Source organism: Curtobacterium sp. MCJR17_020, from assembly GCF_003234365.2.
Classification (GTDB): Bacteria; Actinomycetota; Actinomycetes; order Actinomycetales; family Microbacteriaceae; genus Curtobacterium.
Genome location: NZ_CP126260.1, coordinates 3,015,088 through 3,072,179, shown reverse-complemented (window position 1 = coordinate 3,072,179; position 57,092 = coordinate 3,015,088). Strand labels below are relative to the sequence as shown.

Below are 57,092 nucleotides of genomic sequence, written 5' to 3'. Positions count from 1 at the left end.
GCCGGTGCGCGAAGCCCTCGTCTCCCTCGAGTCCCATCAGCTCGTCACCGTGCAGCGGTACGTCGGCGTGGTGATCACACACTGGACCGTCGGGCAGATGACCGAGCGCCTGCGCATCGCACGGGCCCTGGTCGTCGACCCGCCGGTGAGCGGCACGGGCGACGACGACCGCTTCGATCCGGCCTGGCTCCGCGAGTGCTGGACCGAGGCCGGGGCCTTCGTCGAACTCGCCGCGTGGTTCCTCCGCCGGAGCGGCGCCTCGGTCAGCGCCGACTGGATGCTGTCGCAACGCACCGTGCTCGACACCTTCTTCACCGATGACGTGGCCCTCGCCAACGGGATCGACGCCGTGGTCGACCGGACGCGGCGACTCGACCTCGTCGACCAGGCCGTGCGGGCAGCGGAGCGCGACGCGCTCGACGACTGCGCCGTGGTGCTGCTCGAGCTCGCGGCGGCGCTCATCGCCCTGCCGGACCGGTTCCGGGTGGCCGTGGCCTCCTGAACCGCTCCGGCTGCGGGTTCGTACAGGTCGGCATCGAGCCCCGCGGATCCGGGGGTCGACGGCGGATCGGTGGGTTCGCTCCGACGACGTCCGCACTGGATCGCCAGGGATCTCCGTGGCAGCCTTGACCGGTTGCCACCCGGCGCGTCCACCGACGACAGGAGAGCCCGTGAACGACGTCCGCGATCGCTCCCATCGCCTCAACCGAGCCGTCGGGATCGCACGGCACGGACGTCTCCGACGGTCCGGACCCTTCCGGACCGTCGCTGCGCTGGTCGCGAGCGTGGCCGTAGTCGCGCTCGTCAGCACCGCCTCCGTCGCCGCGATCGCCGCGAAGCAGGTGACCGACGACCTCGGTGACGGCGTGCAGATCGAGGGACAGCCCGCGCCGCGGTCGAACGGCACCAAGGCCCCGTCGCTCAGCGCGTACAAGGGTGGCTTCAACATGCTCGTCGTCGGGACGGACAACGACCCGGACCAGTCCGCGGAGTTCGGGGAGCGCGACGCCACCCTCAACGACGTCAACATCCTGCTCCACGTATCGGCCGACCACACCAACGCGACCGCGGTGAGCATCCCGCGCGACCTCGTCACCCCGATCCCCGCGTGCAAGAAGACCGACGGCTCCGGCACCGCATCAGCCATGGCCGCGCAGCCGATCAACACCTCGTTCAGCGACGGCGGGCTGAACTGCGTGACCCAGACCGTGCAGGGGCTCACCGGCCTGGACATCCAGTACTCGGCCGCGGTCTCGTTCAACGGCGTCATCGAGATGTCGAACGCGATCGGTGGTGTGCCGGTCTGCGTGGCGCAGCCGATCGAGGACCCCTACACCGGGCTCGACCTGCCCGCCGGCACCTCGACGCTGCAGGGCGACGAAGCCCTCGCGTTCCTCCGGACCCGGCACGGCGTCGGCGATGGTTCCGACCTCGGGCGGATCTCGAGCCAGCAGGTGTTCCTGTCGTCGCTGCTCCGGACCGTGAAGTCGAACGACACCCTCACCTCGCCGACCACCCTGTACAAGCTGGCCCGCGCCGCGGCGTCGAACATGCAGCTGTCCGAGAGCCTGAACGACATCGGGACGATGGTGCAGATGGGTCGGGCGCTGCAGGACCTCCCGCTGTCGCAGGTGAACTTCGTGCAGTACCCGGGCACGACCGGCGGAACCGGGGTCTACGAGGGCAAGGTCCAGCCGACGACGTACCTGGCCGACCGGCTGTTCGCGAAGATCAAGGCGGACCAGTCGTTCTCCCTGGGGGAGGACAGCACGGGGATCGGGTCCGAGACGAACGCGGCGGCGCCGTCCGCTGTTGCCTCGTCGCCCGCGGCTGCTGCGCCGTCGGCTCCGGCGTCCTCACCCGCGGCTGCCGCGCCGTCGTCGCCGGCCGCCGCTGCTCCGACGGCATCCGCGACGCCGGAGACCATCGACGGGCTCGAGGGGCAGTCCGCCGACCAGGAGACCTGCTCCAAGGCGTTCGGCTACTGACCGGGGGGCTCCGGCTCTGAGTCCGAGACTCGGAGTAGGCGACGTTTCTCGGGCGCCGCGCCCCGAGTTCCGTCGTTCAGCCCGAGTCTCGGGGCGTTCAGCCCGAGTCTCGGGAACCCGGACGGCCGGAGAGGGGCCGCTCCCCGAGCGGGCGCCAGGCAACCGGGCGCGCCGGGCCCGGCTCGGAGAGCGACGTCGGTGCTGTGTCGCGACTACGGGGACGAGCCCCGGAATGTGATCGCCGCGTCTCGATGATGCTATTCACCGGGGTACGTCGGGACAACCCCGAGGTGTCCCCACTTCGGGGGACCCGCGTTCTGCGACCGTGCCACGCGCGGGGGTGCGGTCGGGTCGAGAGTGGCCAGGTCCTCCTGTATGGTGGTCGAAGCGCTCGCGAGAGTGCTTGGAGACGTCGCATAGTCCGGCCGAGTGCACCACCCTGCTAAGGTGGAGTCCCCTCTAGGGGACCGAGGGTTCAAATCCCTCCGTCTCCGCACTCCACGAAACCCCGGTCCGATCGGACCGGGGTTTCGTCGTCTCCGGAGTGGTCTCGTCAGGCCGTCGCGACGCTCCCTGTCGAGGTCAGCTCGCCGGCCCCGCGCGAACGCCCACGCCGCACGGCACCCATCGCGACGAGCGTCAGGCCCACGGCGGCCAGAGTGATCCCGGCGCCCGCCCAGATCGGCGACGTGTAGCCGAGGCCGGCGGTGATGGTGAGCCCACCGATCCAGGCACCGAGCGCGTTCCCGAGGTTGAACGCGGCGATGTTCGCCCCGCTCGCCAGGGTCGGCGCGTGGTCCGCGTACTGCATCACGCGCGTCTGCAGGGCCGGCACGGTCGCGAACCCGAAGGCGCCCATCAGCACGAGGGCGATGACGGTCAGCACGGGCGAGGTCGCGACGAGGGCGAACAGCCCGAGCACCACGGTGAGGGCGACGAGCACGACGAGCAGGGTCCGGTCGATCGAGCGTGCGGCGAGCTTGCCGCCGACGAAGTTCCCGACGAACAGCCCGACGCCGAACACGACGAGCAGCCACGGCACCGCCGAGGACGGGAAGCCGGACACCGAAGTCAGCGTGTACGCGATGTAGGTGAACGCCCCGAACATCCCGCCGTAGCCGAGCACGGTCATGCCGAGCGACAGCCACACCTGGCCGGAGCGGAAGGCGCCGAGCTCGCGGGACAGTGACGGCGTCTCGACCTGGCGGACGGCGGGGACGAGCACGAGGACGCCGACCAGGGCGACGACGCCGATGGCGACGATGGCCCAGAAGGTCGAACGCCAGCCGAGCGCTTGGCCGAGGAACGTGCCGAACGGCACCCCGAGCACGTTCGACGCCGTCAGTCCCGTGAACATCAGGGCGACCGCCGACGCGCGCTTGGAACGCTCGACCATGTTCGCGGCCACGACGGAGCCGATGCCGAAGAACGCTCCGTGGCAGAGCGCCGCGATGACGCGTCCGGACATCATCACCTCGTAGGTCGGTGCGATCGCCGACAGCGTGTTGCCGACGATGAACAGCACGAGCAGTCCGAGCAGGACGGGCTTGCGGGGGAGCCGGGTGGTGGCTGCGGTCAGGCCGAGGGCGCCGACGATGACGGCGAGTGCGTACCCGGTGACGAGCCAGCCGGCCGTGGTCTCGGTGACGCCGTAGTCGGCGGCCACCTCGGGCAGCAGGCCGGTGATGACGAACTCGGTCAGTCCGATGCCGAAGCCGCCGAGTGCGAGGGCGATGAGTCCCGCGGGCATGGGGTTCCTTCCGTTGTGCGGTGGCGCAGTGCCGCGTACGCTGGTTGTTGCAGACGCGCGGTATCGATAGTTGCACACGCGGGGTATCAGCGCAAGCAACTGCACGCGCTCGCAACGACCCCCGCGGCCGACCGCGGCCCCCGACCCTGCAACCGACCAGAAGGAGCCCGATGTCCGTCGACGACACCTCCACCGCCGTCCGCGCCCACGGCTGGCGCACCCTGGCGGCACTGCACGGCCTGATCGAGACGCGACTCGAGCGCGCGCTGCGCGACGTCGACCTGTCCGTGGTCGAGTACACCGTGCTCGATGCGCTGCGCCGACAGGACGGCTTCCACATGCGCATGCAGCAGCTCGCCCGCGCCGCGGCCCTCAGCCCGAGCGCCACGACCCGGCTGGTCAACCGACTCGAGGAACGTGCGCTCCTCACCCGCGTGCTCTGCGCCGACGACCGCCGTGGGCTCTACACGGAGCTCACCCACGCCGGACAGCGGCTGCTGGATGCGGCCACGCCGATCCACGCCGCTGCGCTCGAGGGGGCGCTCGCCGAAGCGCGCGAGGTCCCCGAGCTCGAGGAACTCGCGGTCGCGGTCGACCGGCTCGAGGGCGCCACCGTCTGACGCAGGCGTTGCGCGGCGGTCGGTCGCGCTGGATCCTGAGATGGACCAGCCAGCACCTGAGCCGGGAGGCGACGTGAAGCTCCTGCTGACGTCCGGGGGCGTCACGAACCCGAGCATCCGCGCCGCGCTCGTGGAACTGCTCGGCAGGCCGGTCGAGGACAGCCACGCGCTGGTGATCCCGACCGCGCAGTGGGGCCACCCCATGTGCGGACCCGGCTCGGTGCGGGGCCTGCTGGCAGGGGGTCCCGACTCGCAGTACCTGGCGGGTCTGGGCTGGGCATCGGTGGGCGTCCTGGAGCTCACCGCGCTGCCGACGATCGGCGTCGAACGGTGGACGGCCTGGGTGCGGCAGGCCGACGTGCTGCTGGTCGACGGCGGCGACGCCACCTACCTCGCCCACTGGGTGCGGGAGTCGGGGCTCGCGGACGTGCTGCCGTCGTTGCCCGACACGGTCTGGGTGGGGGTGAGCGCCGGGAGCATGGTGATGACGCCTCGGATCGGCTCGTCCTTCGTCGCGTGGTCGTCCGCGCCGGACGACCGGACCCTGGGGGTCGTCGACTTCTCGGTCTTCCCGCACCTCGATGCGTTCCCGCAGAACACCCTGGGGCACGCCGAGCGGTGGGCTGCCGACATCGGCGGCCCGGCCTACGCCATCGACGAGCAGACCGCCATCACGGTCGTCGACGGCACGGTCGAGGTCGTGTCCGAGGGGAGGTGGGTGGCGTTCGCCGACGGGCGCCGCTGACGCTCAGGCCCGCGGCGGCGCCGTCGTGGACCGCACGACGAGCGTCGGCGGCACGAGCGTCCGGATCGGCTCCGCCGACCCCGACCCCGACCCCGACCCCGACTCCGACCCCGACGAGCCGATGCAGTCGATCAACCGCGCGACCGCGAGCCGCCCGACCTCGTCGTTGTGCGGGTCGACCGTGGTCAGCCGCAGCAGGGGTGAGGCGGCGAGCGGGGTCTCGTCGTTGCCGACCACCGAGACGTCCTCGGGGACCCGGAGTCCGGCTTCGCGCACGGCGGCGATCGCGCCCATCGCCATGACGTCGTTCGCGGCGAACACCGCCGTCAGGTCCGGGTGGTCCCGCAGTGCGCGGCGGGTGCCCTCGTACCCGGTCGTCTCGGACGTCGGGCCGTCGCCGTAGACCAGCGGCGCGATGCCGGACGCGACCATCCGCGCGACGGTGCCCTCGCGGCGGACCGCAGCCGGGCCTCCCGAACCCGTGACGTGGACGATGCGGCGGTGACCGAGTCCGATCAGGTGATCCGCTGCCAACCGGCCGCCGGCGGCCTCGTCCGAGGCGACGACGTCGAGCTCGCCGGGCACGTCGGCCCGGGCGCCGGCGACGACGACGGGGGTGTCGGCCGGCACGACGAGGTCGGGGAACCCCTCGGCGGCGAGGACGACGCCGTCGACCCGTAGTGAGACGAGGTCGTCGAACGGCGAGGAGTCGAGGTGGGCGTTCGCACGGGTGTCCGCGAGGGTGAGCCGCAGGCCGTGCGGTGCGAGCGCGTCGCGGATGCCGTCGAGCAGGGGGACGAACCACGGGTTGCGGAAGTCGTCGACGATGACCCCGACGGTGCGGGTCCTGGTGCCGGCGAGGATCGCGGCGGCGCGGTTGGGGCGGTAGCCGAGCTCGGCGGCGGCCGCGAGCACGGCCGAGCGGCGTGCGTCGGAGACTCCCGGGTCGTCGCGGAGCACCATCGAGACGAGTGACTTCGAGACGCCGGCACGGGTCGCGACGTCGATGATCGTCGGGGGTCGTGACACGCGGCTCCTTGACAGGACATGGGGTGGTCGGGCTACAGTCTACCGACACGTTCTGGAACGTTCCAGAATCGGACCGGACTTCTCGAAGGAGAGAACCATGAGCGACAGCATCGGCGTCGCCGTCATCGGGGCGGGCATGGCGGGCAAGGCCCACATGGCCGCGTGGCGGAACGCACCCTCACTCTTCGCCCCGACGCTGCCGCCCGTGCGGCTCGTGTCGATCGGCGACGTGTACGAGCCCCTCGCGGCCGAGGCTGCGCAGCGCTTCGGCTACGCCCGCCACGACACGGACTGGCGAGCCGTCGCCGAGGCCGACGACATCGACGTCGTGAGCATCGTCGTCGCGAACACGCTGCACCGCGAGATCGTCGAGGGGCTGCTGGCCGCCGGCAAGCACGTCCTGTGCGAGAAGCCGCTGTCGGACTCGCTCGAGGACGCACGGGCGATGGCCGCCGCGGCCACCGAGGCATCGCAGCGCGGGCTCGTCGCCCGCGTCGGCTTCACCTACCGCCGCGCCCCGGGCCTCGCCGCGATCAAGCAGCTCGTCGAGGACGGCACGCTCGGCCGCGTCCTGCACGTCTCTGCCCGCTACTGGACCGACTACGGCTCGTCGCCCGACGTGCCCTTCTCGTGGCGCTTCGCGGGTGCTCCCGGCACCGGAGCCCTCGCCGACGTCGGCTCGCACCTGGCGTACGTGGCCGAGTTCCTGGCCGGCGAGGTGCAGAGCGTCAACGGCGGCATGTTCACGACGGCCATCACGAAGCGCCCGATCGCCGCCGGGTTCGCCCTGCGCGGCCAGGCCGTCCCGTTGACGGGGGAGTTCGCGGACGTCGAGAACGACGACTACGCCACCTGCAACGCGCGCTTCGGTGACGGCTCCGTGGTGGGCTCGCTCGAGGTGTCGCGGGTCGCCACGGCACACCCGAACGGTCTGGTCGTCGAGGTCTTCTGCGAGAACGGTGCTGCCCGGTGGGACCAGGAGCGTGCCTCCGAGATCGGCCTCGCGCTGCAGTCCGACGGCTCCCGCCTCGGCGGGTACCGCCAGGTCGTCCTCGGCCCGGACCACCCCTACGTCGCAGGCGGCATGGCGATGGACGCGCCCGGTGTCGGCTGGGGGCAGAACCAGATGTTCGAGTACCAGGCACGCGCGTTCCTCGACGAGGTCGCCGGCGTCGCGGACCCGCTGCCGGCCAACGCCACGTTCGACGACGGCGTGCACAACATGGAGATCCTCGACGCGGTGGCACGGTCCGCCGCAGCCGGCGGCGCATCGCTGGACGTCCGCCCGACCGAGACCGTCCGCACCACCGAAGGAGCGCACGCATGAAGCTCGGTCTGTACAACGCGATCTTCCACGACCGACCGCTCGCCGAGGCCCTGACCGCCATCGCGGGCAACGGCCTGACCGGCATCGAGCTGAACACCGGCGGGTTCCTGCCGCCGGTGCACGTGCCGGACATCGACGCGATCCTCGACGACGACGGGGCACGTGACGCCTTCCTCGCCCGGTTCGAGGGCACCGGGGTGTCCATCGCCGGCCTGAACTGCAACGGCAACCCGCTGCACCCGGACCCCACGATCGGGCCGCAGCACGCGGAGGACGTCCGCCGCAGCATCCGGCTCGCAGCCCGCCTCGGCCAGGACCGCGTCGTCACGATGTCGGGGCTGCCGGCGGGCGAGCCCGGCGGCACCCGGCCGAACTGGATCGTGAACGCCTGGAACTCCGCCGCGCTCGACGTCATCGAGTACCAGTGGAGCGTCGCGGTGCCGTTCTGGCAGGAGATCGACGCCCTGGCGCGGGAGCACGGGGTCAAGGTGGCGCTCGAGCTGCACCCGCAGAACGTGGTGTTCAACCCGGCGACGATCCGCGAGCTCGTGGAACGTGGAGGGCTGACGAACACCGGCGTCGAACTCGACGCGAGTCACCTGTTCTGGCAGCAGATGGATCCGGTGGCGGTCGTCCGCGACCTCGGTGACCTGGTGTTCCACGCCGCGGCGAAGGACGTCCGGATCAACCCGCACGCGGCCATCAACGGCGTGCTCGACAACTCGTTCCGTCGGCTGTTGCCGGACGAGCCGCGCACGAACCTCGGTGGCGACGAGTGGGCCAACGAGTGGCCGAAGCCGTCCGCGTGGGACTTCGTCGCGCTCGGCAAGGGCCACGACGAGGCGTACTGGTCGGCGTTCCTCGAGGCCCTGCGCGAGGTGGACCCGGACATGTGGGTCAACATCGAGCACGAGGACACCGAGCTCGGTCGTGAAGAAGGGGTCGCGGTCGCCGCGAAGGTCCTGCTCGCAGCCGACGCGGCGCTCGCGACGCGCGCGTGAGTCGCGTCTGAGACGCACCACGTGATCCGCAACGGGAGGCCCGTGGGACGTGCGCCGATCGGCGCACGCTCCACGGGCCTCCCGTCCAGTGCGCATCGGTGACACGCCCACCGGGCGCTGTCACCGGACCGATGTAGCATGCACGACACCTGTCCCGAGACGAGGAGCCCTGCGTGCCGGAGCCGACCGACCCCGCCTTCCCCCTCGAGCGCATCCGAGAGGTCGGCGACGCCATCGTCGCGTCCGTCTCGACGGTGATCGACGGCAAGACCGAGGCGATCCGCACCGCCCTCACCGTGATGCTGGCCGAGGGGCACCTGCTCGTCGAGGACGTCCCCGGCGTCGGCAAGACGGTCCTGGCGAAGGCACTCGGCGCCTCGGTGGGTGGCTCCGTGAACCGCATCCAGTTCACGTCCGACATGCTGCCCTCGGACGTCACCGGGGTGAACATCTTCGACCAGTCCTCGGGCACGTTCCGGTTCTCACCAGGGCCGGTGTTCGCGAACGTCGTCATCGGTGACGAGATCAACCGCACCAGCCCGAAGACCCAGTCCGCCCTGCTCGAGGCGATGGCCGAGTCGCAGGTCACGGTCGACGGCGTCACCCGGCTGCTCGACCGCCCCTTCATGATCGTGGCGACGCAGAACCCGATCGACATGGAGGGCACGTACCCGTTGCCCGAGGCCCAGCGTGACCGCTTCATGGCGCGCATCACGATGGGGTACCCGAGCGTCGACGCCGAACGGCAGATGCTCGCGAACCGCGGCGGCGGCGACCCGCTGTCGCACCTGCGTCCGATCGTCGACGTGGCCACCCTGCACGGGATCATCGAGGCCGTGGCGAACGTCCACATCGCCCCCGACGTCGAGGCGTACGTCATCGCGATCGTCCGTTCCACCCGCACCCACCCCGACCTGGTGCTCGGCGCCAGCCCCCGCGCCACGCTGCACCTGGCCCAGGCGGCCCGTGCCCACGCCGCGTTGCTCGGCCGGCCGTTCGTCACGCCGGACGACGTCGCCGCCCTGGCACCGATCGTGCTCGCCCACCGGCTCGTGCCGGTGGCGCGCGGGCTCGGTGGCACGGGCGAGGACACCGTGCGCGAGATCGTCGTCCGCATCGTCTCCGACACCGCCGTTCCGTTCACGGCGACCCCCGTCCGCTCCTGATGCCCGGCCGATCGGCACCGTCGTCGCTGCTGCGGCGCACCGGTGCCGCGCGCTCGACGCTCGGGCGCTTCGGCCGCCGTGGGCTGTCCCTGCTCCGGCGCACGCCGTTCCCCCGTCCGACCGTGCGCGGCTGGACCGTCATCGCGATCGGCATCGGGCTGATCGGGGGCGGGCTCGTGGGCACGACGAGCGTCGCCGTCTCGGCCGGGCTGCTGCTGCTCGTGCTCGTCGTGCTCGGCATCGTGATGGCGTTCGTGGTCGCCGCGCCGCTCCGGGGCAGCCGGAGCACGGCCCGCGCGATCGTGCAGGTCGGCGAGGTCTACCGCGAGCGCATCACCCTCGGCAGCACCAGCCTGCCGATCGGCCCGCGGTCGACCCTGCTCGTCCGTGAACAGCTCGAGGACGCGTTCGCCAGTGCGTCCGAGGCGGAGACGTACGCGCTCGTCGGCCCGGGTGTCCCGCCAGCGGTGCTCGACGTCGAGGCGCTCGCGATGCACCGCGGCCGCACGCTCGTCGGACCGGTCACCATCCGGGTCGAGGACCCCTTCGGTCTGCTCCGCATCGACCGCCCGGTGGTGTCGGCAGAAGAGGTCGTCGTCGTCCCCGCGAGCGCACCCCTCGCCGCGATCGACACCGGCGCCCTCGCCGGGGCCGTCTCCGCCGACGAAGGGCGGGTCGGGCAGGGCGGGTCCGCCGACGACAGCGAACTCCGGCCGTACCGTCCCGGCGACCCCATCCGTCGGGTGCACTGGGCGCAGAGTGCTCGCCGCGGCGAACTGCACGTCCGGCAGACCACGCAGGCGCAACCGCCCGAGGCCGTCATCGCGCTCGACGTCCGGCGCGAGTCCTACCAGGGCCTCGGGCGTGAGGACCTGGCGGAGCTGTCCGACCTGGGCGGTGACCAGGCCTTCGAGCACGCCGTCGTCGTCGCCGCCAGTGTCGCCCGCGCCCTCGCCGCCCGGACCTCGCGCGTCGTGCTCGTGAGCGACGGACCGTCCGGCAGCACCCGGCACGCCGGCGACGTCGGCGGCCTCACCGACGTGCTCGTCGGACTCGCGGACGTCCGGCTCCGCAGCGACGCCCGTCCGGTCACCGAGGTCCTGCCCGAGGTGCGCGGGCGGGACGTGCACGGCATGACCGCGGTGGTCACCGGCAACTGCACCGCCGAGCAAGCGGCTGAACTCGTGACGGCGACGAGCGGATCGAGCCGCGGGATCGTGGCGACGATCGTGCCGCCGGACCCGGTGGTCCGGGGGATCCTCGACCGCGGGGGGTGGCGCACCCTCGTGGTGCCGGTCGCCGGGGCGACCGCGTCGGGAGCCGCACGGTGAGCGGCGCGGCTGCGCAGTCGCGTCGCCCCGTCGACGTGCGCGAGGTCCTGGACCGCGACGACGACACCCGTGACACCCCGAGCACCTGGGTCGTCGCGCTCGCCCCGGTGCCCGTGCTCATCGCCGCGCTCGCGATCCGCCCGCTCGTGCAGGGCACCGCCTGGTGGGTGTCCGGCGTCGTGGTCGTCGCGGTGCTCGTGGCCGTCATGCTCGCGGTGCGTCGCCGGGCCCCCGGGGTCCGGTTCGTGGCACTCGTCGCCACCCTCGTGCTGTGCTCGTGCGCCGCCGCCCTGGTCAACGACGTGCAACCCCTCGGCTGGCTCGACGCCGACGGGGCGCTGGGCGAGACGCTCGCCGCCATCCGCCTGAACCCCGCGCCGTTGCCGCAGACCGACGCGATCCGACTGGTCGTGACCGTGTCGATCGCCTGGGTGGCGGGCGTCTCGTTGTTCCTCGCCGCGATCGCACGGATCCCGTCGCTCGCCGCCGCGCCCGCACTCGTCATCCTCATCGTCCCGGGGATCATCACCGGACAGCCGGCGGGCACCGCGCTCGTGATCACCACGGCCGTCGCCTTCCTCGCCCTGCTGTGGCTGTCGGTCCGACCCGTGCAGCGAGCGGTCCCGGCCGCGGTCGTCGGTGCGATCGGGCTCGTCGTCGCGATCGGCCTGCCCGCGATCGTGCCGCTCAACGCGAGCTGGCTGTCCGGCGTCACCGGAGCCATCCAGTCGCCGATCCAGCCCGGGCGACCCGGCACCCTGCTCGAGCTCGGCAACGACCTGCGGCAGCCGAGTGAACTCGAGGTGCTCCGCTACCGGTCGTCCGACGGCCAGCCCGAGTACCTCAAGCTCGCAAACCTGGACGAGTTCGGCACCGGGGACTGGGTGCCGACGGTGACGAACGCCGCCGAGGCCGACACCGCCGACCAGCAGCAGTGGGCCGAGGGTGTGAACCCCCGCCTGGCGACCCGCGGCGACGTCACGGTCCGGATCACCGGGCTGTCGAGCACGTACCTGCCGGTGCCGTCCGGGGCGGTGTCGATCGAGTCGCGTTCCACCAACCTCGACCTGTCGCAGTGGCGCTGGATGGGGTCCTCGAGCACCGTGCGGTCGACCGGTCCGGCCACGCCGCGCGGTGCGACGTACGAGGTCTACGGTGCCTCGACCTTCGCGAACGCGTACCTCGACGCCGTCGCGGCCTCGGGTGTCCTGTCCCGCGCCGACGGTCGGGGGTTCCGCGCGCCGAGCGGCGACCAGCTGCAGACCGACCTGACGCTGCCGAAGGACCTGCCCGCGATCATCTCGTCGACCGCGGAGCGGGTGGCCGGGGCCGCGTCCGACGACTACGCCCAGGCCCGCGCCCTGGAGCAGTGGTTCCGCAGCGACCTGTTCACCTACTCCGAGACGGCCCCCGTCGAGCAGGGCTACGACGGCGACAGCATGGACGTCGTCTCGACCTTCCTGCAGGTGCGCGAGGGCTACTGCGTGCACTTCTCGTCCGCGATGGCCGTGATGGCCCGGACGCTCGGCATCCCGTCCCGCATCGCGGTGGGGTACCGGGCCGGGGCGGCGCAGCCCGACGGCGAGTACGCGGTGTCGAACCGGCAGCTGCACTCCTGGCCCGAGCTGTACATCACGGGGGCCGGATGGGTCGCGTTCGAGCCGACGCCGGACTCCGACGCGGCAGCGCAGCCCTCGACCGAACCGACGGAGACCCCGACCGCGGCGACGCCCGAGTCCCCGCTGCCCGCGCCCGAGCAGTCCGCCCCCGCCGAGTCCTCGGCGACGCCGACCCCCTCGGCGTCGGCGCAGCCCGGTGCGGCCGGTGCCTCGGGCGGCAGTGGTCCGGCCGGCCTGCTGTTCGGCACGGCACTCGTCCTCGCGCTGCTCGTCGCCCCCGGACTCGTCCGAGCGCTCCGACGGCGGTCGCGGTTGTCCGCGGTCGCCGCGGGGCGCTCACCAGCGGTGAACGCCTGGCGTGAGGCCCTCGACGACGTCGCCGACCACGGCTACGCCCCGGGGCTGGCGCCGCCCGGTGACGCAGCGGCTGCGGCCCGGACCGCCCGGGCCGTCCTCGGGCGACTCCGTCCGGTGCTGCCGGCCTCGGCGCTCCCGCACCTCGACGCCGTGGTCGATGCCGTCGACCGTGAACGGTTCGCGGCCGGCGGGGTCGCAGCGGTCGACGGCGAGGCGCTCGTCCGGCACGTGCAGCAGGCGCGGGAGGCCCTCGACGCCTCGGTCTCCGGTGGGAGGGTGCTGCGGTCGCGCCTGCTGCCGCCGAGCCTGCTGCCGTCGTCCGCGTGGTCGCACGAGGGGCGTCGGCGCTCCCGTCGCCCTGCCTGACGGCGGAGTCCCGGCTGGTGCGAGGCTGACCACTCCGTGCGGCGCAACAAGCTCGCACCGAGTGGTCAACGCCGCACCACGCCGCCGCACCGGGCGCCGCGCCGGGCGCCGCGGCCGCCGGGTCAGCGGCGGCGGACGACCGCCTCGACCAGGGCGGCGATGACCTCGCCGGGGTCGACCCCCGGCAGCGCGGGCCCGTCGAACACGACCCCGACGTTGGCGGCGACGAGCGCCGTGGCGAACACGTCGAGCGGCATGCCGGCGTCGACCTCCGGGTGCGCCCCGAACCACAGTCGCACCAGCTCGTGCACACCGTCCTGCAGCACCCGTCGCTGCCGCACGAACTCGGGCAGCAGGTCGGTGTGCCGGATCGCGTAGGCGCGGAACTCCGACAGCAGGGCGAACTGCGCGCGCTGGTCGTGCCGTCCGAAGGCCGCTCGCACGACGTCCGCGATGTCCGCCGCGGCGATGTCGGCACGGATGAGCTCCTGCAGCGACCCGAGCACCAGGTTCGTCCCGCGCTGCATGACCTGCGCGAGCAGGTCCTCCTTCGACGAGAAGTTCGAGTAGACCGCGCCCTTGCTGAACCCGGCGCGTGCGGCGACGTCGTCGAGGCGCGCTCCGTGCACGCCCTGTTCGGCGAAGACGGCAGCGCCGGCGATGAGCAGACGTTCTCGGACCTCGGCCCGTGGGGTCCGCGGCGTGGGGGAGTCGGAGACGTCGTCGTTCATCGTTCCTGCTGGGGGCGGGGCCACCGGTGCTGGAGCCGGGGCGGGCGAGCTGGGGGTGGGAGACCTGCCGCGCCGCGCGTCTGATCACGCGCGGCATCAGCGAAGCCCCCATCACCACGTCTGCGCGGAACCGCCGCGTTCGGGTCGCGTCGGTTCGGTGCGGACGACATGAGCCGGGTCGATACCCGACGGTAGGGATGCTACGCCGGAGCACCGACAGATGACACCCCTCAGTCGTCGAACGAGGAATCCGTTGCCGTGTCGTGCTCTTCGCGGACACTGCCCGCTCCCGTGCGCCGTCCGGGGCGTCGGAGCAGCCGGAGTGCGTCGGGTCGCAGGCTCCGCCCGCGCCGCAGCAGCGAGCCGAGCGTCGACTTCGGCTGCCAGTCACGACCGTTGGGCAGTCCCCAGCCGCGGCGGACCGCACCCCAGCGCAGACCGAGCGACAGTGCGATCGCGGCCACGATCCCGATCGACGGCGACCCCAGGGCGGACGCGACGACCATCACCACCGACGCCGCGACGGCCACGGTGGCGTACAGCGCGTTCCCGCCGAACACCGCGGGCACCCGGCGCAGCAGCAGGTCCCGCATCGCGCCGCCGCCGACCGCCGTGATCGTCCCCATGATGATCGCGGCGGGCCACTCCAGGCCGGCGTCGTAGGTGCGCTGCACCCCGACCACCGCCCAGAACCCGATCACCGCCGCGTCGAGCACCGTGAACAGCCGGTCCCAGGTGATCTCGGAGAACGACACGAAGAAGGCGATGAGTGCCCCGGCCAGGGCGACCGGCACGTAGAGCGGGTCGACGAGCGCGACCGGGGGTCCGTTCTGCAGCAGGGTGTCGCGCAGCATGCCGCCGCCGAGCCCCGAGACGAAGCCGACGACCAGGAAGCCGAACAGGTCGAAGTCCATCGCCCGGGCGATCGATCCACCGAGCAGGGCGGACGCGAACACCCCGGCGAGGTCGAGCACGTTCGTGACCGACGCCAGGCCCTGGACGGACAGCAGGTTCATGAGAACCATCAAACCCCACGCCGAACGACTGGCGGGCCGAACGGCAGTTAGGTTAGCCTCACCTACGTCATGCTCGCCACCCTCGTCATCGGCCTCCGTGAAGGCCTCGAAGCGACGCTCATCGTCGGCATCATCGCCGCGTTCCTGCGTCGCAACCGTGTCCCCCTCGCCCCCATGTGGTTCGGCGTCGGGGTCGCCGTCGTGCTCAGCATCGGCGTCGGGTTCGGCCTGCAGGTCGTCGAGCAGGCCCTGCCGCAGGCGCAGCAGGAGGGCATGGAGGCGATCATCGGCATCGTCGCCGTGGTCTTCGTCACCGGCATGATCGTCTGGATGCGCACCCACGCGCGCACCCTGACCAAGGAACTCGAGGCGAGCGCGACCGAGGCGCTCGGCCGCGGCACCGCGTGGGCGCTGGCCGGCATGGCCTTCCTCGCCGTGCTCAAGGAGGGCTTCGAGACCGCGGTCTTCCTCCTCGCCACCTTCCAGGCGTCGTCGGACACCGGTCTCGCCGCCCTCGGCGCGGTCATCGGCATCGCGGGCGCCGTCGTCGTCGGGTACGGCATCTACACCGGCGGCGTCCGGCTGAACCTGTCGAAGTTCTTCACCGGCACCGGCGTCTTCCTGGTGTTCGTCGCCGGCGGGCTCGTGCTGACGGTGCTCCGGCGCGCGCACGAGGCCGGGTGGATCGTCATCGGGCAGCAGCGGACCGTCGACCTGTCCTGGCTCGCCCCGAACGGTTCGGTGCAGGGTGCGCTCGTCACGGGCGTGCTCGGCATACCGCCGGATCCCCGGGTGATCGAGGTGCTCGGCTGGGTCCTGTACGTCGTGCCCGTCCTCGCCCTGACGCTCTGGCCCCGCGCCTGGCGTCCGTCGGCGGCACGCGTCCCCGCGATCCGCGCGACGATCGCCGGTGCGCTCGCGGTCGCCGCCGCAGCACTGGCGATCGCCGTGCCGACAGGCGGGGTCGACCTGCCGCGCACCGCAGCGGTCAGCGGGGACGCCACCTCCGTCTCGGCGGACGTCCACGGCGCGTCCGGCGTCCTCCGCGTCGCCGGCACCACCACCGGCCAGGAGGCACGGCTCACCCTGCCGACGTCGGCCCACCGCCGCCTCACCCGCGCGGGCGTGGCCGCCGACCGGTGGCGGGTGCGCACGTCGGCCACCGCAGCGGACCGCCCCGCCACGCTGACGCTCGACGACCTCGTCGACCTGTTCGGCCGGATCCCGGTCGGCGTCTCGCCGTCGACGAACCCCGGCCCGTTCACCGCCCGCTGGGCGGTGCGCGACACCGTGACCCTGTGGACGGTCGGTGGTGGGGTCCTGGACGCCACCCGCGACGAACGCACGGTGCTGACGCTGAGCGACGGGGGCCTCCCGTTCGCGCGCACCACGACCCTGGACCGCTCCGTGTGGTCCGTCCCCGACTCCCGCGTCGAGCGGTCCGCCACTGCGGTGGCGACCGCGGACACGCGGGCTGCCGAGCTGCTGCTCTGGAAGGCCTGGTTGCCGATCGCCTTCGGCGTCGCAGCCGCCGCCCAGGCGCTGCTCGCGCTCCGTGACCGCCGTCGTCGGACGGCACCCGTGAACCCCACCCCCGAAACCGTCCCGACGCGCGGCCCACCCGCCGGGGACCCTGCAAGGAGCAACGACTATGCCGTTCGGTAAGCCCGTTCGACCCCTGATCACCCTCGGCGCCCTCGGCGTCGTCACCGCCCTCGCACTGACCGGCTGCGCGAGCTCCGACGGTGCCTCCGACAGCTCCACCGACGCCGCGAAGGTCTCGCGCGTCACCATCACCCTGACGAACGACGGCTCGGACCAGTGCAAGGTCTCCGAGACGAAGGTCCCCGCCGGGCCGGTCACGTTCTCGGTGGAGAACGAGTCCTCGACCGCCATCACCGAGGTCGAACTGCTGCAGGACCAGCGGATCCTGGGCGAGAAGGAGAACCTCGCCCCCGGCCTCGACGCCGTGCAGTTCACCGCGACCCTGAGCGGTGGGCAGTACCAGGTGTACTGCCCCGGAGCCGACACGGAGCTCACCGACTTCACGGTCACGGGCAAGGTCACCTCGACCGCGAACAGCAGCGCCGCCACCCTGCTCGACGAGGGCACGAAGGGCTACGCCGACTACGTCGACGGCCAGGTCACCGACATGGTCACCGCGGTGCAGCAGCTGCAGGAGGACGTCGACGCCGGCGACCTCGACGCCGCGAAGACCGACTACGCGAACGCCCGCCCGTTCTACGAGCACGTCGAGAGCGACGTCGACGGCTTCGTCAAGAAGGGCCACAAGGCGACCGACAACGCCGGCAACCTCGACTACCTGATCGACATGCGCGCCTCGAACCTCGACCCGGCCGTCGGCTGGAGCGGGTTCCACGCGGTCGAGAAGGACCTGTTCCAGGCGGGGGAGATCACCGCGTCGACCAAGAAGACCGCGGCCGACCTGACCGAGAACGTGCGGCTGCTCGCGAAGCTCGTCCCGACGCTCGACTACAAGCCCGAGGACCTGGCGAACGGTGCCGCCGGCCTGCTCGAAGAGGTCCAGTCGAACAAGGTCACCGGTGAGGAAGAGGCGTACAGCCACATCGACCTCGTCGACCTCGCCGCCAACGTCGAGGGTGCCCGTCAGGCCTTCGCGTACCTCAAGCCGGGCCTGACGAAGCTCGACCCGACCCTGACGAAGCAGATCGCGAAGCAGTTCGACGCGACGAACACGATGATGGACGGCTACCGCAACGCCGACGACCTCGGCGGCTTCGACACGTGGGACGCTGCGACCAAGACGTCCGACGCGAACCGCATCTCGCAGCAGATCCAGGCCCTGCAGGACCCGCTGTCCCGCCTCGCCGAGAAGGTCGCCACCGCGTGACGCAGCCAGACGACGACCGTGCAGCCCGCACCGGGGTCTCCCGGCGCGGGCTGTTCGGCGCGGGACTCGCCGCGGCCGGAGCCGGGGCGGGCGCCGCGGTCGGCATCGGCGGCGCGACAGCCGCGACGGGGGTCAACCCGCTCACGGCGGCCGCCAACGGTGACGAGTCCATCGACCTGTCCCAGAGCCACCCGTTCTACGCGACCGCCGCACGGCAGCCGCAGGGCGGGGTGCAGACCGCACCCCAGCGGTACTGCGTCTTCATGACCTTCGACCTGTCCACCAGCGTCGCGACCGAGCTGCAGGTGCTCCTCGCCCGCTGGTCCGCGGCGATCGCGCAGCTGCAGGCGGGCAAGACCGTCGGCAGCGTCGAACCCGCGCACGGTGACGGCGTCGGCGCGGACACCGGTGAGGCGCTCGACCTCGGCCCGGCGTCCCTGACGGTCACGGTGGGGTTCGGCCCCGGCGTGTTCGACGAACGCTTCGGTCTGGCCGACAAGCGTCCGGCGGACCTCGCCGACGTGCCTCGGCTGCCGAGCGACAACCTGCAGGCCGGACTGACCGGGGGCGACCTGTCGTTGCAGGCCTGCGCCGACGACCCGCAGGTGGCGTACCACGCCGTCCGCGACCTGGCCCGGATGGCGCGGGGGACGGCGACCGTGCGGTGGACCGTGCTCGGCTTCGGTCGTGCGTCGGCCGGCCCGCACCAGACGACGCCGCGCAACCTGATGGGCTTCAAGGACGGCACCAGGAACATCACGACGGACGAGGACCACGACCGCTTCGTGTGGGTCGACGACCCGGGCGACGGCGCGGCGTGGATGACCGGCGGCACCTACCAGGTGGTGCGGAAGATCCGGATGAACATCGAGATCTGGGACGCCGACGTCGTCAGCGACCAGCAGCGCGTGTTCGGTCGGACCAAGATCGAGGGCGCACCGCTGTCCGGCGGGACCGAGCACACGACGCCGGACTTCGCGGCGACCGGGAAGGACGGTGCAACGAAGATCGATGCGACGTCCCACATCGCCCTGGCCGCCCACGAGGCGAACGGCGGCGTGAAGATCCTGCGTCGTCCGTACAACTACACCGACGGCCTCAACGAGTACGGCCAGCTCGACGCCGGGCTGCTGTTCCTGGCGTACATGAACGACCCGGAGCACTTCACGCAGCTGCAGCGGAAGCTCGGCGCCTCGGATCGGTTGAACGAGTACATCTCGCACATCGGGTCCGCCGTGTTCGCGATCCCGCCGGCACCGCGCAAGGGGTCGTACATCGGCGAGCAGCTGTTCCGCTGAGCGTGCACGGCGCGCGCTGACGTCGACGGGAGGGTGGGCACCCTCCGCCGTTTCCCTGGAGGCGGAGGGCGCCCGCGTCGCGGAGTCTCGTCGAACGGAACCACCGCCGACCTGAGAGGCGACCCGGCGCGACGCGTCGCGATGCGACAAGCCCGACAGTACCCCGCTGATCCCCGGATCCGCAGTGCCAGCGCTGCTATGGGACAGGGAGCGCGGCAGCGGATCCGCGCGCGGTGCGCGCCGGACGCGATCCGTGCCTCCCGGCGCGACGGAACGGGCCGTCTCACGGTGGTGAGACGGCCCGTTCGTGTCGGACGGGAGGCCCGGTGTCAGTCCGTCTGGACGCTCGCGTCGGTCCGTGCGCGCTTCCGGCGCACGGCGACGAGTGCCGCGATGCCCGCCAGCAGGAGCAAGCCCGCTGCGATCCCCGGCGCCGTCAGGTCCGCGCCCGTGTAGGCGAGGTCACCGCCGGCGTTCGTCGAGTCAGACGGGTCGCCCGCCAGGTCCGTGCCGGTGCCCGTTCCCGTTCCGGGAGCGTTGCCGTTGCCGTTGCCGTTGCCGTTGCCGTTGCCGGCGCCCGGGGCGTCCCCGTCGCCCGCGCCCGGGTCGGCCGGGTCCGTGGGATCGGTCGGGTCAGTGGGTTCCGTCGGGTCCGTCGGGTCGACGGCCGCGGCGAGCGGGATGGTCACGGCGAGCGTGATCGTCTGGCCGCCCGGCAGGGTGACGACGAGCGGCTCGTCCGTCGTCGCGGCGGCACGGGCAGCCGTCCGGACCGTCGCTGCGTCGGCGGACGACTCGACGGTCGGCACGGCGAAGGTCAGCGTCGCGCGACCCTGCTCGTCGTTCGTGTCGACGATCGTCGGGTCGATCTCGGCGGTGGCGAGCTCGACGTCTCCGGCGCTCACCGACACGGTGCCGGCTGCAGCGGGGTCGTCGCTGCTGAACACGAGCGACGACAGGTCGATCGTGATCTCGTCACCGGGCTGGAACCCGCCCTCGGGGGTCGGCGTGACCGTGGCGCCGACGGCACGCTGGTCGGACGGCGGGGTGACCGTCGGGTTGTCGAGGAAGTAGTCCACCTGCGCCTGCAGGTCGACCTGGCCCGAGTCGGCGATGTTCGCGCCGGTCGCGAAGGCGGCGAAGTTGTCGCCACCGGTCGACAGGAACGAGTTGACCGTCACCTTGAGGGTGTCGTCGAGGGCGATCGACTCGCCGTTCAAGGTCATGCCGGTGATGCGCTCGCCACGGCCCTTCTCGGGGTCGTAGGTGTACGCGAAGCCGTCCGAGACGCCGAGCTTGAGGAACGGACGCGGCAGGCCGTCCGGCTGCCACTGCTGCTCGAGGGCGTCCTTGATCTGCTGGCCGGTCATGTCCTCGGTGACGAGGGTGTTCGCGAACGGCTGGACGAGCGCGGCCTCCTTGTAGGTCACCGTGCCGTCCGGGTCACCGGCGCCGCTCGACGCGTAGACCATGTCCGTGCGCAGCCCGCCGGGGTTCATGAAGGCGATCTGCGAGCCGTTGCGCTCGGTCGCGGAGCGCTGTACTTCGGCGATGGAGTTGCCCAGGACGGACTCGCCGCCGCGGTTCTCGGTCGTGCGGTCCGACTGCACCGCACGACGCAGGTCGCCGGTGATCTCGCCGAGCTTCTTGCTGCCCTCGACGTCCGCGACGGCCTTCGCAGCCGTCACGATGTCGGCCACCGCGTCCACCGAGGTGGGATCGGCCGGCACGCGGGTCTCGCCGTTGACCGACTTGACCTCGGACGTGATGCCGGTGAGCTGCTTGTCGGCGTCGACGGTGAGCTGCAGGTGTCCGTAGTTCACGCCGTAGGAACCGGTCTGGATCACCGGGCGGGTCGTACCGTCGGGACCCGCGATCTGGTGGTTGTAGGTCGCGTGGGTGTGCGCGGAGACGATCGCGGACACCTTCGACGAGACGCCCGAGGTGATCGTGCCGAACACGCCGGACCCGGTCGCGTCGGCGAGGGCGTTCGTGGGAGCACCCTCGTGCACCAGCAGGACGAGCACGTCGGCCTCGCCGTTGGAGTCGACACCGTCGGTGAGCTGGTCGGCGTACTCGTTGACCTGGCTGACGATCGGGGCCATCGCGAGGCCCTCGACACCGCCGGGGCTGACGAGCCCCGGGATGAGGTCCTCGGTGGTCGCGCCGATGAAGCCGACCTTCACGCCGCCCTTCTCCACGATGGAGTACGGCTCGAACGCGGGGTCGGTCGTGCCCTGCTCCACGATGTTCGCCGAGACGTAGGACCAGTCGGCCCGGTCCTCGATGCGGCCGGTCAGGTCGTCCTGGCCCTTGTCGAGCTCGTGGTTGCCGATCGCGCTGACGTCGAGGTCCATGGCGTTGAGCGCATCGATCGTCGGGGCGTCCTGCTGGATCAGCGAGGTGAACGTCGAGGCACCGACGTTGTCGCCGACGCTGGCGAAGATCGTGTTCGGGTTGGCCTCGCGGTACGACTGCACGACACCGGCGAGCTTGGCCGCACCGGCGGCCTTGTCGACGGTGGTGCCCTCGGACTCGATGCGGCCGTGGAAGTCGTTGACGTCGATGATGTCGATCGTCGTGTCGCCCTCGGCGGCGACGGCGGTGGAGGGGACGGACAGTGCGACGAGCACACCCGCGGTGGCGAAGGCCGCGCCGCTGATGATGCGCCGTCGGCGGCGCGGAGAGGAGTGGAGGTTCATCGTCGGAGAACCTATGAGGATGCACAGCCGACCCGCCAGTGTCGGGTCGAAGTCGTCACACGACGTTCACATGGGCTGAGGGTCCTGTGCGATGAGGGGGCGGAGCGTGCGGTGGGCGATGCGCAGCCCCTCGAGGACCTTCTCGTCCGTGCCGCCCCAGAGCGGGTCCTCGTGCTCGACCGACAGGGTGCCGTCGAAGCCGGCCTCGTACAGGCGGTCGACGACGTGCGGCCAGTCCACGACGCCACGGCCCGGTACTCGGAAGCGCCACCAGCCCATGTCCCACGGGTCGTCGCCCTTGTCGACCTTGCCGAAGAACCCGTACGCGTCGCGCTTCGCCGGGAAGAGCTCGAGGTCCTTCGCCTGGGCGTGCACGATGTGCTCGGCGAACGGCAGGATCGTCTCGACCGGGTCGATGCCGATCCAGGTCAGGTGCGACGGGTCCCAGTTCAGACCGAAGCCGAGGCCGGTGACCCAGCCCCAGAGCTCGGGGGAGTACGCCAGGTTGCCGGGGTAGCCGTCCGGGTGCCAGCCCTCCATCACGCAGTTCTCGATGATCAACCGCACACCGCGCTCGCCGGCGTAGTCGACGAGCTCGGGGAGGACCCGGTCGCCGATCCGCATGTTGTCGACGACGCTGCGGCTCATGTCACGGCCGATGAACGTGCCGACGTACGGCACGCCGAGCACCTGCGCGGCATCGATCGCGTGCTTGAGGTGGGTGCGGATCTCCTCGCGCCGGGCGAGGTCCTGGTGCAGGTTGTTCTCGTAGTACGCGAGCGCCGAGATCTCGAGGCCGGTTCGGTCGAGCAGGTCACGGGTCGCAGCGGCGTCCTCGTCGGTGAACGTCGCCACGGGCAGGTGCGCTGCCTCGAAGTCGCGGCCACCGGTGCCGGGCCACACGCCGACCTCGAGCCGCTCGTACCCCTGCTCGGCGGCGAAGTCCGCGATGCGGTCGAGGGTCCAGCCGGGCAGGCAGGCCGTCAGCATGCCGAGCTTCACCGGATCTCCCGCCACGTGGTCTCGGCCGCGCTGGTGATCACGGCGTCGATGATGTCGGCGGAACGTGCGCCGTCCGCGAAGGTCGGCAGGCCGTCGGGGGCCACACCGGTGCGGACCGCGGTGTAGGTGTCGGCGACGAACGCGGCGAAGGCGTCGAGGTAGCCCTGCGGGTGCCCGGACGGCACGATCGCCAGACGCCGCTGGTCCGGGTATCCCTGCGACGGGTCGCGCACGACGATCTGCGCACCACGCTCGTTGCCGAACCACGCGGACTCGGGCTGTTCCTGGTCGAAGGCGGCGCTGCCCCGGGTGCCGTCGACCTCGAACCACAGGCGGTTCTTGCGGCCGGAGGCCACCTGCGAGATCACCACGTTGCCGATGCGGCCGGTGCCGGTGCGGAACGTCGCGACCGCGGTGTCCTCGGTGGTGACCTCGGCCCGTTCCGCAGCGTCTGCGACCGGGTCGGGGTCCGGGGAGCCGGAGAACGACGGCCCCGAGGCCGCGGGCCGGGTCGGGTAGACGATGTCGGTCGCCGCGGACACCGAGGTGAAGCGCTCGCCGGTGACGAACTCGACCAGGTCGCACCAGTGCGAACCGATGTCGGCGAACGCGCGGGACAACCCGCTCGAGGTCGGGTCGACCCGCCAGCTCGAGGCGTCCTCATCGAGCATCCAGTCCTGCAGGTAGTGGCCGTGCACGGCGAGCAGTCGACCGAGGTCGCCGTCGGCGATGCGCGCGCGGATCTCACGGATCATCGGGTGGTAGCGGTACACGAACGGCACCGTGGCGACGACACCGGCGTCCGACGCCGCGGCGACGAGTTCGGCGGCCTGCGCCGGGTCGATCGCGAGGGGCTTCTCGCACACCACGTGGATGCCCGCGGCGATGACCGCCATCGCCTGCGGGTGGTGCTGGTCGTTCGGCGTGCAGATGTGCACGACGTCGGGGGCGTCCGCGATGACGTCGTCGAGCGATGCGTACCCACGAGGCAGGTCGAGTTGCGCCGCGACCTGCTCGGAGCGCGATGCGTTCCGGCCGAGCGCCCCGAGCACCTCGGCACCGGCGGCCCGGGCCGCGCGGGCGTGGACCCCCGCGATCATGCCGGTGCCGATCACGACGACGCGGAGGCGTCGTCCTTCGTACCCACTGCTCATGGTGCTCCCTCGCGCCGAACTGTCACCACCGTAGCGGCCCGGCCGTCCACCGGGGCCGATGAGTACGGTCGGAGGCATGTCGAGCCTCCAGACCAGCCTGCTCATCCTCGGAGCCAGCGGCGACCTGTCCAAGCGCCTGCTCCTGCCGGGTCTCGCGACCCTGCTCGAGGTCAAGGACGACTGGGACGTCCAGCTCATCGGGGCGGGTGTCGAGGACCTCTCCGACGCCGACTGGAAGGCGCAGGTGCGCGAGTCCTTCGAGAACGCGCAGGCGTCGAAGAACGAGGGCGACGAAGGGGCGGAGGGCGACTCGTCGCTGTCGGAGCGGCTGCAGGCCGTGATCGACGCGTCCTCGTACCGCAAGGCAGACGTCACGAGCGCCGACGACCTGCGCGCGCTGCTCGGAGCCTGCGACCACGACCCCGCGATCTACTTCGCACTGCCCCCGGCCGTGACCGAGAAGAGCTGCGAACAGCTCGCGCACCTCGACCTGCCGAAGCGCACCCGCCTGGCGCTCGAGAAGCCGTTCGGCACCGACGCCGCCAGCGCGGAGCACCTCAACGACCTGCTGCACTCGTTCATCCCCGAGGAGCGCATCCACCGGGTCGACCACTTCCTCGGCCGGTCGACGGTGCTCAACCTGATCGGGCTGCGCTTCGCGAACCGCATCATCGAGCCCCTGCTGTCCTCGCAGCACGTCGAACGCGTCGACATCGTGTACGACGAGACCCTCGGGCTCGAGGGACGCGCGCGCTACTACGACAAGGCCGGTGCCCTCACCGACATGATCCAGAGCCACCTGCTCCAGGTCATGGCGGTCGTGGCGATGGAGGCACCGGCGTCGATCGACGCCGACGACCTGCGGACCCAGAAGGAACTCGTGCTCCGTGCCGTCCGGCCCTGGGGCGGGGACGTCGTCGCCGCCGGCAAGCGCGCCCGGTACACCGCGGGCACGGTCGGTGACCGCAAGCTGCCGTCGTACGCCGACGAGGACGGCGTGGACCCGTCCCTCGGCACCGAGACGCTGGCCCAGCTGACCCTCGAGATCGCGAACTGGCGATGGGCCGGTGTCCCCTTCACACTGCGGTCCGGCAAGGCGCTCGCGAAGCAGCGCCGCGAGATCGTCATCACGTTCAAGGACTCCCCGCAGGTGCCGGTCGGCCTGTCCGGCGCCGCCCAACCCGACCGGCTCCGGATCTGGATCGCCCCGGACGAGATGCAGCTCGAGCTCAACGTCAACGGACCCGGCGACCCGTACACGATCGACCGCACGAGTCTCGAGACGACGTTCAACCCCGGACGGCTCAGCGCCTACGGCGAGGTCCTGGCCGGTGTGCTCGAAGGCGACGCGACCCTGTCGGTCCGTGGCGACAGCGCCGTGCAGGGCTGGAAGGTCGTCGGACCGTTCCTCGAGGCGTGGAAGGCCGGCACGACGCCCCTCGACGAGTACCCGGCCGGGTCGAGCGGTCCTGAGGACTGGGACAACATCGACGCCTGAGCCGGACGGCGGCGTAGCGTCGGACGACGTGACCACCATCGACGACGTCCTGCAGACCGTTCCCGAACCCGCCGGTGCCGACATCCGTGTCGAGCCCGTCCACTACGACCACGACGGCACCGACCTGTTGGGCGTGCTCGCGAAGGACGCGGCCATCGCCGGGCCCCGCCCCGCCGTCCTGGTCGTGCACGACTGGCACGGCGTGAACGAGCACGTCGAAGCGCGCGTGACGATGCTCGCCCGCCTGGGCTACGTGGCCTTCGGCGCGGACATCTACGGCGCCGGCGTCCGGCCCGGAGACGACACCGCCGGCCAGGTCGCCGGTTCGTACTACCAGGACCTGCCGCTGCTCCGGGCACGTGCCACCGCCGGACTCGAGCGGCTGCGGCAGGACCCCGACGTCGACCCCGCCCGCATCGTCGTGATCGGGTACTGCTTCGGCGGCTCCACCGCAATCGAGCTCGCGCGCACCGGTGCGGACCTCGTCGGTGCGGTGTCGTTCCACGGCGGGCTCATCACGCACGACCCCGCGGACGCCTCGGCGATCCGGGCGAAGCTGCTCGTGCTGACCGGGGGAGCGGACCCGATCGTGCCCGACGACGCCGTGCACGCGTGGCAGGACGAGATGCGCACCGAGCCCGGCGTCGACTGGCAGGTCGTCACCTACGCCGGGGCCATGCACGCATTCGCCGTTCCCGGCACCGATGCCCCCGACCACGGCGCCCAGTACCAGGAGCGCGCCGACCGCCGATCGTGGCAGGCACTGCGGGTGTTCCTGGCCGAGGTGTTCGGCGAGGAGGCCGCGGCGCTGTGACGCCGGGGGTTCGGCAGTCGCCTCGCGACACGCCGGGTGGAGCGGTCGGGCGGCCTCGATTGGCGCCCGGGCCGGAGCTGTTGTAGAGTCTTCCACGGCCGCAAGGCCACGCGCTCGTAGCTCAATGGATAGAGCATCTGACTACGGATCAGAAGGTTGGGGGTTCGAGTCCCTTCGAGCGCACAGTGCCGGTTGAACGGCATGACACCGAACAGATGAAGGGCCCCGGCGGATTCCGCCGGGGCCCTTCGTCGTTGGTGGTTCGTGCGCGAGTTCGAATGTTGCATGCGAATTCCTCGGGGATCAGGTGCGACCGGGTCTAGCTTCCTGCAGGCATGAGAGGCAGTGATGACTGAGATGGGTGAACTCGACATCTTCCGCGTCGAGGTCGATCGCGCGCTCGCGGTCGGCGCCTTCGCGGATCTCCTACTCGAGGTGGTCGACGTCGACGGACACTGTCCTGTCGTCGTTGCACTCGAGCACGAACGCCTGCCGGTGCTCCTGCGTCGGATCGAGAACGTCGGCGGGTACGCCAACGTCTTCGTGCGGGCGGAGCGAGGCATCCGTCGGATCGCCGTCATGGACGTCGACGGTGCGCTCGACGTGCGTGCAGCAGAGGACATGCGCGAACCCAGCGAGCAACCCAGCTCGTCGAGCACCGTCGGAGCGTTCCTCGACCACTTGGCGCACTGCGTTGGGGGCATCGTGCTCCCAGCACGCTTGGCGTCTGCCACGCACGGCGCTCTTCCCGCTCGGCAGGTGGAGATCGTCAGCGTCTGACCCGCTTCAGATCACCGACGCTGACGCCCGAGCAGCGCGATCCCCAGCACGACCAGCGCCACGACGACGAGCGCGACGACGACGAGCAGGGGAAGCAGGTCGATCGACGCGGTGTCGTCGTGGCAGTCGACGTTCCCGACGGCACAGGAGGCGAGGACGGTCGTCGTGGTCATGGTCCGAGTGAAGCACGGCGAGGTTGGATGGGGAACATGACGACGACGTCCGTGTTCGAACGGATACCTCGCGCGCAGTGGGTCGCGGACGACGAGCTCGTCTTCGCGGTCCTCGATGCACACCCGGTGTCACCTGGCCACACGCTCGTCATCCCGAAGCGGCGGATCACCAGCTGGTTCGATGCGACCGAGGGTGAGCTGTCCGCGATGACCCGGATGGTGGCGCTGCTGAAGGCCCGGCTCGACGAGCAGCACCACCCCGACGGCTACAACGTCGGGTTCAACGACGGGTCCGCCGCCGGCCAGACCGTCTTCCACGCCCACCTGCACGTCATCCCACGCTTCGCCGGCGACGTTCCGGCGCCGGCGGGCGGGGTGCGGCACGCCGTCATCGGGCGCGGCCACTCCTGAGCGCGGTGGCCAGCAGCCGGCGGCCCGCGGCCAGTGGAAGGACGGGGCGACCAGTCAGTCCCAGAGGTGGATCGTCGAGTCGATGACGCCGGACAGCGCGAGGGCTCCGGGGACGAGCACGCCGAACAGCGTCAGCGTCGCGCCGATCAGGATGGCCGCGAACGCCAGTCCGTCCCCGCGCTCGCCGGTCCGTCGGACCTCGCGCCGCGCGATGAACCCGACGACGACGCCGCCGATCGGGGCGACGAAGGCGAGTGCGATCGCCACGACGGCGAGCAGGCTCAGCGGCGCGAGTCCGGGCGTCCCGTCCGTGCTCAGGGCGGAGGCGGCCGGTGCGGAGGCGGCCGGGGCGGAAGCAGCCGGCGCGGAACGCTCGGGGGCGAGGTCGGTCACGGGTGTCTTCCGTTCAGTCGGCGCACGTGGCGAGTTGCGGGTGTGCGAGGTCCGGCCCAAGAGTAGAGCGACGGCGCCAGCAGCGGTGGCCCGCGTTCGGGGTTCAGCGTTCCGAGCCGCGCCCAGCTCAGCGCCCGAGCGCCGTGAGCTGCTTCTGCAACCCGCGCTCGAGGTACGGCTCCAACGACGTCGCCCACGTCGCCGTGATGTGCGTGGTGTCCCGGTAGACCAGCACGCCGCCGATCACCGCGGGGCAGGTCGTGTCGGTGCAGTAGTAGTCGGTCAGGTCGATCACCCCGGCTCGTCCTCCGGCGGCCTTGAACGCCCGCACGGCCTCGATCGACGAGTCGGTCTGGGCGAGCGCCTCGGAGCGGGGCCGGTCGCACGACGGGTTCGTCGGCCCGGACATCTTGCTCACGCAGGCGATGACGTCGGGCCGGGGGACCGGGTTGTCGCGGATCGCGATGACGGGGAGCTCGTCGCCGGCGGCCTGCTCCCAGGCGTCGACGAGGCCGTTGCGGGTCGCGATGTCACGCGAGGCTCCGGCTGGCAGGCTGACGGGCATCTGCGTGGCGGAGTGGGTGACGACCAGGGCGTCGGCGTCGCGGTGGGCGCGGACGTAGTCGATGGCCGCGTGCTTCCACGCGTTGCAGCCGCGCAGCGCACCGGCGTTCACCGAGTTCTGCTGCGCCGTGGTGAGGTAGCAGCCGCCGATGCCGGCCAGGTCGATGCGCCACCCGTTGTCGTCGGCGATCTTCTCGTAGGCGCCGAGCAGGGCGTTGCTGTGCGAGTCGCCGATGACGATCAGGCGCTTCGACCAGCCGGTCGCCTTGCCGAGCACGCAGGTGCGGAAGGTGCCGTTCCAGCACTCGGGGCGGTTCGCGTCGTCGTCCTCGGCCGCGGCGGGGGCCGGGATCCGTGTGTCGGCGAGGGCCGGGTCGACGCAGGGGTCGGCGGAACTGATCCGTGCGGCTGCTCCGATGCAGGACTCGTCGTCCTGTGCCCGTTCGGTCGCGAGCTGTTTCGTGAGCTGCTCGGTGGCGCCTTCGGCGTGGACCTCCTGCACGTAGACGGCGGTCAGGGTCGAGGCGCCGAGGGTCACGACCGTGAAGGTGCAGATGACGCCGAGGGCGACGACCCCGCGGGGCCGCAGATCGCGCAACCAGGTCGAGAAGCGGACGGGTTCCTCGAACCAGATGGTCGTGACGGCGGCGAGCCCGACCGACACCAGGAGCACCGAGGTGCTGGTCGCCCAGTCGAGCGGGCGCCCGAGCATGATCGGCAGGATCACGACGAGCGGCCAGTGCCAGAGGTACAGCGCGTACGAGATCCGTCCGGTGAACGCGACCGGGCCGAGCGCGCCGATCGACTCGAACACGGTGCGTCCGCCGAACAGCACCACGAGGGTCGCGCCGGCGACGGGGAGCAGCGCGGCGATCCCGGGGAACGGCGTCTCCGCCCCGATGACGAACAAGGACAGGACGAGGGCCACGGCGCCGACGCTCGTCAGGATCATGCGCACCCGCCGGGCGACTTCCGTGCGGACCTCGGGCAGGTGCACGGTCGCGGCGAGGCCGCCGAGGGCGAACTCCCACGCGCGGGTGCCGGTGGAGAAGTACGCGACGCCGGGGTTCGTGCTGGTCTGCACGATGCTCCACACCAGGGACAGCACGACGACCGCGCCGAGCAGCAGCCGTGCGGTGGTCAGCGTCGAGAGGCGCCCGCGCACGGCGACGGCCAACCCGATCAGCAGCAGCGGCAGGACGATGTAGAACTGCTCCTCGACCGACAGCGACCAGAAGTGCTGGAACGGTGAGGGGTCGTCCGCCGAGGCCAGGTAGTCGACCGAGTTCGCCGCCAGCTCCCAGTTCTGCAGGTAGACGGTCGAGGCGATGAGCTCGCGGCCGTACTGCCCCCAGAGTGCGCTCGGCACGGCGATCAGGACCGCTGCGCCGGTGGTGGTGATGGTGAGGAACGCGGCCGGCAGCAGGCGTTTGGCCCGGCGTGACCAGAACCGGCCGAGGTGGATCGTGCCGGTGGCGACCTGTTCGCGCAGCAGGAGTCCGGTGATGAGGAACCCGGAGATCACGAAGAAGACGTCGACCCCGACGAACCCGCCCCGCAGGGCGTGCGGCCACAGGTGGTACACGACGACGGCCAGCACCGCGAACGCGCGGAGGCCCTGGATGTCCCACCGCGTCGTGTCGCGCGCGCGGTGCGCGGGGCCCCGCTCGCCCGGCGTTGCAGTGTTCACTGCGACGATCCTACGAGAAGCGCGTCACGCCCTGGGACGGCACGCGAGAAGACGGGAGGCCCGTGGCGGTCTCGCCACGGGCCTCCCGTCCGTCGTTCGCTCGCCCCCACCCCGTGGGGTTCCGAGATCTCGGAACCTCGCGGGCACGCACCGTCCTGATCGGAACCTCGACGGAACGCACGCGGGGTGTCGTGGAACCTCGACGCAGCGCGCGTCGCGTGTCGATCCGCGCGCAGCGTCAGACGGTCGCGCGCACCTCGGCCAGCGACGGGTAGTCGGTGTAGCCCTCGGCGGTCGCACCGTAGAAGAGCTCGGGGCGGGGCTCGTTGAGCTCCGCGTCCTGCTCCCAGCGGTGGGCGAGGTCCGGGTTCGCGATGGCGGGACGGCCGACCGCGATCGCGTCGGCGATGTCCTGGTCGTGGACGACGGTGATCGCTTCTTCACGTGTCGTCATCGCACTGAAGCCCGAGTTGACGATGAACGGTGCGCCCGCGGTGCGACGGACGTGCTGCACGAGGTCGCCGGTCGGCTCGGCGTGCAGGACGTCGATGAACGCGAGTCCGAGCGGGGCGAGGCCCTCGGCGATCGCCGTGTAGGTCGCGCGGACGTCGGCCGCGTCGTCCTCGATGACGCCCTGGATGCCGTGCTCGGGCGACAGGCGGATGCCGGTGCGGTCCGCGCCGACGGCCTCGGCGACGGCGGTCGTGACCTCGATCGCGAAGCGGGCGCGGTTCTCGGGCGAACCGCCGTACTGGTCGGTGCGGGTGTTCGAGACCGGGGACATGAACTCGTGCACCAGGTAGCCGTTCGCGCCGTGGACCTCGACGCCGTCGAGTCCGGCGGCGATGGCGTTGCGGGCCGCCTGCGTGAAGCCCTGCACGGCGTCTTGCACCTCGGCGGTGGTCAGTTCGTGGGGGACGGGCATGTCGGCCTTGCCGGTCGCGGTGTGGGTCTGTCCGGGAGCGGCGATCGCGCTCGGGGCGACGATGCGCGGCGTCTGCGAGATGTCAGGGTGGGAGACGCGGCCACCGTGCATGAGCTGCATCACGATGGTGCCGCCCTCGGCGTGCACGGCGTCGGCGACGCGGCGCCAGCCGGCGATCTGCTCGTCGGTCTCGATGCCGGGCTGCCCGGGGTAGGAGCGGCCTTCCTGCACGGGCCAGGTGCCCTCGGTGATGATCATGCCGAGGCCCGCACGCTGACGGTAGTGCTCGACGAGCAGGTCGTTCGGGATGCCGTGCTCACCGGCGCGGGTGCGCGTGAGCGGGGCCATGACGACGCGGTTCGACAGGCGCAGGGCGCCGAAGGAGGTGGGTTCGAAGAGCTTCACGAGGGACTGGAACGTCGTGTTGCTCGGTGCAATTCCCGCCGTCAGTCGCGCGGGCAGACCAGGGTCGACGAACGGACCTGGCCCTCGGGGCGGATGACCTGGTGCCGGGAGAGGGGCTTGCCGCAGATCGGGCAGCCGCGGTCCACTGACCGGTCGTCGACCCCCTCGGGATGTCCGGCGCCGATCTGCGACGGACCCATCTTGTTGATGAGCGTCGTGTTCCACCGTTCGTACCACTTGCCGAAGCGACCCACGGTGCATCCTTTCGTTCGTGCACGAACCATTATGGCACCATCGGCCCCGGATCACACCTGGTCGACCCGCTCCAGCAGTTCCGTCAGGTCGTCCTTGAGCGCTTCGAGGCGTTCCAACGGCCACCCGAGCCGGTCCGCGACCGCCAGGGGGACCGCTCGTGCGCGGTCGCGCAGTGCCCGACCGGCCGTGGTGAGCGAGACCTCGAGCTGCCGTTCGTCGGCGGCGCTGCGGGTCCGGCGGACGTAGCCGGAGGCCTCGAGCCGCTTGAGCAGCGGGCTGAGGGTGGCCGAGTCGAGCCGCAGTTCGCCGGCGATCTCGCGCACCGACCGGGGGTCCTGCTCCCAGAGTGCGAGCATCACGAGGTACTGCGGATGCGTCAGGCCCATCGGCTCGAGCAGGTCGCGGTACAGCCCGATGACGCTCCGGCTCGTGGCCGCGAGGGCGAAGCAGAGCTGCCGGTCGAGCGCGAGCGGGTCGGGTGCGGAGGTCATGCGCCCACGATACCGTTCGCCCACGAAGTGTTCTCGGCTGGCGCGACGGCCGCGTTCATGCGTGCACAGCTATCGACAGAACATCAGCCGATCGACGCGTGTTCTGTCGCATGGTGCAGACGCATCAGATGCGTGTGTACGTTCCGACGTTCCACGCGTCGATCAGCGGGTGGAACGTCGGAAGGTGCGGACACATGCGTCCGGCCGCCGGGCGCGGGGTGGGCGCACGCACGGGAGGCCCGGTGCCGGTCTCGTGGACCGGCCCCGGGCCTCCAGGCTGGGTGCGTCGACTACGCGCGGTGCGCGGGCGGGTGCCCCGACTCGTGCGCGTTGGCGTCCGGCGCCACGGGGAGGGCGTGCGACCCCGTGTGGGTGTCCTCGTGGCCGGGCTGGCCGGGCTGGCCGGGCTGGCCGGGCTGACCGGCGACCGGGTGCGACCGCTCGAGCTTCGCGCCCTCGACGTCGACGTCCGGCACGATCCGGTCGAGCCACTTCGGGAACCACCACGCGCTCTGGCCGAGCAGGTGCATCGCCGCCGGGATCAGCAGCATGCGGACGACGAACGCGTCGATGAGCACACCGAACGCCAGCCCGAAGCCGATCGGCTTGATGGTGGAGGAGTCCGAGAAGATGAAGCCGGCGAACACCGAGATCATGATGATCGCCGCTGCCGTGACCACCGCGCGACCGGCGTGCAGCCCGCGCTGGACCGCGACCTTCGCCGAGGCGCCGTGGGCGTAGGCCTCACGCATGCCGGACACCAGGAACAGCTGGTAGTCCATCGCCAGACCGAACAGGATGCCGATCTCGATGATGGGCAGGAAGCTCAGGATCGGCGCCGGGTCGTGCACGCCGAACACGGAGCCGAGCCAGCCCCACTGGTAGATCGCGGTCAGGCCACCGAAGGACGCCATCACCGACAGGATGAAGCCCGCCGTCGCCGTGATCGGGACCAGGAAGGACCGGAACACGATGATCAGGATGATGAGCGACAGGCCGACGACCACCACGAGGTAGAGCGGTAGGACGTTCGACAGCTTCTCGGACACGTCGATGTTGGCGGACGCGTTGCCCGCGACTCCGAGCGTGACCGTGCCGTCGTCGGTCGTGACGGTCTGCTCGCGCAGGTCCTTCACCAGGTTCTCGGTGGAGATGCTGTCGGGACCGCCGCCGGGCTTCACCTGGAACGCGATGATGTCGCGGTCCGACGAGGTGCCGATCGGCAGGACGGCCTTGACGTCGTCGTTCTTCGCCAGGGCTTCACCGATAGTGACCTCGGTCGCGGTGACGTCCGACTTGCTGATCGACTCGGGCAACGTCGCGACGACGAGCAGCGGGCCGTTCTGGCCGGCGCCGAACTCCTCGTCGAGGGCCTTGTACGCCTTGTACTGGCTCGAGTCGACGGACTCTGACGCACCGGTCGGCAGGCCGAGGCGCATCTGCGTCGCGGGGAGTGCGATGACACCGAGCACGGCGACACCGGCGACGAGCGTGACGATCGCGCGCCAGGTCTTCATCGGCTTGTTCGGCACCCGGGTCGAGCCGGTGTTGCCGATCGTCGTGCGCTCCTTCTTCCGCAGGATCCGCATGCCGATGACGGACAGCAGTGCCGGCGTGAACGAAGTGGCGATGAGGATCGCGAAGAGCACAGCGACCGCACCGACGGTGCCCATGAGCCCGAGGAACGGGATGCCGGTGATGTTCAGCGCGAGCAGCGCGACGATGACGGTCGCACCCGCGAAGACCACGGCGTTGCCCGAGGTGCCGTTCGCGAGGCCGATGGACTCGTGCACCTGCATGCCCTGCTTCAGCTGGGTGCGGTGTCGGTTCAGGATGAAGAGCGAGTAGTCGATGCCGACCGCCAGGCCCAACATCACCCCCAGCACCGGCGTGACCGAGATGAACTCGACCAGGCCGGAGAACGACAGCGATGCGAGTGACGCCACGCCCACTCCGAGCACGGCGCTGACGAGCGGGATCGCCGCACCGATGATGGTGCGGAGCATCAGGAAGAGCACGAGCGCGGCGATGATGACGCCGACGATCTCGCCCGGGCCGAGGATCGACGGCACACCCTGCGCGATGTCGTTCGACACGTAGACGTTCACGCCGCTGATGTCGGCCGAATCGGCGTCGTCCGCGATGGCGGTCTTCGTGTCGGCGGGGACCTCGTAGGTCGACTTCGTGAACTGGACGGTGCCGATGACGGCGCTGCCGTTCGACGACACGAAGCGGATGTCCTTCGACAGGTCGAGGAGCTTCGAGCCCTGCTCCAGCTCCTCGGAGCTGTCGTCGAGCTTCTTCGTGTTGGCGTCGATCGTCTTCTGTGCGTCGGCGATCTGCTGCTCGCCGGCATCGATCTGCGCCTGCTGGGCGTCGATCTGCGCCTGAGCCTGCTGGAGCTGCGCTGCCGCGGCCTGCGCCTGCGCTGCGGGGAGCGCTGCGCCGGCGGCCTCCGCCTGGGCCTTCTGGGCGTCGAGCTGCGCCTGGGCGTCCTTGATCTGCTGCTTGCCGGAGGTCAGCTGCGCCTTCTGGGCGTCGAGCTGGTCCTGGCCGGTCTCGAGCTTCGCGCGGCCGTCGGTGATCTCCTTGCGGCCGTCGACGATCTTCTGACGCTGCTCGTCGAGCTGGTCCTGGGTGTCGAAGCCGCTCGTCGCGCCCTTGACGCCGTCGAGCTTCTCGACCTTGGTCAGGAAGTCCGCGACCTCCGACTTCTGCGCGTCGGTGAACGCCTTGCCGTTCTCCGTCTCGAAGACGATCGTGCCGTTGCCGCCGTTCGCGGACGGGAACTTGTCGGCGAGCTCGTCCTGCACCTGGCTGGTCTTGGTGTTCGGGATCGAGATCGCCGACGAGATCGTGCCCGAGAACAGGCTGTAGGTGACGCCGGCGACGGCCATGATCACCACCCAGGTGATGATCACGAGCCAGTGGCGTCGTGCGGAGAACCGTCCGAGACGGTAGAGGAGACCGGCCATGCGGTTGCCCCGTTCCTTTCGTTGCAGGTGCTGTGTGGAGCGGGGTGCGCCGGTGGACCCCTGGGGAGGGAAGTGTCAGTCGGTGGGCATGTAGCCGCTGCGGACGCTGTGCACCAGTCGTGCCAGCAGGGCGTCCCAGTCGGCGACGGACTGCTCGTCGATCGCGGGGCCGGAGGTGGCCAACCAGTGTTCCGCGATCACGACGATGCCGCTCATGAGCGACTCGACGAGCAGGGCGGCGTCGAGGGGATCCGCCGCCGGGTAGCGGCGTGCGACCTCGTCGCGGAGTCGTTCGGTGACCCGTGAGAACGCCGTCTGGGTGAGGACCGCGGCCTTCGGGTCGTCCTTGCCCGGGTCGCCGAGGATCCGGTACATGCTCGAGATCGCGGCCGCCAGGTCGGCGCCGCGTGCGGCGGACTCGAGCTCGTCGAACATCGAGGCCCGGCTGCCGTCGCCGATCGGGGTCCGTGCCATGTCGGCGAGGAACCGGTCGATGATCACGGACAGTTCCTGCTCGCACACGGCCAGCAGGACCTCGTCGAGCGAGGCGAAGTGGTTGAACACCGTCCGCCGCGCGATGTCGGCCCGTGCTGCCAGGTCGTCGACGCTGAACTCGCGGCCGCCGCGTTCGTCGACCAGGTCGCGTGCCGCCTGCAGGATCGCCGCACGGTGCTTCGCCTTGAGGGCGGCGCGGCGGTCGGTCGTGAGGGTCACGAATGAGAACACTAGGTGCATCGATGCACTCGGTGCAACGACTACGAGTGCATCCTCAGGTTCGTACCCCGGGATGGAAACTCGGTTCTGAACAGATGTGCGCATGGTTGACTGCACCCAGCACGACCGCCGGTGCGACCGGTGGCGCGTCCGCCAGAACGACCGCCGTACGAAGGAGTACCCGATGCCCGTCCGCCTGTCCCCGGAGACCCTCGACGAGATCGCCGCGAACGGTGTCGCCGTCCCGACCTACGACCGCAGCGGGATCACCGCCGGCATCGTGCACTTCGGCGTCGGCGGCTTCCACCGCGCGCACCAGGCGATGGTGATCGACCGGCTGCTCCAGCAGGGCGAGGCGCGCGAGTACGGCATCTGCGGCGTCGGTGTCCTCGAGCAGGACCGCCGGATGGCCACGGCCATGGCGGAGCAGGGCGGGCTCTACACGCTCGTCCTCAAGCACCCGGACGGCACCCGCGAGTCCCGCGTCGTCGGCAGCATCGTCGACTACCTGCTCGCGGTCGACGACCCGGACGCCGTGGTCGAGAAGATGGCGCACCCGGACACCAGGATCGTCAGCCTGACCATCACCGAGGGTGGCTACAACTTCGACCACGTCACCGGCGAGTTCGTCGCGGACGAGCCCGGCGTCGCGGCGGACCTGCGCGGCGACGGACCGCCCCGCACGGTGTTCGGCCTCGTCGTCGAAGCCCTGCGTCGACGGCGTGACCGCGGCGAGCAGCCGTTCACGGTGATGTCCTGCGACAACATCCAGGGCAACGGCCACGTCGCCCGAGACATGTTCACCGCCTACGCACGCCTGCAGGACCCGGCGTTCGCCGACTGGATGGACGAGCACGTGTCGTTCCCGAACTCGATGGTCGACCGCATCACCCCGGTGACCGCCGACGAGGACCGCGCCTGGGTCCGCGACGAGCTCGGCATCGAGGACGCCTGGCCCGTCGTCGCCGAACCCTTCTTCCAGTGGGTGCTCGAGGACGACCACCCCGCAGGGCGACCGCCGTACCAGGATGCCGACGTGCAGATCGTCGAGGACGTCGAGCCGTACGAACTCATGAAGCTCCGGCTGCTCAACGCGTCGCACCAGGGCCTGTGCTACTTCGGGTACCTGTCCGGGTACCGCTACGCCCACGAGGCCACGCAGGACCCGGCGATCGCCACCTTCCTGCGTCGGTACATGGACGAAGAGGGCTCGCCGACCCTGCACCCCGTGCCCGGCATCGACCTCGAGGACTACAAGTCCACCCTCATCGAGCGCTTCCAGAACCCCGAGGTCCGCGACACCCTGGCCCGGCTCTGTGCCGAGTCGAGCGACCGGATCCCGAAGTGGCTGCTACCGGTGGTCCGCGACAACCTCGCCGCCGGCCGGCCCGTCACGTTGTCCGCCGGCATCGTCGCGTCGTGGGCGCGCTACGACGAGGGCACGGACGAGTCCGGCGAGCCGATCCAGATCGTCGACCGGCTGGCCGAGCCGCTGCACCGCATCGCGCTCACCCAGCGCGACGACCGGCTCGCCTTCATCGCGAACCGGCAGGTCTTCGGCGACCTGATCGACGACGAACGGTTCGTCGCGGCGTACCGCGACGCCCTCGACGGGCTCATCGCCGACGGCGCCCACGCGACGGTCGAACGCTTGTCGCGTTCCTGACGCGGGTCGCGCCCTGCGCGTGACCGGACGGCGGACGGGAGGCCCGGTGCCAGCTGGCACCGCGCCTCCCGTCCGATGCCCGGTAGCGTCACGGGCTAGGGTCGCGTCGTGAACCGGACCGACCGCCTGTACGCGCTCGTCGAGGAGCTCCGCGCCGCGGCGCCCGCGCTGCGGAGCGCGCGCCGACTCGCCGAGCGGTTCGGGGTCAGTGTGCGCACGGTCGAGCGGGACCTGCTGTCCCTGCAGCAGGCCGGCGTGCCGATCTGGGCCGAGCCGGGGCGGACCGGCGGGTACACGATCGACGCCCGTGCGACGCTCCCGCCGCTCGGACTGACCGTCGACGAAGCGCTCGCGGTGGCGATCGGCCTCGGCTCGCTCGGCTCCAGCCCGTTCCGCGACGCGGCGCGCAGCGCTGCCCGCAAGGTCACCGCGGTGCTCGCCGAGGACGACGCCCGACGGGCAGCGCGACTCGCGAGCCGCGTGCACCTGCTCGAGTCGGGGGAGCGCGCGCCTGCTCCCACGGCGATCGCCGGTGCACTGTCCGGCGGGCGCGTCGTCCGGATGCGGTACCGCGACGCCGCGGGCGCGGAGACCGATCGCGTCGTCGAACCGCTCGGGTACATCGGGAAGGGCGAGGACTGGTACCTCGTTGCGTGGTGCCGGTTGCGCGACGGTGTCCGGGCCTTCCGCGGTGACCGGGTGCTGGCGGTGGAGGAGACCGAAGAACAGGCACCGCCCCGAGTGGTCCGACTCGACGAGCTCGACATCCCGCACGGCGTCCTGCGCCCCGTGCTCGGGGACCTGCTCGGGGACTGAGGTGCCCGATCTGCCGAAACACCGACAGGACGGTGTCGCGGTGGTCGCGCATGCTCGACGAGTCCGGTCATGGTGGCCGGCCAGGAGGGCTTCCCGTGCAGTTCGCATCCATCCGCATCATCACCGACGACCTCGACGGGATGGTGCAGTTCTACGAACGCGTCACCGGGACCGAGGCGCGGCGGCCCGCACCCGTCTTCGCCGAGATCATGACCGGCGGCGCCGTGCTCGCCCTCGCGACCCCGGCGACCGTGGCGATGCTCGGACCGGCCGCGCCGGAGCCCCGCACGAACGGCGGCGTGTTCCTCGAGTTCGCGGTGGACGACGTCGACGCCGCGTTCGCGGGGTTGCGTGGTGACCTCGACGACGTGGTGCTGCCGCCGACGACGATGCCCTGGGGAAATCGATCGGCGCTGTTCCGTGACCCTGACGGCAACCTCGTGAACCTCTTCAGCCGCTCCGCTTGACCGTGTATTCTGTCAGTCACTGACAGAATCGAGTGCACATGCAGCTCCACGTCGAGACCCACGGTCACGGCCCGGTCCGGGTCGGACTCGTGCACGGCATCCTCGGTTCGGCGCTGGTGTGGCGCGACCTCGTGTCCCACGCCGACCCGGACCGGTACACGTTCCTCGTGCCGGACCTGCGGGGTCACGGCGAGAGCGACCGCGCGGCGTCGTACACACTCGAAGCGTTCGCCGACGACCTCGCCGAGACGCTGCCGCAGGGGCTCGACGCCGTCGTCGGACACTCGCTCGGCGGACGGGTGCTGTTCGACGCCGTCGACCGGTTGCGCCCGGCCCGCGCGGTGTACCTCGACCCCGGCTTCCACCTGCGGGCACCGGGGCGGAGCGTGCTCGGTCGGGCGTTCTGGGCGCTGCCCGGGCTGCAGCCCCTGCTCGTGAAGGCCTACGACCGCACCGATCCGCGGTGGGGGCCGGCGAACGTCGCCCGGGCCGAGGAGAGTCACCGGCACTGGGACCGCACGATGCTGCGCGACGTCCTGCGAGCGGTCGCGACGACACCGGTCGCTCCGGCGGCCCCGTTCGTGCCGTCGACGCTCGTGCTCACCGACGACGGTCGACACGTCGTGCCGGCGGCCGAGGTGCCGGTCTACGAGCGCCTCGGGTGGGACGTCGAACGGGTACGCGGGGTGCATCACGACCTCGCGATGGAGGACGCCGCGCGCACGATGCGGCTGCTCGACGACGTGCTCGGTGGTGCCCACGCATGAGCGTCACCACGGTGTTCGGCGGGGTGTCCAACGTCCTCGTCTCCGATGGCACGACGTCACTGCTCGTGGACGGCTTCTTCAGCCGGCCCTCGTTCCCGCGGCTGATGCTCGGCCGGCTCCGCCCGGACGTCACCCGGATCGAGGACGCGCTCGCCCGGTTCGACGTCGACCACCTCGATGCCGTGCTCGTCTCGCACTCGCACGCCGACCACGCCCTCGACGCCCCCGTGGTCGCGGACCGGACCGGGGCGGAACTCGGCGGCTCGGCGTCCACCCGGATGATCGCCACCGGGTACGGGCTCGACCGGGTGCCCTTCCGGGAGCTCCACGACCGCGAGTCGTTCGCGGTGGGGGCCTTCACGGTCACGCCGCTGCACGCGCTGCACAGTGACGGCGACGCGGTGCCGGGCGAGATCACCGAGCCGGTCACCCTGCCGGCCCGGATGCGCGACTTCCGCACCGGCGGGTGCTCCTCGTTCCTGTTCGAGCACCCGGACGGATCGGTGCTGGTCCACCCGACGGCGAACTTCATCCCGGGATCCTTCGCGGGGCTCCACGCCGACACCGTCTACCTGGGTGCGGGCGCCGCCGGTGCGAAGCCGACGGGCTGGATCGAGCAGTACTGGCAGGAGACCGTCGGCACCCTGCGCCCGAGCGTCGTCCGGCCGGTGCACTGGGACGCGTTCTGGCGCCCGCTGGACCGTCCGCTCAGGCCGCTGCCGAAGAAGCTCGACCGCCTCGACGTCACGATGCGCGCGTTCACCCGTCTGGCGGGCGCCGACGGTGTCGACCTCCGACTGCCGACGCTCTGGCAGCGCGAGACGGTCTCCGGGCGGTCGGTGTCGTGACGGAGGTCCGAGCGCAGAACCGCCGGGCGCAGAACCGGCGGGCGACGGAGCGTGCCGTCGAGGACGCCGCGGTCGCGCTGGTCGGCGCGCGCGGGTTCGACGTCGTCACCGGGGCCGAGATCGCCACCGCGGCCGGCGTCACCGAGCGCACGTTCTTCCGGTACTGCGCCTCGAAGGTCGACGCGTTCCTGTTCGTCTCGCGCGACGTCCACGACGCCGTCACCGCCGCCGTGACCGGCCCGGTGACGTTCGCCGCGTTGACCGAGGTGATCGCCGAGGTGCTCGTGATGTTCGAACGCGACCGGAGCGACGACCTCGACCGTCTGGTCCGGGTGCGCGCACTGCTCGTCGCCGACCCGGCACTGCTGTCCGCCGTGCTCGAGCGGGACGCCGCACGGACGCTCGAGCTGCAGTCGGCGTGGCAGGGTGCCGACCGGTTCGCGGTGCCGTTGGCCCTGCTGGCGCTGCGCGCCGCGTTCGACGCGTGGGCGGAGCGCGCCGCGGGGGAGTCGCTCAGCGCGGCGTTCCGGCGCACGTGCAGCGCGCTCCGGACGGCCACCGGCGGCTGATCGCGCGCGTCACGCACTGGACGCAACCACCCGCCCCAGCGGAAGAGCCGTGGCGGGCGTCACCCGTGCCTCCCGTCCGCTCTGGACCGCGACGAAGGACGTACCGCCGCGTCAGTCGTCCGGAGGCACGTCGTCGTCCCACGGCACCGGCGTCGTCTCGCCCGTCTCCCAGTCGTGGCGCAGGATCCCGTACCCGACCGACGCGACCGCGCGGCCGCCTTCGATCGGCCACCCCTCGCGGTAGTGCGCCTCCTTGACCCACCCGGCACGCACGAAGACCCGGCGCATCGCCGTGTTGTCCTCGCGGGTCTGGCCCTCGAAGCGGGTCACCGACGGCAGGGTGCCGAAGACGTGGTCGGTGACCGCGCGCAGTGTGGGGACGCCGAGTCCGCGGCCGCGGAACGCGCCGGCGATGCGCAGGTCGAACAGCGGGACCGGGTCTTCCAGATCCTCCAGCCGGACGAACCCGATGCGGCCGTGCTCCGTGTGGTCGACCCAGTACGAGTCGTGCTCGTCGTCGCGGTAGGAGCCGGACGCCACGGCCTCGACGGCCTCCGCACGGGTCCACGACCGCCGCACGTGGAAGGGGAAGTCCTCGGTCGACAGGAAGTCGACGAGGGCATCGTGGTCGATCCCGATCGGGTCGAGCCGGGTCAGCCGGACGGAGCGGTCGGTCATCCCGCCACGCTAGCGGGGGAGCAACGTCGTGGCCCACCGCCCGATCGCGTCGTACGCCTGCTCCCGCACGTCGGGCGCGGACAGCACCACGTCGTGCACGGCTCCCGGCAGTCGGCGGACCGTCACCTCGTTGCCGAGTGACAGGGCTCGGTGGGCCACCGTGTCGACGTTCAGCGCGACGTCGGCGTGTGCCATGCCGGGGTCCCACCGGGGTTGCAACATGCTCTTGTCGCTGAGCATGACCAGGACGGGGACCTGGATGTCGAGCCCGTGCTCGACCGTCTCCTGCCCCGCGAAGACCGCCGCGAGCCAACCGGGGTGCAGGGGGAACCCGCGGTCCGGCCGCCACTGCTGGTCGTACGTCCACGAGCCCTCGCCGGCAGCCGACACGGTGCGCGTGTAGAAGCCGGGATCGACGGCGGGCATCGGGGCCAGGGGGTTCCGCTTCGCGCCGAGCTTGATGACGGGCGCGACGATCGCCCGGCCCACGGCGGTCGCCTGGAACTCGAGCCAGGGACTGTTCAGGATGATCCCATCGACGAGTTCCGGGTGCCGCGCAGCCCACAGCGACAGCGTCAGACCGCCGGTGGAGTGCCCCATCAGCACGAGTCGCCGCTCACCGGGGCCGGGGTGCTCGGCGGACACCGCGTCGAGCGCTGCGGCGATGTCCTCGTCGTACACCGCCAGGTCGTCGACGTTCCCCGGGGTCTGCTGGGGGCGGAGGCTCCGGCCGTACTTCCGCAGGTCCAGTGCGTGGAAGCGGGCACCGAGCCGTTCGAGCCGCTCGGCGAGCTCCGTCTGGAAGAAGTAGTCCGACCACCCGTGCACGTACAGCACGTCAGCGCCGTGCAGCGGTCCGCGCCCGTGCAGCAACAGGTCGGTCGGGGTGTGGCGACGACGGACCAGGGTGGCGACGACGGGCCCCTCGGAGTCGGTGCCGAGCGGGAGTTCGAGTCGCTCGTAGGGCGCCCCGAGGACGTCCTCGTGCCAGCGCTGGACGACCATGTCCCCACCGTATCCGGCACCGCTGCGGGTGGTACCGGGGTACCACGACCGCCCCGCGGAGATCGTCTGCGACGGCGATGTGGCGGACCCGGCCGTCTCCGTACCGTTGCCGCATGATCGAGATCCAGAACCTCACCAAGCGCTACGGCGAGAAGGTCGCCGTCGACGACGTGTCCTTCACGGTGCGTCCCGGCGTCGTCACCGGCTTCCTCGGTCCGAACGGCGCCGGCAAGTCCACTACGATGCGCGCCGTCGTCGGGCTGGACCGGCCCACCTCGGGTACCGCCCACGTCGACGGGCGCCCCTACCGTGAACTACGCGACCCGCTCCGTCGCGTCGGCGCGCTGCTCGAGGCGAAGGCCGTCCACAAGGGCCGCAGCGCCTTCGAGCACCTGTCGGCGCTCGCCGCGACGCACCGGATCCCGGCGGCCCGCGTGCACGAGGTCATCGGGATGACCGGCCTCGAGAACGTCGCGAAGAAGCGCGTCGGCGGGTTCTCGCTCGGCATGGGGCAGCGGCTCGGGATCGCGGCGGCCCTGCTCGGCGACCCGCAGACGCTGATCCTCGACGAGCCGGTCAACGGCCTCGACCCCGAGGGCGTCGTGTGGGTGCGTCGGCTCGCCCGCAGCCTGGCCGCCGAGGGGCGTGCGGTGTTCATCTCGAGCCACCTGATGAGCGAGATGGCCCTGACCGCCGACCGCATCGTCGTGATGGGCCGCGGCCGCGTGCTCGCGGACACGGACATCGCGGACCTGGTCGCCGCCGCCACGGAGCGGTCCGTCACCGTCCGGACGCCGGAACCCGAGCGGCTCCTCGACGCGATCGCCGGACCGGACGTCACGATCGGCTACGAGGGCGACGGGTCGCTGCAGGTCCGTGGCCTCGGCGCCGAGCAGATCGGCGAGGCGGCGGGTGCCGCGGGCATCGTCCTGCACCAGCTGGCCACCACCGAGGCGAGCCTGGAGCAGGCCTACCTCGAACTCACGCACGACCAGGTCGAGTACCGATCGGAGGTGGCCCGGTGAGCGCGGACACGAGCAACACCCTGCCGCGGCACGACGGGGCCGGCAGCCACTCGTCCGGCAGCCAATCGTCCGGCATCCACTTCTCCGGCGTGCTGCGCTCGGAGTGGATCAAACTCCGCTCGCTGCGGTCGACGGCGTGGACCTTCCTGCTGCTGCTCGTCCTGCCGATCGGCATCGGCGTGCTGTTGGCGGCCTTCGCTGATACCGGCAGGCAGGGGCTCTCCGGCGACGCGGCGCGGAACGCCCTGGTGCAGTACAGCACGAGCGGCACGATGCTCTCGGTCCTGATCGTCGCGGTGATCGGCGCTCTCGTCGTCACCGGCGAGTACGGCACCGGCATGATCCGCTCGTCGTTCGCGGCGGTCCCGCGGCGGTCGGTCGCACTGGCGGCGAAGGCGATCGTCCTCGCCGTGGTCGTCTTCGTCACGAGTGCCGTCAGCGTGTGGGCCACCGCTTTCATCACCCTGCCGATCGCGGCGGGCCGGAACGTCGAGGCGTCGCTGGACGCGAGCGTCGCGATGCCGCTGCTCGGCGCCTCGGTCTACCTGACGCTCATCGCTTTGCTCGCCTTCGCGGTGGGGGTGGTGCTGCGGTCCACCGCCGGGGCGATCGCGTGTGTGCTCGGGCTGATGCTCGTCGCCCCGGTCGTCGTGCAGCTGGTGCAGTCGTTCACCGGAGCGGAGTGGCTCGGCACGCTGACCAACCTGCTGCCGCAGAACGCTGGGCAGCCGCTCATGCAGTTCGGCACCGAGGTCACCTCGGGATGGCACGACGGCGTCCTAGCCTTGGGGGGATGGAGCGGATTCGCGGTACTGCTGGCCTGGGTGGTCGTCGCTTCGGTGACGGCGCTCGCCCTGGTCGAGAAGCGGGACGCGTGACCCCTGCCGACCTCGCCCCCGGTGCCGTCCAGGACGGCGCCGGGGGCATCGCCCTGCCCGACGCACCCGGCCGACTCCGGCGGTTCTGGGCGCGCCACCCGGTCCTGACCGATGCGCTGCTCATGGTCTTCTGGGGTGCGATCGAGGTGCTCGTCGCGTTCCGGAGTGCGTGGCAGGTCGACGGGAGCCCCGCCGCGCGGCTCACGGTCGTCGTCCTCGTGGTCATCGCCGTCTCGGGCATCCCGCTCCGGCGCACGCACTCGGCGGCGACGGCGGTGCTCGGGCTGGCGTCGGTCGTCGCGATGACGTGGACGGAAGCGGGGTACTCCCCGGTGCTCTTCACGGTCTACGCCGCGACCGTGTGGTGGTCGCGCGCCGCCGGCTGGTGGACGGCCGCGGTCGCCACGGTGCTGGCTGCCGGAGCCACGGCCCTCCGCGTCTGGGTGATCGCACCCGGATCCGGCGGGCTCGCCGACGTCCTGTACCCGCAGCCCGTGGCGTTCCTGCTCGCAGCGGTGCTGATCGGGATCAACGTCGCCAACCGTCGTCGCTACACGCAGGCCCTGATCGACCGCGCGCACCAGCTGGCCCGGGAGCGCGACCAGCAGGCGCAACTCGCCACCGCCGCGGAACGGGCCCGGATCGCGCGCGAGATGCACGACATCGTGTCGCACTCGCTGACCGTCATGGTGCGGCTGGCCGAGGGCGCGGCGGCCGGGGCCTCCGCTGGGTCTCCCGCCGGGGCGTCGTCCGGTGGGGGCGAGTCCGCAGCGACCGCGGCCATGCGCGGAGTCGCCGACGTCGGCCGCGGCGCGATGGGGGACATGCGCCGCATGCTCGGGGTGCTCGGCGGCGACGGCGAACCCGCGCTCGCGCCGCAGCCGGGCGTCCACGACGTCCCGCAACTCGTCGACCGGTTCCGTGCGCTGGGCACGCCCGTCGCCCTCGAACTCGTCGGCGTCGTCCCCGAGGACGACGCCCTGCAGCTCGCCGTGTACCGGGTCGTGCAGGAGGGCCTCACCAACACCGCCCGGCACGCGCAGCACGTCCGATCGGTGGACGTCCAGGTTGCCGCGTCCGCCATCGAGGTCACCGTGGTCGTCACCGACGACGGTCGGACGGGAGGCCCGGCTCGGCCCGACGGGTCGGCGCACGCCACGACGGGGTCGGGTCGAGGGCTCATCGGGATCGACGAGCGCATCCGCGCGCTGGGTGGGCAGGTTCGCGCGGGCTCCCGCGACGGCACCGACGGTTGGCAGATCCGGGCGACGATCCCGGTCAGGACGGAGGACCGGTGATCCGCGTCGCGATCGTCGACGACCAGCAACTCATCCGGACCGGGTTCCGGCTGCTGCTCGAGGCGCAACCCGACATCGAGGTCGTCGGTGAGGCCGGCGACGGCGGTGCGGGCGTGCGGCTCGTCCGTGCCCTGCGTCCGGACGTCGTGCTGATGGACGTCCGGATGCCCCACGTCGACGGCGTCACGGCGACGGCCGCGATCGTCGAGCAGGTCCCCGAGACCCGGGTGCTCGTGCTGACGACCTTCGACCTGGACGAGTACGCGTTCGGTGGCCTGCGTGCCGGGGCGAGCGGGTTCCTGCTGAAGGACGTGAGCGCCGCGCAGCTCCTCGACGCCGTCCGGTCCGTGGCAGCGGGCGAGGCCGCCGTCTCACCGCGGGTGACGCGCCGGATGCTCGAGCTCTTCGGCTCCGTGCTGCCGGACGACCGGCCGGCGGGTCCGGACCCGCTGGAGCCCCTGACCCCGCGGGAGCGCGACGTGCTGCTCGCGATGGCCCGCGGGCTGTCGAACCCCGAGATCGCCGCACACCTGGTGACGAGCGAGTCCACGGTCAAGACCCACGTCGGGCGGGTGCTCGGCAAGCTCGGGCTGCGCGACCGGGTGCAAGCGGTGATCTTCGCCTACGAGCACGGACTGGTGCCGCGGTCCTGACGGGGCGCCGATCGCGTGGCGGCGCGCTCAGCTGCGGGGTGCGCGCGAGAAGAACAGGGTGATCGCGCCGAGGGCGATGGACGCCACGATGAGCACCCAGGCGAGCACGGGGATCAGCCCGTCCCACGGCGTGAACAGGAGCACGATGCCGATCACCAGCACGACGGCGGCGGCGATCAGCACGAGGCGATGCGGTCTTGCCGGATGGGTTCTGGTCACATGGGTACCGTACGCGTCCGGACCGCGGACGGGCGGAACGCCGACGCGCTCGGCGATCAGGCTCGGGCGTCGACTCCGCGGCGGTGCCGTGCCGCAGGGTGGCGGCTCGGCAGTCGTGACGGCCCGCCGCCCTGAACGCGCTGGCGAAGCGTCTCGCCGTCGGTGTACCGCTCGGGCAGCCGGCCGCGTTCCCGCAGCAGTGGGGTGACGTGGGTCGCGAAGTCGCGCACGGTGTCGAACGAGTGGTACTGCCGCAGGTTGATGCCGTCGATCCCGTCGTCGTCCAGCCAGCCTTCGATCTGTTCGGTGACGGCCTCGGGGACACCGGCAGCCCAGAAGGCGCCGTGCCATGCCTCGTTCACCCGGTCCAGGAGCTCTCCCACGGTCTGGTCCAGGGCAACGCGGCCGACCAGCCGCTCGCCGCCCTCCACCCCTTCGGCATCGAGTGCGTCCCGGACGGAGCGGGTGCGCGGGTGCGCGAGGGCGTCGAAGGGCACGCTCCCGTGGATGAGGGGGCCTTCCTCGCTCTGGAACGCGCGGTACTGGGCGACCTTGTCGTCCACGTCGCGCTGCGTCGGCGCGGTGATCACGGCGGCCTGCGTCACGAACTTGACGTCGTCACGGTCACGGCCTGCCGACTCGGCGGCGGCGCGGACGGCGTCAGCGGTGCGCTCGACGCCGTGCCCGCCGGTGAAGACGACCTCGGCGTGCCGGCCCGCGCGGGCGATGCCGGCCGGCGAACCGGTCGCCAGGAACAGGGTCGGGGTGCGCTGCGGCGACGGCTCGGACAGGTGCGGGCCGGCGACCCGGAAGTGCTCACCGACGTGGTCGATCGGGTGGACCTTCGCGGGGTCGGTGTAGATCCCGCGTTCGGCGTCCCGAAGGACGGCGCCGTCCTCCCAGGAGCCCTCCCACAGCTGGTACAGCACCTCGAGGTACTCGTCAGCGATCTCGTACCGGGTGTGGTGCGGGATCTCGGTCGCCAGGCCGAAGTTGCGGGCCGCGTTCGGGAGGTAGCTCGTGACGACGTTCCAGCCGACGCGGCCGTTCGTCAGGTGATCGAGCGTCGACATCCGTCGCGCGAACGCGAACGGGGGCTCGTAGCTGGTCGAGAAGGTGATGCCGAAGCCGAGGTGCTCCGTCACGGCCGCCATCGCCGGGACCACGAGCATCGGGTCGTTGTTCGGGATCTGCAACCCCTCGCGCAGCGCCGGTGCAGCGGAGCCGCCGTACACGTCGTAGGCCCCGAGGACGTCGGCGATGAACACCGCGTCGAACTGCCCGGCCTCGGCGGTGCGCGCCAGCTCGGTCCAGTACCGGATGTCCGTGTAGCGGTGCCGGTTGTTGCCGGGCAGGCGCCACAACCCGTGGGTGATGTGGCCGACGCAGTTCATCTCGAACACGTTGAGCAGCAGGCGTTTCGGCATCCCCCGAGCGTAGGAACCGACGCCGGATCCCCGGTGTTCGTGACGGAGTGCTACGTGCGTGGCGACGTCATCCGACGGCACAGAGCGGACCAGGTGTGACGCCGGATGTCCGTCCGTTGCGGAGTGTTGCCCGGCGCTCGCGGCCGACGGGCCCCGGCCGTACCGTCCTTCCCCATGGTTCGTCTCTCACTCCGACCGTTCGTGGTCGCGGCCTCGGTGGTCGCCGTCGTGACGCTGCTCGTGGGCTGCGCCGACGGGTCGACCGGCGCGGGCCGCGACCAGGGCCCGGTCCGCGGCGGCACGCTCGTGTACGCCACCGACCGCGAACCGACCTGCCTCGACCCGCACAACTCCGGGGACATGCCGCAGACGTACATCGCCAGGCAGTACCTGGACTCGCTCGTGTCGCTGCAGGAGGACGGCAGCGTGCAGCCGTGGCTCGCGTCCAGTTGGACGATCTCGGACGACGGCAAGCAGTACGACTTCACACTGAAGCAGGGCGTGCGGTTCACCGACGGCACCCCGTTCGACGCTCAGGCCGTGGTGGACAACTTCACGCAGATCCTCGACCCGGCGACGCAGTCCTCGACCGATCTGCTGTACTTGACGGGGTACTTCGACAAGGCCACCGCGATCAGTGACCACGTCGTCCGGGTCTCCCTGAAGCGGCCGTACTCCCCGCTCCTCGCCGCGCTGTCGCAGGCGTTCTTCGGCATGGAGTCGCCGAAGGCCATGGCACGGGGACTCGCCGCGAACTGCGAGTCGCCGGTCGGTACCGGGCCGTTCGAGGTCACGAAGTGGAACCACGAGCGGGACGTCGAACTGGTCCGGAACGACACGTACAACAGCGCGCCGGACGACGCGGAGCACCAGGGTCCCGCGTACCTGGACGGCATCACGTGGAAGTTCCTGAAGGACAACACCACCCGGTACGGCGCACTCAGCTCGGGCGAGGCGGACGTCATCTTCAACGTGCCGCCGGAGAGCGAGGGTCTGGCGAAGTCGGATCCGTCGATCGAGCTGCAGTCGTTCGTGCACTCGGGATCGCCGTTCAGCCTGGACATCAACACGCAGAGCGCGGTCTTCAGCGACATCCGCGTCCGCAAGGCGTTCGTGCACGCCTCGGACGCGAAGGAGGCCGTCGAGAGCGCCTACAACGGCGTGTTCCCGTACGAGGGCAACAACGTCTCCTCGGGCACACCGCACTACGACGCCGCGCACCACGAGCCCTTCCCGTACGACCCGGCAGCGGCGAAGGAACTCCTCGACGACGCCGGCTGGAACGGCCGTGACGCCGACGGCTACCGGACGAAGGACGGACGGACGCTCACGGTGAAGCTGCCGTACAACGCGGACTCCGCCGAGACCCCACCGGCGGACGTCACGATCCTGCAGGACATCCAGGCGATGGAGAAACGCGTCGGGATCAAGGTCGTGCTGCAGGCGCTCGACTCCTCCTCGATGAACGCCGTGTGGGGCGACCCGAAGGCCTACGACCTGCTCGGGAACTACTGGAACAGCCCGACCCCGCACGTCATGTACATCAAGTACTCGAAGGCGACCTACGACGTCGACAACGGGCAGAACTCGGCGTTCGCCTACGACGACGAACTCGACCGGCTGCTCATCGAGGGCACGGCGACGACCGACCCGGCGAAGCAGGCGACCGCGTACTCGAAGGCGCAGGCACTGCTGTCGTCCAAGGCCTGGTCGCTGCCGCTCTACCCGATCCAGACCCGCCTCGGGATCTCCGAGCGCGTCAGCGGCGTGTGGATCGAGCCGAGTGAGGGCGAGCCCGTCCTCTCCGACGCCTCCTTGATCGACGGAGGCAAGTGATGGTCGTCCGAGTCACACGGCGCCTCGTCGAGGCGGTGGTCCTGCTCCTCGCCGTCGGCACCATCGTGTTCTTCCTCGAACACGCGGTGCCCGGTGACCCGGCGGTCGCGATCCTCGGTGGTGCCGCTGCTCACCCCACGAAGGAAGCCGTCGCCGCCGTCACGGAGCAGTACGGTTTCGACCGGCCGCTCATCGTGCAGTACGGGGACTTCCTCGGCGGGCTGTTCCGGCTCGACTTCGGGGAGTCCTACACACTGAAGCAGTCCGTCACGACCGTCATCGCGGGCCAGATCGGCCCGACCCTGGCGCTGACGGTGTCCGCGCTCGTCATCGCATGGTTGCTCTCCATCGCCTCGACGCTCCTCACTGCCGGACGTCCCGGAATCGTCGGACGCCTCGGCTCGGTGCTCGAGACGGTCGCGGCCGGACTCCCGCAGTTCTGGCTCGGCCTCGTGCTGCTGCTCGTCTTCGCGGTCCAGCTGCACTGGTTCCCGGTCATCGGGTCGGGCGTGCTCGGCATCGTCCTGCCGGCGCTGACCCTGGCCATCCCGCTCGCCGGGTTCCTCGGGCAGGTCACCCGCGACGAGTTCGAGGACAAGCAGCAGCAGCCGTTCGTCCTCTCCGCCCGCAGCCGTGGTCTGTCCGACCGTGCGATCCGCGGGAAGTACGTACTCCGGCACGCGGCGCTCCCCGGAGTCACGCTGTCCGGCTGGGGGCTCGGATCGTTGGTCTCGGGAGCCGTCATCGCCGAGGTCGTCTTCGCCCGCCAGGGCATCGGGCAGGTCCTGGTCACGGCCGTGAGCGCGCAGGACCTGCCGCTCGTCATCGGCATCACCTTCGTCGTGGCACTCGTCTACGTCGTGGCGAACATCCTGACCGACATCGCGTACGTCCTGGTGGACCCGAGACTGCGCCACACGAGCGGAGCCGCAGCATGACCACCGCAGCGATCGCACCCAGCGAACCCCGTGCCCTGCAACCAGACCCGGCACCGGCCGAGGCCGGTGTCCGCACGGTGCGTCGAGCCTCCCATCCGTTGCGCCGCGTCTCGTTCTGGGTGGCCGCCGCCTTCATCGCGCTCGTCGCGACGGCGGCCCTCTGGCCGTCCCTGCTCGCACCACAGGACCCGCTCGCCATCGACCTGGGCAAGAGCTTCGACGCACCCAGTGCGCAGCACGTCTTCGGGACCGACCAGTCCGGCCGGGACGTCTACTCGCGTGTCGTGCACGGAGCCGGCCAGTCGGTCCTGATCGGGGTCGGCGCGACCGCGCTCGGCCTCGCCGGGGCCGTCCTCCTCGGTGTCCTCGGCGGACTCGGCGGCCGAGCGGTCGACGCCGTGGTGACGCGTGTCATCGAGGTGCTCTACGCGTTCCCGGGCATCCTGCTCGCGCTCATCCTGATCGCCGTCTTCGGGTCGAGCGCCGGGACACAGATCCTGGCCGTCGGCATCGCGACGATCCCGGGGTACGCCCGGATGGTGCGTGGGCAGGTGCTCGCGGTCCGCGGGGCCGCGTACGTGCAGGCCGAACACGCGCTCGGGCACTCCTCGGCGCACGTGCTGTTCCGGACGCTGCTGCCCAACGCCTTCCGGCCGCTCACCGTGCTCGTCACGCTCGGCATCGGGCAGGCGATCGTCTGGGCGTCCGCGCTCGGGTTCCTCGGCATGGGCGTGCAGCCGCCCGCCCCGGAGTGGGGCGCGATGCTCAACGCCGGCCGGAACTACCTGCAGCAGGCGTGGTGGCTCGACTTCTGGCCGGGCGTCGTGATCGTCCTGCTCGCGCTGTCGCTGACCGCCGTCGGTCGCGCCCTGCAGACCCTGACCCAGCCTGGAGGCCCCCGGTGACCACCGCATCGCAGCTCACGTCCGCCACGGCGTCCGTCCCGTTCCGTGGTGGCGACGATCCCGTCGTCGACGTCCGGGGTCTCTCCGTCGCCTTCGGCGGCCGCACCGTCGTGCAGGACGTCTCCTTCACGCTCGAGGCCGGACGCTGCGTGGCGATCGTCGGTGAGTCCGGCTCCGGCAAGAGCGTCACGGCCCGGTCGCTGCTCGGGCTGAACGGTCCGACGTCGACGACCACGGCCTCGACGCTGTCGCTCTGCGGACGCGACCTGCGCGACCTGTCCGACGCCTCGTGGCGGAAGGTGCGCGGGAAGGAGGCCGGGTACGTGCTGCAGGACGCCCTCGTCTCGCTCGATCCGCTCCGGAAGGTCGGGGCGTCCGTCGCCGACGCGCTCCGGGTGCACGGCGTCGGACCGCGGGCGGAGCGCGAACGGCAGGTGCTCTCGCTGCTCGAGCGCGTCGGGATCCCGTCGCCGTCGTTGCGTGCGCGGCAGCTGCCGTCGGAACTGTCCGGCGGGCTCCGGCAGCGCGCGCTCATCGCCGCGGCGATCGCCCTCGATCCCGCGGTGCTCATCGCCGACGAGCCGACGACGGCGCTCGACACCACCGTGCAGGCGCAGATCCTCGCGCTCCTCGACGAGCTCCGTGCAGGCGGGACCGGGCTCGTGCTCATCAGCCACGACCTCGGCGTCGTCGAACGGCTCGCGGACGACGTCGTGGTGATGCAGCACGGTGTCGTCGTCGAGCAGGGGCCGGTCGGCGCCGTCCTCGGCGACCCGCAGGACCCGTACACGAAGCGGCTGCTCTCGGCGATCCCCGCAGCGCACGCGCCGGGCACACGGTTGTCGGACGCTCCCCGTGCCACCCTCGCGCCACGGCCGGCCTCGCGGCCGGTGCCCGTCGCCGGATCGGTGGTGCTCTCCGTCTCGCACGTCAGCAAGCGCTACCGCGGCCCCGACCGGGTCGTCCGGACCGTGGTCGACGACGTGTCGTTCGACCTGCGCGCAGGGGAGACGCTCGGGATCGTGGGGGAGTCCGGCTCCGGGAAGTCCACGACGGCTGCCATCGCCCTCGCGCTGACCCCGCCGTCCTCGGGCTCCGTCACGTTGGAGGGACGGCCCTGGTCGGCACTGTCGGAGCGTGCTCGTCGCGGTGATCGACCGCGGATCGCAACGGTGTCGCAGGACCCCCTGTCGTCGTTCGACCCGCGCCGCAGCGTGGGTGAGCTGATCCGTTCGGCGCTCACCGGGGCGCGTGCCGCCCGTGGAACACCCGAGGACGGTCGTTCCGACACCGCTCGCACGGAGGAGCTGCTCACCGGCGTCGGACTCGACCCGTCCATCGCCCGCCGGCACCCGTCGACGCTGTCCGGCGGGCAGCGACAGCGCGTCGCCATCGCCCGCGCGCTGGCCACCGATCCAGACGTGCTCGTCCTCGACGAGGCCGTCAGCGCGCTCGACGTGTCCGTCCAGGCGCAGGTGCTCGACCTGCTCGCCGACATCCGACAGGAGTACGGAACCGCTGCGCTCTTCATCTCGCACGACCTCGGTGTGATCCACCACGTCAGCGATCGCGTGCTCGTGCTGCGCGACGGTCGTGTCGTCGAGGAGGGAACGGCCGACCAGGTGTTCCGCTCGCCGCGCGACCCGTACACGCAGGGGCTGCTCGACGCGATCCCGGGCGTCAGCGCCCACCGGAACCTCCAGGAGGAATCATGACCACCACGACACTGCCCACCCCCACCTCTCTGCTGGAGCGCTTCGCGCCGGTGTTCGAGCGGATCGCGGCCGGGGCGGTGGAGCGCGAGCAGAGCCGTTCCCTGCCGCACGAACCGGTCAGGTGGCTGGCGGATTCGGGCTTCACAGCCGTGACGGTGCCGACGTCCTCCGGCGGTGCGGGTGCGTCGGCGACCGACCTCTTCGCGCTGCTCATCCGTCTCGCGGAGGCCGACTCGAACATCCCGCAGCTCCTCCGCGCGCACTTCGCGTTCGTCGAGGAACTGCTGCTCGAACCCGACGTCGTCCGCCGCGACGAGTGGTTCACCCGTATCGCCGCGGGCGAGGTCTTCGGCAACGCCAGCCACGAGCGCTCGACCGCCGCGGTCGGATCCCTGTCGACGCACATCGTGCCCGACGGCGACGGCTGGCGCCTGCACGGTGAGAAGCACTACAGCACCGGCACGATCTTCGCCGACTGGACGACCGTCTCCGCGCGCACACCGGACGGGCACACCGTCGGGGTCACCGTGCGGGTCGACGACCCCGGTGTGGAGGTCCGCGACGACTGGAACGGCTTCGGGCAGCGGCTGACCGGCAGCGGCACGACGAGGTTCGACGGCGTCCGCGTGGAGCTCTGGCAACTCCGACCCGAGCGTGCGGAGCGGCGAACCGTGCTGCCGGCGTTCCTGCAGACCGTGCTGCTGGCGTCGCTCGCCGGGGTCGGCGCCGCGGCCGCCCGCGACGCCGCATCGTTCGTACGGTCACGGACCCGGCACTACCAGCACGGAGTCGGGGCGACCGCGGCCACGGACCCGCTCGTGCAGTCCGTCGTCGGCCGCATCGCATCGGACGCGATCGCCGCCGAGGCCCTCGTCCTGGACGCCGCCGCGGCCATCGACGCTGCGCACGGCGCGATCGAGTCCGGTGATGACGGAGCCGACGCGCTGATCGATGCAGCCGAACTCCGGACGATCGCCCTCCAGGGAGTGGTGGTCGAGATCGTGCTCCGGGCGGCGACCACGCTCTTCGAGGTCGGCGGGGCCAGCGCCACCGACCGTGACCGTTCCCTCGACCGGCACTGGCGGAACGCGCGGACCCTGTCGTCGCACAACCCGGTGGTGTTCCAGCAACGGGTGATCGGCGACCACCTGGTCAACGGCTCCCCGCTGACCTACTTCTGGGCCACGGGTGAGACAGGGTGATCACGCCGGCCGACATCGTGCGGAGCTACGCTGGCGGACAGTGACACGTCCTCCCGCTCTGTGACCCAGAGCACACCCAGCGGCACCGGTTCGCTCCTCGGACGAGGGGCGGTGGTCTCGTGTGCCCGGAACGGGGACTCCCGACGGAGTTCCCCAGCACCCCGGCGCCCTGTCGAGACCACTCCAGAGAGACCGTTCGTCCATGTCATCGTCTTCTTCTTCTTTTCCTCCTCCTTCTCCTCCTTCTCCCGCCGACCGCTCGGCCCTCCGCGCTTCGTGCGGTGACTGCTTCGCGCTCTGCTGCACCGCCTTCGGGTTCCAGCGGTCCAGCGACTTCCCGATCGACAAGGCCGCAGGGACCCCGTGCCGCAACCTGGCCGACGACTTCTCCTGCACGATCCACCAAGCCCTCCGTCCACGGGGCTTCACCGGATGCACCACCTTCGACTGCTTCGGGGCCGGCCAGTACGTCTCGCAGGTCCTGTTCGACGGCACGAGTTGGGTGGACCGGCCGGACTCGAAGCCCGAGATGTTCCAGGCCTTCGCCGTCGCCCGGCAGCTCCACGAGATGCTCTGGTACCTGGCCGAGGCGGTGGCCCACTCGACGACTCTGGGGTCGGTGGAAGTGCCGACCGCGCTCCGGCACCGTGTCCAGCAGATCCTCGACGGCGAGCTGTCGGGCCTCCTCGCGGTGGACGTCGAGTCGCTCCGGTCCGAGGTCCGTTCCGTCCTGATCGACGTCAGTGCCGAGGCCCGAGGCGGGTACCCCGCCGCCGGCGAGGCGGCCGGCGACCTGCACCCGTCGGCTGACCTGGCCGGCCGCGACCTGCGATCTCACTTCCTGGTCGGCGCCGATCTCCGAGGTGCCGTCCTGATCGCCGCGGACCTGCGGGGATGCGACCTGTCGGGTGTCGACCTGCTCGGGGCGGACCTGCGCGATGCCCGGCTCGGGGGAGCGGACCTGTCGAACGCGCTGTTCTTGACCCAACCCCAGGTGAACGCTGCGCAGGGCGATGCGTCCTCGGTGCTGCCCGACGACCTCGACCGTCCAGGGCACTGGTCGCGCCCGTGATCCGGGTCAGGGCAGGACGATGACCTTGCCGGCGATCCGACCGGCTGCGCCCTCGGCGTGCAGTGCGGGCAGCTCGGCGAGCGGGACGCGTCGCGTGACCTCGACCGTCAGAGCACCGTCGTCGACCAACGCGACGAGCTCCGTCAGGCGTTCGCGGTTCGGCAGGACGAACACGGTCGCTGCGCGCACGCCTCGGGACTCGTCACCCGGGGTGGCCATGAACGCCGTCGTGCTCACGACGACCCCGCCGTCGCGGACCGCTGCGACGTCCGCCGCGAACTGCTCGGGCTCGATCGGCGCCAGGTTGAGCAGCACGTCGACCTGACCGTCGAGGGCGTCGAGCAGGTCGACGTCGGTGTGGTCGATGACCTGGTCGGCACCGGCCGCGCGCACGGCATCAGCACTGCGGGGGCTGGCGGTCGCGATGACGTGTGCTCCGGCGCGCTTGGCGAGCTGGACGGCGTACTTGCCGACGACCCCGCCGGCACCCACGACGAGCAGCCGCTGTCCGGCGGTGAGCCGGCCGTCGTCGAACAGGGCCTGCCAGGCGGTCAGCGCGACGGACGGCAGCGCGGCCGCGTCGGCCAGTGGGATGCTCGTCGGCGCTGCGACCACGGCGTCCGCCGGGGCGATGACGTACTCGGCTGCCCCGCCGTCGCGGTCCATCGGCAGGAACGCGATGACCGCGTCGCCCACGGTCAACCCGGTCACCCCCTCGCCGATCGCGTCGACCGTGCCGGAGACGTCGTAGCCGGGGACGTGCGGCAGCTGGATCGGGATCGGCAGGAAGCCGGCCCGCATGCCGTTGTCTGCGGCGTTGTACGCGGACGCCGCGACGCGGAGCCGCACCTGACCCGCTGCCGGGGTCGGCTGCTCGACCTCGCCGTACTGGAGGACCTCGGGTCCGCCGACTTCGTGGAACTGCACTGCCTTCATGATGCTGCCC

52 protein-coding genes and 2 tRNA genes (1 of these 54 running past the window's edge) are annotated in these 57,092 nt (G+C 71.5%); 34 read left to right on the top strand and 20 right to left on the bottom strand.

Annotated features, from left to right (window positions below):
* From DEJ14_RS14545 to DEJ14_RS14535, 3 genes are all read left to right on the top strand, one after another.
* Window positions 1-502 carry the 3' portion of a GntR family transcriptional regulator gene (locus tag DEJ14_RS14545; RefSeq protein WP_146249707.1) on the top strand. It extends 179 nt beyond the left edge of the window, so 502 of the gene's 681 nt are visible here — the last part of the coding sequence; the start codon falls outside the window, past its left edge; it ends in the stop codon at window positions 500-502.
* 169 nt (window positions 503-671) lie between these two features.
* On the top strand, window positions 672-1,988 hold the full coding sequence (locus DEJ14_RS14540; protein WP_111084652.1) for an LCP family protein: 1,317 nt from the start codon (window positions 672-674) through the stop codon (window positions 1,986-1,988).
* A gap of 405 nt (window positions 1,989-2,393) precedes the next feature.
* Window positions 2,394-2,482 (top strand) — tRNA-Ser (locus DEJ14_RS14535).
* Window positions 2,483-2,541: 59 nt separating this feature from the next.
* On the opposite strand, the gene DEJ14_RS14530 is transcribed toward DEJ14_RS14535, so the two are convergent.
* A complete protein-coding gene (locus DEJ14_RS14530) occupies window positions 2,542-3,738 on the bottom strand; it encodes an MFS transporter (protein WP_111084651.1) in 1,197 nt (398 codons plus the stop codon).
* Window positions 3,739-3,908: 170 nt separating this feature from the next.
* Between DEJ14_RS14530 and DEJ14_RS14525 the strand changes: the two genes are divergently transcribed.
* Window positions 3,909-4,358: a MarR family winged helix-turn-helix transcriptional regulator gene (locus tag DEJ14_RS14525; RefSeq protein WP_111084650.1), complete on the top strand. Its 450-nt coding sequence runs from the start codon at window positions 3,909-3,911 to the stop codon at window positions 4,356-4,358.
* A gap of 73 nt (window positions 4,359-4,431) precedes the next feature.
* Window positions 4,432-5,103 carry a Type 1 glutamine amidotransferase-like domain-containing protein gene (locus DEJ14_RS14520; RefSeq protein ID WP_111084649.1) on the top strand — a complete coding sequence of 224 codons (672 nt, stop codon included), beginning with the start codon at window positions 4,432-4,434 and terminating at the stop codon, window positions 5,101-5,103.
* A 3-nt stretch (window positions 5,104-5,106) separates the two neighbouring features.
* Here DEJ14_RS14520 and DEJ14_RS14515 read toward each other — a convergent pair whose 3' ends face one another.
* The gene (locus DEJ14_RS14515; RefSeq protein ID WP_111084648.1) at window positions 5,107-6,132 is read right to left on the bottom strand and encodes a LacI family DNA-binding transcriptional regulator; all 1,026 of its coding nucleotides are present in this window, start codon (window positions 6,130-6,132) and stop codon (window positions 5,107-5,109) included.
* Window positions 6,133-6,229: 97 nt separating this feature from the next.
* Here DEJ14_RS14515 and DEJ14_RS14510 point away from each other — a divergent pair, with 97 nt between their 5' ends.
* The 5 genes from DEJ14_RS14510 (at window position 6,230) to DEJ14_RS14490 (ending at window position 13,299) form a co-directional block, all read left to right on the top strand.
* Window positions 6,230-7,459, top strand: a complete 1,230-nt coding sequence (locus tag DEJ14_RS14510; RefSeq protein ID WP_111084647.1) for a Gfo/Idh/MocA family protein — start codon at window positions 6,230-6,232, stop codon at window positions 7,457-7,459.
* A complete protein-coding gene (locus tag DEJ14_RS14505; RefSeq protein ID WP_111084646.1) occupies window positions 7,456-8,460 on the top strand; it encodes a sugar phosphate isomerase/epimerase family protein in 1,005 nt (334 codons plus the stop codon). The genes DEJ14_RS14510 and DEJ14_RS14505 overlap by 4 nt, the downstream gene beginning before the upstream one ends.
* A 173-nt stretch (window positions 8,461-8,633) precedes the next feature.
* Complete coding sequence (locus DEJ14_RS14500) at window positions 8,634-9,626, top strand: AAA family ATPase (RefSeq protein ID WP_258373208.1); 993 nt, start codon at window positions 8,634-8,636, stop codon at window positions 9,624-9,626.
* Complete coding sequence (locus DEJ14_RS14495) at window positions 9,626-10,957, top strand: DUF58 domain-containing protein (RefSeq protein WP_111084644.1); 1,332 nt, start codon at window positions 9,626-9,628, stop codon at window positions 10,955-10,957. Before DEJ14_RS14500 ends, DEJ14_RS14495 begins: the two co-directional genes overlap by 1 nt.
* Window positions 10,954-13,299 (top strand): transglutaminase TgpA family protein, encoded by a 2,346-nt coding sequence (locus tag DEJ14_RS14490; RefSeq protein ID WP_146249706.1) that lies wholly within the window; start codon window positions 10,954-10,956, stop codon window positions 13,297-13,299. The genes DEJ14_RS14495 and DEJ14_RS14490 overlap by 4 nt, the downstream gene beginning before the upstream one ends.
* Window positions 13,300-13,421: 122 nt before the next feature.
* On the opposite strand, the gene DEJ14_RS14485 is transcribed toward DEJ14_RS14490, so the two are convergent.
* The gene (locus DEJ14_RS14485; protein WP_111084642.1) at window positions 13,422-14,030 is read right to left on the bottom strand and encodes a TetR/AcrR family transcriptional regulator; all 609 of its coding nucleotides are present in this window, start codon (window positions 14,028-14,030) and stop codon (window positions 13,422-13,424) included.
* Between the two features lie 230 nt (window positions 14,031-14,260).
* Entirely contained in the window at window positions 14,261-15,046 is a 786-nt protein-coding gene (locus DEJ14_RS14480) for a trimeric intracellular cation channel family protein (protein ID WP_111086199.1), read from the bottom strand.
* 69 nt (window positions 15,047-15,115) lie between these two features.
* On the opposite strand from DEJ14_RS14480, the gene efeU reads away from it, so the two are divergent.
* Genes efeU through efeB form a run of 3 tightly spaced genes read left to right on the top strand, consistent with a single transcriptional unit; the run spans window position 15,116 to window position 19,216 of the window.
* Window positions 15,116-16,711: an iron uptake transporter permease EfeU gene (gene efeU, locus DEJ14_RS14475; protein ID WP_111086200.1), complete on the top strand. Its 1,596-nt coding sequence runs from the start codon at window positions 15,116-15,118 to the stop codon at window positions 16,709-16,711.
* Window positions 16,698-17,918, top strand: coding sequence for an iron uptake system protein EfeO (gene efeO, locus DEJ14_RS14470; protein ID WP_111086201.1), 1,221 nt, complete (start codon window positions 16,698-16,700; stop codon window positions 17,916-17,918). Before efeU ends, efeO begins: the two co-directional genes overlap by 14 nt.
* Window positions 17,915-19,216, top strand: a complete 1,302-nt coding sequence (efeB, locus tag DEJ14_RS14465) for an iron uptake transporter deferrochelatase/peroxidase subunit (protein WP_111086202.1) — start codon at window positions 17,915-17,917, stop codon at window positions 19,214-19,216. The genes efeO and efeB overlap by 4 nt, the downstream gene beginning before the upstream one ends.
* A 329-nt stretch (window positions 19,217-19,545) precedes the next feature.
* On the opposite strand, the gene DEJ14_RS14460 is transcribed toward efeB, so the two are convergent.
* From DEJ14_RS14460 to DEJ14_RS14450, 3 genes are all read right to left on the bottom strand, one after another.
* Window positions 19,546-21,918, bottom strand: coding sequence for a bifunctional metallophosphatase/5'-nucleotidase (locus DEJ14_RS14460; RefSeq protein WP_111086203.1), 2,373 nt, complete (start codon window positions 21,916-21,918; stop codon window positions 19,546-19,548).
* 66 nt (window positions 21,919-21,984) lie between these two features.
* Window positions 21,985-22,920 carry a sugar phosphate isomerase/epimerase family protein gene (locus DEJ14_RS14455; protein WP_111086204.1) on the bottom strand — a complete coding sequence of 312 codons (936 nt, stop codon included), beginning with the start codon at window positions 22,918-22,920 and terminating at the stop codon, window positions 21,985-21,987.
* Complete coding sequence (locus DEJ14_RS14450) at window positions 22,917-24,074, bottom strand: Gfo/Idh/MocA family protein (RefSeq protein ID WP_181437606.1); 1,158 nt, start codon at window positions 24,072-24,074, stop codon at window positions 22,917-22,919. The genes DEJ14_RS14455 and DEJ14_RS14450 overlap by 4 nt, the downstream gene beginning before the upstream one ends.
* 76 nt (window positions 24,075-24,150) lie before the next feature.
* Between DEJ14_RS14450 and DEJ14_RS14445 the strand changes: the two genes are divergently transcribed.
* The 4 genes from DEJ14_RS14445 (at window position 24,151) to DEJ14_RS14430 (ending at window position 27,166) form a co-directional block, all read left to right on the top strand.
* Complete coding sequence (locus DEJ14_RS14445) at window positions 24,151-25,572, top strand: glucose-6-phosphate dehydrogenase (protein WP_111086205.1); 1,422 nt, start codon at window positions 24,151-24,153, stop codon at window positions 25,570-25,572.
* Between the two features lie 28 nt (window positions 25,573-25,600).
* Window positions 25,601-26,386 carry a dienelactone hydrolase family protein gene (locus DEJ14_RS14440; protein ID WP_111086206.1) on the top strand — a complete coding sequence of 262 codons (786 nt, stop codon included), beginning with the start codon at window positions 25,601-25,603 and terminating at the stop codon, window positions 26,384-26,386.
* Window positions 26,387-26,496: 110 nt separating this feature from the next.
* A tRNA-Arg gene (locus DEJ14_RS14435) sits at window positions 26,497-26,569 on the top strand.
* Between the two features lie 165 nt (window positions 26,570-26,734).
* Window positions 26,735-27,166 (top strand): hypothetical protein, encoded by a 432-nt coding sequence (locus DEJ14_RS14430; protein ID WP_146249806.1) that lies wholly within the window; start codon window positions 26,735-26,737, stop codon window positions 27,164-27,166.
* A gap of 11 nt (window positions 27,167-27,177) precedes the next feature.
* Here the strand turns inward: DEJ14_RS14430 and DEJ14_RS14425 are convergent, their stop codons facing one another.
* Entirely contained in the window at window positions 27,178-27,339 is a 162-nt protein-coding gene (locus DEJ14_RS14425) for a hypothetical protein (RefSeq protein ID WP_181437607.1), read from the bottom strand.
* A gap of 36 nt (window positions 27,340-27,375) precedes the next feature.
* Between DEJ14_RS14425 and DEJ14_RS14420 the strand changes: the two genes are divergently transcribed.
* Window positions 27,376-27,750, top strand: coding sequence for an HIT family protein (locus DEJ14_RS14420; RefSeq protein WP_258373335.1), 375 nt, complete (start codon window positions 27,376-27,378; stop codon window positions 27,748-27,750).
* 54 nt (window positions 27,751-27,804) lie between these two features.
* Here the strand turns inward: DEJ14_RS14420 and DEJ14_RS14415 are convergent, their stop codons facing one another.
* The 7 genes from DEJ14_RS14415 to DEJ14_RS14385 all read right to left on the bottom strand — a co-directional run bounded on the left by DEJ14_RS14415 (window position 27,805) and on the right by DEJ14_RS14385 (window position 36,162).
* Window positions 27,805-28,143, bottom strand: coding sequence for a DUF4190 domain-containing protein (locus DEJ14_RS14415; protein WP_181437608.1), 339 nt, complete (start codon window positions 28,141-28,143; stop codon window positions 27,805-27,807).
* A gap of 127 nt (window positions 28,144-28,270) precedes the next feature.
* A complete protein-coding gene (locus DEJ14_RS14410) occupies window positions 28,271-30,397 on the bottom strand; it encodes an acyltransferase family protein (protein ID WP_111086210.1) in 2,127 nt (708 codons plus the stop codon).
* A gap of 238 nt (window positions 30,398-30,635) precedes the next feature.
* Window positions 30,636-31,727 (bottom strand): alkene reductase, encoded by a 1,092-nt coding sequence (locus tag DEJ14_RS14405; RefSeq protein WP_111086211.1) that lies wholly within the window; start codon window positions 31,725-31,727, stop codon window positions 30,636-30,638.
* Between the two features lie 41 nt (window positions 31,728-31,768).
* The gene (locus DEJ14_RS14400; protein ID WP_181437609.1) at window positions 31,769-31,981 is read right to left on the bottom strand and encodes a hypothetical protein; all 213 of its coding nucleotides are present in this window, start codon (window positions 31,979-31,981) and stop codon (window positions 31,769-31,771) included.
* A gap of 51 nt (window positions 31,982-32,032) precedes the next feature.
* Entirely contained in the window at window positions 32,033-32,473 is a 441-nt protein-coding gene (locus DEJ14_RS14395; protein ID WP_111086213.1) for a MarR family winged helix-turn-helix transcriptional regulator, read from the bottom strand.
* 290 nt (window positions 32,474-32,763) lie between these two features.
* Window positions 32,764-35,448 (bottom strand): MMPL family transporter, encoded by a 2,685-nt coding sequence (locus DEJ14_RS14390; protein WP_111086214.1) that lies wholly within the window; start codon window positions 35,446-35,448, stop codon window positions 32,764-32,766.
* A 75-nt stretch (window positions 35,449-35,523) separates the two neighbouring features.
* Entirely contained in the window at window positions 35,524-36,162 is a 639-nt protein-coding gene (locus DEJ14_RS14385) for a TetR/AcrR family transcriptional regulator (RefSeq protein ID WP_181437610.1), read from the bottom strand.
* 184 nt (window positions 36,163-36,346) lie between these two features.
* Here DEJ14_RS14385 and DEJ14_RS14380 point away from each other — a divergent pair, with 184 nt between their 5' ends.
* From DEJ14_RS14380 to DEJ14_RS14355, 6 genes are all read left to right on the top strand, one after another.
* Window positions 36,347-37,828, top strand: coding sequence for a mannitol dehydrogenase family protein (locus DEJ14_RS14380; RefSeq protein ID WP_111086268.1), 1,482 nt, complete (start codon window positions 36,347-36,349; stop codon window positions 37,826-37,828).
* Window positions 37,829-37,936: 108 nt separating this feature from the next.
* On the top strand, window positions 37,937-38,644 hold the full coding sequence (locus DEJ14_RS14375; RefSeq protein ID WP_111086216.1) for a helix-turn-helix transcriptional regulator: 708 nt from the start codon (window positions 37,937-37,939) through the stop codon (window positions 38,642-38,644).
* Window positions 38,645-38,739: 95 nt separating this feature from the next.
* Window positions 38,740-39,111, top strand: a complete 372-nt coding sequence (locus tag DEJ14_RS14370; protein WP_111086217.1) for a VOC family protein — start codon at window positions 38,740-38,742, stop codon at window positions 39,109-39,111.
* A gap of 38 nt (window positions 39,112-39,149) precedes the next feature.
* Complete coding sequence (locus DEJ14_RS14365; RefSeq protein ID WP_111086218.1) at window positions 39,150-39,878, top strand: alpha/beta fold hydrolase; 729 nt, start codon at window positions 39,150-39,152, stop codon at window positions 39,876-39,878.
* Window positions 39,875-40,726, top strand: coding sequence for an MBL fold metallo-hydrolase (locus DEJ14_RS14360; protein WP_111086219.1), 852 nt, complete (start codon window positions 39,875-39,877; stop codon window positions 40,724-40,726). Before DEJ14_RS14365 ends, DEJ14_RS14360 begins: the two co-directional genes overlap by 4 nt.
* Window positions 40,723-41,295, top strand: a complete 573-nt coding sequence (locus DEJ14_RS14355) for a TetR/AcrR family transcriptional regulator (RefSeq protein WP_181437611.1) — start codon at window positions 40,723-40,725, stop codon at window positions 41,293-41,295. Before DEJ14_RS14360 ends, DEJ14_RS14355 begins: the two co-directional genes overlap by 4 nt.
* 111 nt (window positions 41,296-41,406) lie before the next feature.
* Here DEJ14_RS14355 and DEJ14_RS14350 read toward each other — a convergent pair whose 3' ends face one another.
* Together DEJ14_RS14350 and DEJ14_RS14345 are read right to left on the bottom strand one after the other, a co-directional pair.
* Window positions 41,407-41,973: a GNAT family N-acetyltransferase gene (locus DEJ14_RS14350; RefSeq protein ID WP_111086221.1), complete on the bottom strand. Its 567-nt coding sequence runs from the start codon at window positions 41,971-41,973 to the stop codon at window positions 41,407-41,409.
* A 9-nt stretch (window positions 41,974-41,982) separates the two neighbouring features.
* Window positions 41,983-42,978, bottom strand: coding sequence for an alpha/beta hydrolase (locus tag DEJ14_RS14345; protein WP_111086222.1), 996 nt, complete (start codon window positions 42,976-42,978; stop codon window positions 41,983-41,985).
* 113 nt (window positions 42,979-43,091) lie between these two features.
* Between DEJ14_RS14345 and DEJ14_RS14340 the strand changes: the two genes are divergently transcribed.
* The 4 genes from DEJ14_RS14340 to DEJ14_RS14325 are packed head-to-tail and all read left to right on the top strand — an operon-like array spanning window position 43,092 to window position 46,832.
* Window positions 43,092-44,003 carry an ABC transporter ATP-binding protein gene (locus tag DEJ14_RS14340; RefSeq protein ID WP_111086223.1) on the top strand — a complete coding sequence of 304 codons (912 nt, stop codon included), beginning with the start codon at window positions 43,092-43,094 and terminating at the stop codon, window positions 44,001-44,003.
* Window positions 44,000-44,881: an ABC transporter permease gene (locus tag DEJ14_RS14335; RefSeq protein WP_181437612.1), complete on the top strand. Its 882-nt coding sequence runs from the start codon at window positions 44,000-44,002 to the stop codon at window positions 44,879-44,881. Before DEJ14_RS14340 ends, DEJ14_RS14335 begins: the two co-directional genes overlap by 4 nt.
* Window positions 44,878-46,179 carry a sensor histidine kinase gene (locus tag DEJ14_RS14330; RefSeq protein WP_181437613.1) on the top strand — a complete coding sequence of 434 codons (1,302 nt, stop codon included), beginning with the start codon at window positions 44,878-44,880 and terminating at the stop codon, window positions 46,177-46,179. Before DEJ14_RS14335 ends, DEJ14_RS14330 begins: the two co-directional genes overlap by 4 nt.
* Window positions 46,176-46,832, top strand: coding sequence for a response regulator (locus tag DEJ14_RS14325; protein WP_111086225.1), 657 nt, complete (start codon window positions 46,176-46,178; stop codon window positions 46,830-46,832). The genes DEJ14_RS14330 and DEJ14_RS14325 overlap by 4 nt, the downstream gene beginning before the upstream one ends.
* Window positions 46,833-46,859: 27 nt before the next feature.
* Here DEJ14_RS14325 and DEJ14_RS14320 read toward each other — a convergent pair whose 3' ends face one another.
* Together DEJ14_RS14320 and DEJ14_RS14315 are read right to left on the bottom strand one after the other, a co-directional pair.
* Window positions 46,860-47,015, bottom strand: a complete 156-nt coding sequence (locus DEJ14_RS14320) for a hypothetical protein (RefSeq protein WP_181437614.1) — start codon at window positions 47,013-47,015, stop codon at window positions 46,860-46,862.
* Between the two features lie 92 nt (window positions 47,016-47,107).
* Window positions 47,108-48,478, bottom strand: a complete 1,371-nt coding sequence (locus DEJ14_RS14315; RefSeq protein ID WP_111086226.1) for an NtaA/DmoA family FMN-dependent monooxygenase — start codon at window positions 48,476-48,478, stop codon at window positions 47,108-47,110.
* A 174-nt stretch (window positions 48,479-48,652) separates the two neighbouring features.
* Between DEJ14_RS14315 and DEJ14_RS14310 the strand changes: the two genes are divergently transcribed.
* The 6 genes from DEJ14_RS14310 to DEJ14_RS14285 all read left to right on the top strand — a co-directional run bounded on the left by DEJ14_RS14310 (window position 48,653) and on the right by DEJ14_RS14285 (window position 56,146).
* Window positions 48,653-50,314, top strand: a complete 1,662-nt coding sequence (locus tag DEJ14_RS14310) for an ABC transporter substrate-binding protein (RefSeq protein WP_111086227.1) — start codon at window positions 48,653-48,655, stop codon at window positions 50,312-50,314.
* A complete protein-coding gene (locus DEJ14_RS14305) occupies window positions 50,314-51,252 on the top strand; it encodes an ABC transporter permease (RefSeq protein ID WP_111086228.1) in 939 nt (312 codons plus the stop codon). Before DEJ14_RS14310 ends, DEJ14_RS14305 begins: the two co-directional genes overlap by 1 nt.
* Window positions 51,249-52,157, top strand: a complete 909-nt coding sequence (locus tag DEJ14_RS14300) for an ABC transporter permease (protein WP_146249809.1) — start codon at window positions 51,249-51,251, stop codon at window positions 52,155-52,157. Before DEJ14_RS14305 ends, DEJ14_RS14300 begins: the two co-directional genes overlap by 4 nt.
* Window positions 52,154-53,872, top strand: a complete 1,719-nt coding sequence (locus DEJ14_RS14295; RefSeq protein WP_220036450.1) for a dipeptide ABC transporter ATP-binding protein — start codon at window positions 52,154-52,156, stop codon at window positions 53,870-53,872. Before DEJ14_RS14300 ends, DEJ14_RS14295 begins: the two co-directional genes overlap by 4 nt.
* Window positions 53,869-55,074, top strand: a complete 1,206-nt coding sequence (locus tag DEJ14_RS14290) for an acyl-CoA dehydrogenase family protein (RefSeq protein ID WP_111086230.1) — start codon at window positions 53,869-53,871, stop codon at window positions 55,072-55,074. Before DEJ14_RS14295 ends, DEJ14_RS14290 begins: the two co-directional genes overlap by 4 nt.
* A 202-nt stretch (window positions 55,075-55,276) precedes the next feature.
* Window positions 55,277-56,146: a pentapeptide repeat-containing protein gene (locus DEJ14_RS14285; RefSeq protein ID WP_111086231.1), complete on the top strand. Its 870-nt coding sequence runs from the start codon at window positions 55,277-55,279 to the stop codon at window positions 56,144-56,146.
* Between the two features lie 6 nt (window positions 56,147-56,152).
* On the opposite strand, the gene DEJ14_RS14280 is transcribed toward DEJ14_RS14285, so the two are convergent.
* A complete protein-coding gene (locus DEJ14_RS14280) occupies window positions 56,153-57,082 on the bottom strand; it encodes an NADP-dependent oxidoreductase (RefSeq protein WP_111086232.1) in 930 nt (309 codons plus the stop codon).
* Window positions 57,083-57,092 lie beyond the last annotated feature (10 nt).

Coding starts and splice junctions, on each gene's coding strand:
- DEJ14_RS14530 (WP_111084651.1), bottom strand. CDS start 3,738: ATGCCCGCGGGACTCATCGCCCTCGCACTCGGCGGCTTCGGCATCGGA.
- DEJ14_RS14525 (WP_111084650.1), top strand. CDS start 3,909: ATGTCCGTCGACGACACCTCCACCGCCGTCCGCGCCCACGGCTGGCGC.
- DEJ14_RS14510 (WP_111084647.1), top strand. CDS start 6,230: ATGAGCGACAGCATCGGCGTCGCCGTCATCGGGGCGGGCATGGCGGGC.
- DEJ14_RS14505 (WP_111084646.1), top strand. CDS start 7,456: ATGAAGCTCGGTCTGTACAACGCGATCTTCCACGACCGACCGCTCGCC.
- DEJ14_RS14495 (WP_111084644.1), top strand. CDS start 9,626: ATGCCCGGCCGATCGGCACCGTCGTCGCTGCTGCGGCGCACCGGTGCC.
- DEJ14_RS14485 (WP_111084642.1), bottom strand. CDS start 14,030: ATGAACGACGACGTCTCCGACTCCCCCACGCCGCGGACCCCACGGGCC.
- DEJ14_RS14480 (WP_111086199.1), bottom strand. CDS start 15,046: ATGAACCTGCTGTCCGTCCAGGGCCTGGCGTCGGTCACGAACGTGCTC.
- efeU (WP_111086200.1), top strand. CDS start 15,116: ATGCTCGCCACCCTCGTCATCGGCCTCCGTGAAGGCCTCGAAGCGACG.
- efeO (WP_111086201.1), top strand. CDS start 16,698: ATGCCGTTCGGTAAGCCCGTTCGACCCCTGATCACCCTCGGCGCCCTC.
- DEJ14_RS14460 (WP_111086203.1), bottom strand. CDS start 21,918: ATGAACCTCCACTCCTCTCCGCGCCGCCGACGGCGCATCATCAGCGGC.
- DEJ14_RS14450 (WP_181437606.1), bottom strand. CDS start 24,074: ATGAGCAGTGGGTACGAAGGACGACGCCTCCGCGTCGTCGTGATCGGC.
- DEJ14_RS14445 (WP_111086205.1), top strand. CDS start 24,151: ATGTCGAGCCTCCAGACCAGCCTGCTCATCCTCGGAGCCAGCGGCGAC.
- DEJ14_RS14430 (WP_146249806.1), top strand. CDS start 26,735: ATGACTGAGATGGGTGAACTCGACATCTTCCGCGTCGAGGTCGATCGC.
- DEJ14_RS14425 (WP_181437607.1), bottom strand. CDS start 27,339: ATGACCACGACGACCGTCCTCGCCTCCTGTGCCGTCGGGAACGTCGAC.
- DEJ14_RS14420 (WP_258373335.1), top strand. CDS start 27,376: ATGACGACGACGTCCGTGTTCGAACGGATACCTCGCGCGCAGTGGGTC.
- DEJ14_RS14395 (WP_111086213.1), bottom strand. CDS start 32,473: ATGACCTCCGCACCCGACCCGCTCGCGCTCGACCGGCAGCTCTGCTTC.
- DEJ14_RS14390 (WP_111086214.1), bottom strand. CDS start 35,448: ATGGCCGGTCTCCTCTACCGTCTCGGACGGTTCTCCGCACGACGCCAC.
- DEJ14_RS14380 (WP_111086268.1), top strand. CDS start 36,347: ATGCCCGTCCGCCTGTCCCCGGAGACCCTCGACGAGATCGCCGCGAAC.
- DEJ14_RS14365 (WP_111086218.1), top strand. CDS start 39,150: ATGCAGCTCCACGTCGAGACCCACGGTCACGGCCCGGTCCGGGTCGGA.
- DEJ14_RS14360 (WP_111086219.1), top strand. CDS start 39,875: ATGAGCGTCACCACGGTGTTCGGCGGGGTGTCCAACGTCCTCGTCTCC.
- DEJ14_RS14350 (WP_111086221.1), bottom strand. CDS start 41,973: ATGACCGACCGCTCCGTCCGGCTGACCCGGCTCGACCCGATCGGGATC.
- DEJ14_RS14345 (WP_111086222.1), bottom strand. CDS start 42,978: ATGGTCGTCCAGCGCTGGCACGAGGACGTCCTCGGGGCGCCCTACGAG.
- DEJ14_RS14340 (WP_111086223.1), top strand. CDS start 43,092: ATGATCGAGATCCAGAACCTCACCAAGCGCTACGGCGAGAAGGTCGCC.
- DEJ14_RS14315 (WP_111086226.1), bottom strand. CDS start 48,478: ATGCCGAAACGCCTGCTGCTCAACGTGTTCGAGATGAACTGCGTCGGC.
- DEJ14_RS14310 (WP_111086227.1), top strand. CDS start 48,653: ATGGTTCGTCTCTCACTCCGACCGTTCGTGGTCGCGGCCTCGGTGGTC.
- DEJ14_RS14305 (WP_111086228.1), top strand. CDS start 50,314: ATGGTCGTCCGAGTCACACGGCGCCTCGTCGAGGCGGTGGTCCTGCTC.
- DEJ14_RS14300 (WP_146249809.1), top strand. CDS start 51,249: ATGACCACCGCAGCGATCGCACCCAGCGAACCCCGTGCCCTGCAACCA.
- DEJ14_RS14290 (WP_111086230.1), top strand. CDS start 53,869: ATGACCACCACGACACTGCCCACCCCCACCTCTCTGCTGGAGCGCTTC.
- DEJ14_RS14285 (WP_111086231.1), top strand. CDS start 55,277: ATGTCATCGTCTTCTTCTTCTTTTCCTCCTCCTTCTCCTCCTTCTCCC.
- DEJ14_RS14280 (WP_111086232.1), bottom strand. CDS start 57,082: ATGAAGGCAGTGCAGTTCCACGAAGTCGGCGGACCCGAGGTCCTCCAG.